A 57,671-nucleotide genomic window follows, 5' to 3' on the forward strand; every position below is an offset into this window, starting at 1 on the left:
AGATATAAAAAAAGGTCGTGAGGGGATGTACGACCTTTTTAAACATCCATTTATTATATGTTTGGATGACAAACACATTCTATCAATTTTATTTCTTAAGTCGGTTTAAATGTTACGAAACCTTGAGTTTATGTCATAAAATATCATTAAATATAATGATCTAAGGGATTCTGAGAAAATGCCATCAGTTCATTATAGACACGCCAGTATAGAAGGTGTTCAGGTTTATTATTAAGATCAAAGGTCGTGACTAATTGCAAGTAGAACCTTGAAACATCATGATCCTTCAATTTAATCCACTTGATATCATTTCGTTTTAGAACATTACTAAATTCGTAAGGGAGTACACTGACAGAATCATAAGCAGCAACATGCTCCACAACTACTTCCCAGTTTTCATTTTGGTAGACAATATTAGGTTCAAATCCCAGCTTGCGACAGCGATTTGGTATTTCATTACCTACGGCATAATCTTTCGTCACCATAGAAAACTCACAATCTTTTAAATCTTCAAGAGTTAGCTCTGTGCGATTAAAAAGCGGATTGCGGTGTGATACCACCACTCCAACATCATAATAGTATCCTTTTAAGTAATTAGCATTAGTCTCAAGTTTTGGAAAATATACAGGTTGGGATATCAGAGCCATATCAATTTCACCTTGGATCAACATACTTTGAATTTCTTTGGAACCTCTTTGGACGAAGATTAGATCATATTGTTTATACTTTTTTCTAAAACTTTCGAAAGCATCCATGTAGTTAATCGAGGAGAGTGTCGTGAGACCAAAGCGAATTTCTCGACGATAAAGTTCTGTTTCAGTTTTAAGCGATCTTTCAAGACGTGCAAAATTTTCAAGAACTTCTTTACTTCCTTCATAGAGAATTTGCCCACTTGGTGTCATTTCAATGCCATGATTATAACGCTCTAGTAATTGTATTCCTAGTTCTTCCTCTAGCTGTTTGATACTCCAACTCAAAGCAGGTTGGGTAACGTGCAAAAGTCGTGAGGCGGAAGAAAAACTTCCGGCCTCAACGACTGTAACATAGTATTTTAAATCCTTTACATCCATAGACGATCCTCGTTATCTTTTGAAAATCTGTACCGGTTCTTCTTTGGAATAGGCACGATATCCTCCGAATGCGAGTGCTTCAAGTTCAAATTCGCGAGGATACACGATGATGGGACCCAAAAACTCAGTCCGTTCTGTGATCCAATCCATAATGCGTTTGGATCGCGCAAATCCGCCACTAATTACAATGCCATCAATCTTTCCATGAAGTACAGGACTGAGACTTGCAATCGATTTTGAGATTTGATAAGCCATTGCTTCTAAGATATAAGCAGCTTCTTCATCACCTTGCTCAATTCGTTGTTCAATAATTCTGACATCATTGGTATCAAGATATGAAACCAATCCACCGACGTGTCTCATTTTCTTGATAACGCTTTCTTTGTCTTCATTATAGCATAGATTCATAAAGAGTCGTAACGGTAATCCGCCACTTCTTTCAGGAGAGAATGCTCCCTCATCATCGGAAACGATATCAACCATTCTTCCCTTCTCATGAGCTGAAACAGTAATACCACTTCCTGCATGAACGACAATTAGATTTAGTTCTTGATATGGACGGCCAATCTCAGAAGCATAATTAATCGCAGCGGCCCTTGAGTTTAACATATGACCAATACTCTTACGATCCATTCCTTTAAGACCAGAAGGTCTTGCGAGAGGACCAAATTGGTCTACTGAAATTGGATCATAAATGTAAGCGACACAATCCTTAGCTTGATCAACAAATTTTTGAGCAATCGAAGCTCCTAGGTTTGCAGGATGAATGACTTCAGAGTCGTTTAACAAGTAATCAATCAACTCTGGTGTTACCGCAATTGCTCCTGCGTCAACGGGTGGTAAAATACCACCACGTCCTACGGCAATATTAATTTCTGTTGGATCATATCCTTTTGCTACCAGTACATCATAGATCGATTGGTAACGATCCTCCAATTGATCTTTCATGGTTGGGTACTGAGCAATTTGTTCTTTTGTGTACTGAACTTCATCTTGAAACAATTCAACATATTTATCAAATAAGGCAAATTTTGTTGATGTTGCTCCAGGATTAATACTTAAAATTAGAGTCATATTTTTTTATTCCTTTCAGCGATAAAACAAGAAAGTAATATTGAATTAATTTTTTCATCTTCCATCGACCCTCGTGATGTCAGGATAATAGGAACTTTAGCACCTTGAATGATGCCTGCCATCTTACCATCAGTGAGTAATGTTCCGGCTTTTCCAAGAATATTACCACTTATAATATCTGGAACAATTAGGATATTCGCGTCCCCTTGAATCTTCCCTTTGTACTGTTTCACATCCACTGCTTCTTTAGAAATAGCAAGATCTAAAGAGATAGGTCCTTCAAGAATGGCATTTTCCCATTCAAGTTGTGCTAATTTTTCGGACTCAAATGATGATGGAATTCTTGGATTGGTATGTTCTGCAGCATCAAGTAGTGCTACTTTTGGAACTTCAATACCGATAGCATGAGCTACAGATATTGTATTTTCAATGATCCCAATTTTTTGTTCATAAGTTGGATAAGGAATCATACCTCCATCACTGACAAAGTACATAGCATTGCGATGGGGAATTTCTGTTAAAGCAACATGGGAGAGAACTTTTTGTTCACGAATCCCTGTTTCTTTGTTGACCACAGCTTTCAATAAGTCACTCGTTTGAATAAAACCTTTCATAATGAGTTCAACCTCACCCTTACGAGCCATCTCAACTGCTATCTGTGCTGCTTTAACGGGATCCTGTTGGTCAATAATTGTATAAGCGGTATGAAGTTCGCTGTCTACCATTAGTGTCTCAATTTCCTTTTTATCTCCAATGAGAATGGGTTCAATATAACCACGCTTTGCGACATTATCAACTGCAAGCAAGGCACTGGCTTCATGAGCACAAACTAATGCAAGTTTCTTTTTTGTTATTTTATTTCTAACGAGTACAGCTTCCAGTTCAACAAAATTCTTCATAGTCACCTCTACTGTACATCAATGAAATAGTCTTCAGATTTAACCATTTTCTTCATATTAACAAAGACATAGCGGAATAAGAATGCGAGCGCTACTGGTACTACCACAAATGTGATTGTTGCACGAAGGATATTAGGGAATGTCCAGCCACCTGCTAAGTTAATAGCATTTACCGGTCCAATAAGTCCACTAATTCCAAATCCAGCTGACATTGGTGTTCCTTGTTGTCCTAAGATAGCACATACAAGTCCACTTACAGCGGCATTAGCAAGGATAGGCATCATAATCTTAGGTTGCTTGATTACATTAGGCATTGCCATTTTTGGTGATCCAAGAATTAAAGCAATGTTTGTACCAACTTCATTTGATTTCCAACCTGTAATAGCTAATCCGAATGCTGCAGCACAGATACCGACGTTTGCAGCACCTGATCCAACACCTGCTAGGTTTACAGCAAGTGCGATACCTACTGTGGATAGTGGTGATACAATCATCATCGCAAAGATAATTGCCATGAGTACTGACATTACAATTGGTTGTAGGTCAAGTAAGTAGCTGATTCCTTGAGCAACGGCTCCGGTAATTTTTTGAACATATGGTAATAAGAATAAACCAAGTCCACCCGCAACAATTAGTATCAGTGTTGGTACAAGCAACATGGTATACGCTTTAAATCGATTACCAAAGTATAGAACCATAATTACAGCTATTGTGGCAGTGAGTGTCATATTAATAATGTCACCACTTCCTTTAAATAAGAAACCGTCAGCTGTAAGTTTCCAAGCACCCGATCCCATTCCAGTCGCCATAGCAACCGAAACTGTTTGAATTGGTGTAAACTTAAACATCATTGAAATTGCTACCCCAACTGCAACTCCCATCATGGTCATCGCAAGTGCCGTTGCATTTAAGACAAACTGACCTTGCGGAAATACAGGTAATAATGCTTTAAACAATTCATTAAGTAATGCACCAGGAATTAACACAACTACGGATCCTACTGCAACACCATTCAGAATTTTCATTCCGAATCCTTTTTCGAATATTTTGTTTTTCATAGTCCCTTCTCCTATATGTGTATTGGTAATCCAAGAGCTAATTCAGATACATCCATTATCATTTCTCCAAGTGTTGGATGGGTATGAATGATTAATGAAATGTCTTCAACTGTAAGGTTGGATTCGATAGCCATCGTTAATTCTCCAATTAACTCACTTGCATGTTCTCCAACAATCTCTGCACCAATTACAGCATTTGATTCTTTTTCTGTAATGATGCGTACAAAACCAAGTGTTTCATTCATTGAAAGTGCACGTCCGTTTGCAGCATAAGGGAATTGGTATGCTTTAGCATCGTATCCAGCTTCCTTCGCTTGTTGTAAGTTATGACCTACAACTGCAATTTCAGGTGATGTGAAGCATACTGCTGGAATAACACTGTAGTCAAATCCTGCAGCATGACCATTGATAACCTCTGCAACCACTTTTGCTTCATAAGATGCTTTATGAGCAAGTGCTGCCCCAGGAACAATATCACCGATTGCGAAAATAGTTTCTACAGATGTACGACCTTGATCATCAATTTCAACTAAACCACGATCGGATACTTTCACATCTGTATATTCAAGACCAATATCATCCGTATTCGGACGACGTCCTACAGTAACGAGTACATAGTCAACATCCATGGATTCAATTTTTCCATCTGATTCATAACTGACAGTTACTGATTTTTCATTGTTTTTAGCTTCTTTAGCTAATACATTTGTTTTGATTGTGACACCTTTTGATTCATAATCTTGCTCAACAAATTTCACTAAATCTTTTGAAAAGTTTGGCAAGATTTGTTTTGAACCTTCAAGAATTGTGACCTTCGTCCCTAAGTTTGCGAACACATTAGCCAATTCACATCCAATGTAGCCTCCCCCAACGATTGCGAGAGATTTTGGAATATGTTCCAAGTTCAAGACTACGGTTGAATCAAGAATTCGACCACCAAATTTAAAACCTTTAATTTGAATTGGATGACTTCCTGTCGCAAGAATACAGGTGTCAAATGTATAAGTTTGTCCTGCATCTTCGGTAACAACACGAATTTTGCTGTTATCAACAAAGTGTGCCTCACCTTTTACAATTTCAACTTTATTTTTTCTTAGTAAAGCCTGTATTCCTTGCGTTAGTTGCTTCACCACTTGGGTATTCTTCCATTCTTGAGTCAATTTCATATCAAGTTCTGGTTTTCCAAGTTTTAGTCCGTATGGGTTGCCTTGAAGGCTACGATGATAGTTTTCACTTACATGAATCATGGCTTTTGAAGGAATACAACCTACATTAAGGCATGTTCCTCCAATCTCATCACGTTCAACAATCGTGACTTTTTGCCCTAATTGGGCAGCGCGGATTGCTGCGACATAGCCACCAGGGCCACTCCCAACAACCACGCACTCAAGATGTTTTGCGAAATCTCCAACTACCATATTTTATCCCTCCAATACAATCTTGTTTGGATCTGATAAGACTTGCTTTAAAGTGTCTAATGCTTGTTGTGCTTCGACACCATCGATAATACGGTGATCAAAGGTAAATGATAATTTCATCATTGGTGCAATTTCAATTGCGAGTTCATCATTCACGAATGTATCCATTTCAATTCGAGCCGTTCCAAGGATACCTACTTCAGGTGCATTGATGATTGGAGTTGAGTAAACACCATCTTTTGATGATCCACCCACATTTGTAATGGTAAATGATCCGTTCATCATGCTATCACGAGGTAATTTACCTGCTTCAGCAAGACGTGCATTTTCTTCAATTTCCTTGGAAATTTCAAAGAGATTCTTACGATCTGCATTCTTAATGTTAGGAACAACAAGTCCTTGAGATGTATTGGTTGCGACACCAATATTAATAGCATCTCGGTATACAATCTCGTCAGTTTTTTCATCAACATAAGCATTAAAGATTGGGTAACGTTTTAACATCGTTACTGCAGCCTTTACAAAGTATGCAGTATAAGTAAGTCGAACATCATGTTCTTTTGCATATTCTTTGTATGCTTCACGATGTGCTACAAGTTCTGTGGCATTAAGTTTTGAAAATACAGTAACACGAGGGATGGTTGACGTAGAATGAACCATTGCTTGCATTGTAGCTTTTCGAATTGGTGTCATCTTTTCACGACGTTCTCCGCCAGTTGTTGTGATAACTGGTGCCTTTGTAGGTGTCGTTTGTTCTACAACAGGTGTTTCAGATACGACTGGATCGCCTCCACTTAGATATCCATCAATATCTTCACGCGTTACAGTGTTGTTTTTACCTGTTGCTGTAACTAAATTAATATCTACATTCTTTCGCGTGCGTATTTACGAACGGATGGAATTGCTTTTGCTTTTTGAGCTGGTTTTTCTTGTTTCGCAACTGGAACTACTGCAGCTGGTGTTTCTGGTTTTGCTTCAGGTTCCGGTGCTTTTTGAGCTTTATCAGCAGGGACTGCTCCCTCAACTTCAATTTCAAGTAATACTTGTCCTACTTTCGCCACTTCATGTTCCTCAACTAAAAGTGCCTTAACCTCTCCTGCAACAGGAGATGGTACTTCAATAGTAGTTTTGTCATTTTGGACTTCGAATAGTGGATCATCAACTTTAACGACATCTCCAACTTTCACGTCCCAAGCGACAATTTCACTTTCGGTAATTCCTTCTCCAAGATCGGGTAGTTTAAATTTATAGATCATACGTCCTCCTAATAATTTTCTGTTAAATTACGTGCTGTTTGAGCAATATCTTCTGCATTTGGTAACCAAATACTTTCTGCTTGTGGTAACGGATATGTTGTATCTGGTGCTGTTACTCGAGTTACTGGTGCTTCAAGTTCTAAGAATAAGCGTTCACTTAGCTCTGACATAACGTGGCTTGCAATTCCAGCTTGACGTTGTGCTTCTTGAATTACGATCACTTTACCTGTTTTCGCAACTGACTCTCTCAGTGTTTCAATATCCAATGGTGCGATGATACGCAAGTCAATAACTTCAGCATCGATACCTTCTGCAGCAAGAGTTTCCGCAGCTTTTTTAGCTTCGTTAACCATTGCTCCATAAGCAATTAATGTAATATCGTTTCCTTCACGAACAACATTTGATTTATCGAGAGGCACTTCATAAACACCTTCAGGAACTTCCATTTTTTCACCACGATACAATTTTAAGTGTTCCAAGAATACGACAGGGTCATTACTCTTGATGGATGAAATTAAAAGTCCTTTTGCGTCATAAGGGTTTGATGGAACAACAACACGAATACCAGGCATTTGTGCAATCATTCCTTCATAACTATCTGAGTGAATTTCAGGTGTTCCAACACCACCACCAAATGGACTTCTTAATGTGATTGGGCAGTGTAGTTGTCCGGCTGTACGATATCTCATACGTGCCATTTGGTTTGTAAGTGAATCAATCGCTTCTGTTACGAATCCAAAGAATTGAATTTCTGGGATGGGTCTGAACCCTTCAACACCTAAACCAATAGCAAGGCCTAAAATACCTGACTCAGCGAGTGGTGTATCAAAAACACGTTGATCGCCATGTTTGGCTTGAAGTCCATCAGTAGCTCTAAAGACACCACCGTTTTTCCCAACATCTTCACCAAATATCAATGTTTTATTATCTTGTTCTAACATTACATCTAACGCATCGGTAATCGCTTCAACCATATTTTTGTTAGCCATTGTTATTGATTCTCCTTTTCTTTATATATTTCATACTGTTCTTCCAGTGCTGGTGGCATGACTTCAAACATATTCTTCAAGTAACCTGATACGGTTTGTTTTGGAACATGACGTGAGTCTTCCATTGCTTGTTTCACTTCTTCTTGTGTTTTTTCAATGATAGCTTCTTCTTTTTCTTCTGACCAAAGACCTTTATCTGTAAGATAATTTCTCATTCGAATAAGTTGATCTTTAGGACGCCATTTCTCAACCATTTCATCATCACGATAACGTTTTGGATCATCACTTAATGTATGCGGTCCATAGCGGAATGTAAGGAATTCAAGAAGAACTGGTCCATTACCTTCGACAGCATATTCACGAGCAGCACGTGTTGCTGCATAGACTGCGAATGGGTCCATTCCATCTACAAACAGATGAGCAATCCCAACACCCACACCTTTTTGCGAAAGTGTTTTTGCACGTGTTTGGAATGAACGTGGCACCGAAATACCAAATCCATTATTTTGAGCGATAAAGATAACTGGTGCATCGTAAGCCCCCGCAAAGTTAATTCCTTCGTAGAAGTCACCTTGTGATGTACCACCATCTCCAATATATGTCATGGCTACATTTTTCTTATTATTTAACTTTAATCCAAGTCCAACCCCTGCTGCTTGGATAATTTGTGCTCCAATAATAACTTGAGGTGGGAATGATTTAATTGATGAATCATAGCTGAATCCATCCGTATGTCCGTTATACCAGTTAATAGCTTTACGTGTTTCTACCCCATGACGAATCATTGGAGGCACATCACGATACGTTGGCAACAGCCAGTCGCCTTGTTCTAAGGCATATTGTGAGATTAATTGACTTGCTTCTTGCCCTTCAGTAGGTGGTAAGTTACCAACAATTCCTTGACGGCTCAAGATACTTACACGTTTATTGTATTCGCGACCCCAAACCATGATTTCCATCATCTCTACTAATTGATCATCAGTAAGTTCAGGCATATAGTCCTTATTAACAATTTTCCCCGTTTCGTCCATTATTTGAAATGGAACTTGCTCTTTATTTGATTCTTTTACAATTTTCTTGTAGTCTATTTTTTTAGTCATACTATGTCCTTTCTCTAATTTTAGGTAAACTAAAAACAGTACAAACAATCAAAACTTTTTCTGTGTACACGGTTTGCATATATATGATGTTAGCGCTTTCATCTTTGCAACTTCATTATAGTATCCTATCGAAGTTCTGTAAAATAGAGATGATTTTTACCTATAAAATATTTTTATAGGTGTCTATGATTGAGGGTCTATTTAAAACTGAATAATAGGATTTGTCACACAAATGTCATATTCAAGTGTTATCATGTATAATGTTAATGATATAAAAAATAGAAAGATTAGGTAGATTATGCGTAAGAATAAAAAGGTTTTATACCCTGTTGTGCTCGTTCTTCTATTCTTATTACCTTTGAGTGGATGTACTAAAAAAACATTCTCACAAAGTGATGGATTGGATGATAACGGATATTGGAAGAAAGTTACTGCCACAGATTATGTTGATGTAGAGCCCTTCAAGAATCTAACGATTCCTTATGAAGTCCATGCTGTATCAGATGAACTCGTTCAACAACAAGTTGAATATGCATTCAGTTCCCTTTCATCAAGTGTCAAAGAAGTAACCGATCGTGCTATCGTTGCTGGTGATAAAGTTAATATTGACTTTGTTGGCTCAGTGGATGGCGTTGAATTCGAAGGTGGTTCAAGTAAAGGTGCTGTAGTTACAGCGGGAAGTCAAGAATTTATTGATGATTTCTTAACACAAATTATAGGGCACACTCCAGGAGAAACAATGGACATTGTTGTTTCATTCCCTGATGAATATCCAAGCAACACAGATCTTCAAGGTAAAGAAGCTCATTTTGAAACTAAATTAAACTTTATAGCGGAAAATGAAAAAATCGAGGTAACCGATGCATTAATTAGTGAAAAATTTGGATCACTTGGTTGGAATACAAAAGAAGAATTAGAAACAGGAATACGTACTGAAATTCAAAAAGAAGCTATCGAAAATTATGTAAAAGAAGTTCTAGCAAACTCTGAAGTTAAAAAAGATATTCCTAAATCTGTAGCGAAATATCAAGAAGAGTCCTTGATCGCAGTATACAGTAACTATGCTAAGAGCTATGAAATGACAACTGAAGAATTCATCAAAGAATATTTACAAGTTGAATCAAGTAAAGAACTGATTGAAAAACATGAAGATGATTTAAAGAAAAACTCAATTTATTCTCTTGCTATTCAAGCAGTTGCGGAGGATGCAGGTATTAAAGTAACTGATGAAGAAATCGAAACATATCTTGGTGCAGGAACTACTGAGAAGTATCAAGAAGAATACGGAAAGCAATTCTTAAAACGAACAGTCCTAACTCAAAAAGTTGTAGAACACATTGTTGAGAACGCAACTTTAGCTGACGCTTAGACAAAAAAAACCAAAGCACGGAAGATTAAATTTCCAATGCTTTGGTTTTTATATGTCATTATTTAATTTCGTTTGGACTTTCGTTTGTTTCTACGAATGATTTTAATGAACGTAATGCAACTTCTACCATGTCAGATACTGCTTGATCTGTATAGAATGCAGTATGTGGTGTTACGATAACATTTTTATGACGTTCAAGGATTGCTAATTGGTGGTTACTGTATGTACGCATACGGTTATCTGTATGAACAATACCAATTTCATTTGGGAATACATCAAGAGCTGCTGCTCCAATGTGACCTGATTCAATACCTTCAATTAATGCATCTGTGTCAACAAGTTCTGCACGTGCACAGTTTACGATAACAACACCTTGTTTTGTTTTCGCAATATTTTCTCTATTAATAATGTGGTGTGTTGAGTCAAGAAGTGGTGCGTGTAATGTAATAACATCTGCTTCTTTTAGAAGTGTATCGAGATCAACATATTCTAGGATATCTTTAAGTGATTCATTTTCATATAAATCAAATCCGATAATACGTCCACCAAAACCACTCAGGTTACGTGCAGTATTTGCACCGATACGTCCTGTACCGATAACACCAAATGTTAAGTTGTGCATTTCTTTACCTTGTAATCCTGGTAATGAGTAATCATGTGCTTCAAGACGTTTCATCATTGTTTTCATGTTACGAATTGACATAAGAATTAACATAACTGTAAAGTCAGCAACACAACTTGGTGAGTATGTAGCGTTTGAGAAACGTAATCCGAGTTCCTTAACAGCTTCCATATCAACATTGTTAAATCCTGCACTACGTGAAGCAAGGTATTTAACACCATGTCCTTGTAGTTTTTCAAGAACTGGACGGCTTGCGTCACAGTTTCCTAAGAATGTTACAGCTTCAAATCCAGCTGCTTCATCAACATTGCTCATTCCTAATTGACCTTGAACAAATGTAATATCTAATCCTAATAATTCTGAATATTTTTCAAATGCCGCCTTTTCATCGGGACGGACTGCATAAGCGATTAATTTCATGTTATTTCCTCCTATTTGAAATCGATTTTGTAATCTTCAGCAGATACAAGTTTTAATTTATTGTCAAATAAATATGATGACACAAATCCCATAACTACAGGGATGCCTACAAAGACGAGAACTGTAATCAATAAGTTTCCAGCAGAATAACCTACAATGTTTAAATGATTAATAGGTCCAATAAGACCACTAATACCGAAACCAGCACTTGCAGGTGTACCAACAATTGTTAGAATTCCAGCGAATGCACCACATACTGCAGCATTTAAAACGATTGGTAACATCATTTTAGGTTTCTTAATCATGTTTGCCATTTGCATCTTAGGTGATCCTAAGAAGTGCGCAATACTTGTTCCAACACCATTAACTTTAAATCCAGCAATTGCAAGACCAAATCCAGCAGCACAAATACCTAGGTTTGCAGCTCCCGAACCAATACCTGCAAGAGAGATAGCCATCGCAACACCCGCTGTAGAAATTGGTGATACAATCATAATTGCGAAAGTAATAGAAATTAAGATTCCAGCGACAACAGGTGTAAAGCTTGTAAATGCATTAACCATTTGACCAATGAATCCGGTAAATGCTGAAACATAAGGTAACATAATTAAACCAAGTTGGCCAACTAAAATAATAACGATAGTTGGTACAAGAAGAATCGTATATGCTTTAAAACGATTCCCAATCATCAACATCACCCAAACAGCAATCGCTGCTGTGATACCAGCATTAATAACATCACCAATACCCGCAAGTACAAGTGTGCCATCCATAAATTTAATACCACCCGAACCAATTGCAGTTGTAATTGCTAATGTTGCAGATTGAATCGGTGTAAGTTTGAATTGCATTGCAATTGTTAGCCCCATAACAACTGCTAATAAGCGTGTTGAGATTGTTGTAAGTTGACTTACAAATTCCCAGTTTAACGCTTTAGCCAATTCTCCAAGAAGTGCACCAGGTATCAATGCAACAACAATACCAATGCTCATTCCTGTTAAGACTTTATTCGTAAAGTCTTTAAATGATAAATCTTTCATATTTCCTCCTAAAGGTCAAAACCCTTACACAACTATGGTAAAGGGTACCCTAAGGGAGTAGGCAATATTCTTTATTCAATTCTTATCTGAATTTCTTGGATCATTGTTTCGTCTGATTTTGAAAATGTGTAGTCAACAATGCAAAAATCGCAGATATTTCCAACAGGTTTATACCCATGTTCTGTACACCAATCAAGGAGTACTTGATAAGATACTGTGTCGTAATAACCGCCTTTTTTGTACATACAAGCGTACTTTCCTGCAGGTAATGTACATTTTTGTGGTGCATCCAAATCGGATGACAACATGATAAACGAACCTACTTTCGATAAATAGTTCTCTGAAGAATCTGTGGGTTCCATACAAATTGTGCCATAAGGCATTTGTGAAAATATGCTCATATCGTTCAAATTACGAAGCATCTTGCGGTATGCTAACATAACTTCAACCACACTATTCTCATTTTCGCACAGTTCATACATTACAACACGATCCTCAAAAAACTTGATACTTGGGTGGTTTAAATCCCTTTCATCGATTAAATCAGCCTCTTTATAGAACTTCAACAGGTACTCTAGGTCATGCTTTTTAGTCATATTTCGAGCTATTTCAACATTAACCTCTGTGAGTTTTTCTTTCAATTTGTCAATTAACGGTTCAAATCGTCGATCACCCAGTAGTTCCTGAATTTCTGTTAATGAAAATCCGAGATCCTTTAAGTAAATAATCTGCTTTAAATACGGAAATTGCTCTCGTACGTAATAGCGATATCCTGTTTCTTCATCGATGTGATCTGGCATAAAGAGTCCGATTCTGTCGTAGTATAATAAAGTCTTCTTGCTCAAGTTATGGAGCTTTGCGACCTCATTGATTAAAAAGTTTGTTTTCATATTCTCACCTATGCCTCTATTATACATTTTTCCGTTACCAAGGCAAAAAAAAAGTCGCATAAGGCGACTACTTCGATATGTTTTCTTATGTTTGCGTCTAAAGAGATAACTATCGTAAGCTGACAATGACATTCTAACGCATTGATGCTTCATGACATCCAATATGTCATGAAAGTCATAAATAATGTTATCAACGACACAAATTATTATGAATGATGAACTCGGTCTCTTTCTTCCGAACGCTTTCCATCATTAAATCGATCTAAAGTTCCAACAAGATACCCAGTAATTCTACGAATTCGGTCAAAGTTCTGTGCAGCAGTAGACCATTTCACATCTACATATTCTCCATCTTCCACTATTTCCAAATGAGTAATATTCTTATCTTCATGTTTCATAATTACTTCTTCACAGTAAATTTCAACATGTTTCATATCCATTCCAATTGGGTAGGATACAATAATATCTTTATATAAAGTTTCCATAAGTTCCACCATCCCTATTTCTTATCATACTGATATAATTCGTAAGTTTCAATCATTTCTATGAGTTTTTCTGCATAGTTTGGGTCAGTAGCATATCCCATCGTTTGAAGAGCAAGGGCAGCTTCTTTATAATCCTTTGCATTCTTCACAGTTCTATAATACTTTGAATTGAGTAATGTTGCATGATCATCAAAGGACTCTTGGAAACTTGGATACTTCCTAAAATCATCCATGATTTCTATCCATTTATCATTTTCATATTCTTTAGTTGGTACACTCACAAACATTCCTTTGTAATCACCTTTAACCCCAAATAAGTTATTGGCGTCAATTGCAAGTTGGCTTTGACCCCAATCTGACTCTAAGATTGCTTGTGCAATCGCGATGCTAGGCAGGATTCCCATTTTCTGATGTGACTTTTCAGCGTATGGGACCATTTCTTTAATAAACTTTTCTTGGTAAACAGGCATTTTAGGTTCCTCAGGTTGTTTACGATTTGCAACCACAACATTTAAGAAGAGTAAAACACTAAACATAAGTAGTAAACTAAGGATTACTTGATGATCTTTTCTTTTTTTAGTTTGTTTCTTTTTTGTCATAACTGAATCCTTTCTCACTCTATTATACATAAATATAAGAATAAGTAATGAAACAATACTGTAAGTTTAAGCAAGGTGTTATAATTAGAGTATAGAAAAGGGGTATAGTAATGAAAGTTATTGTTACAATGATTAGCGGACGAGAATTCAAACTGGATGATGATTGTTTTATTAATGAAGTCAGTGTGGGTCAATCTCATAAGGTATCACGTATTATCTATAACTTTACTACGACTGTTTCAGATAATAGAATGATTCATTTCACAACACCTGACGGTGATTATTTAATCCCAGTTACCAGTATTGAAATGATTTCAATTAAAGAGAATTAGGAGGTCCCTATGCGCACCAAAAACAAATATTTTTTATCAGGTTTTATACTATTGTTGTTGAGCTTTGGATTGGCAATTGTGAGCTATATGTTCTATCGAGAACATGACAAAATGTTTTTAATCATTTGTGCAACATTAACACTTATCAGTCTTATTTGCTCTTTCTTAAATTTCAATTTCTACAGAAATTATGACCTTGATCAACAACTTGGATCTGACGAAATGGTCTCAGATGATGACATTGAAGAAGATATAACAGAAGTCGAACTCGATAATGACACTCTGAACGCAAACAAAATTGATGAAGTACAACCACAGAAAGTAACTTTATCACACACTCAACATAGTGATTCTCAAGAAGAAGGTTGGATTACAATCAATTCATCCGAAAATCAAATTTTAGATTTCATATCCGTAATGAACGATTTTAAAAGTCTTGATATGAATCCTGAGTTTAATTGTAATCTTGAGACACTTTTAAAACTTAACAGAATTGACGAGAAAATATGGAAGTGGAACTTTGAAGCAATTCCGTTTGTCGCTCTATCTCACAATAAGAAAACTGACGTTCTTACAATCCATGGGGGAATGTCTCAGGATGATCTCCATAGATTAGGTACAATTCCTGAAAATATGAATCAAGAAATACTTAAGGTTTATCCAAATATCAAACATATCAAAGCATCAATCCAAGGTGGTGACTATCACTATCTATCAAGTGCCGATTCATCATTTGATACACTATCGACACCTTATGAAGTTCACGTTAAAATCTATTCATAAAATAAGCCGCTATACACTTTAATGTATAACGGCTTTTGTTTTATATTACAAGTTTACCTGGATTTAAACGATTCGTAGGATCAAAGCTTGTCTTAATGCTTGACATTAAGTCAAGATATACAGGATCCATCATTTTACCAAAATATTTCTTTTTAATTATGCCGATACCGTGCTCAGCAGATGGGAGACCACCTAATTCTTGAATCTTATTATAGAGTAGATTAAGAACAGTATCTAAGGTTTCATGCCATTCACTGTCTGATTCGATATCACCACGGAGTACACAAGTGTGTAAGTTTCCATCCCCAGCATGTCCAAAACTCATAAGTTTTAATCCATACTTAGCTTCTAATTCTTTTGTATATTCATAGATCGTTGCGATATGATGAATTGGTACTGTTTCATCCATCGTGACTTGTTCAGTATAATTAACAACTGCCGTCAACAAGGTATCACGCAATTTCCATGCATCTTTTTCAGATTGTCCTTCAAGAATAATATAGTCCTCAGCTTCATGCTTGTCGGCTATTTCTTTTAAAACACCTGCACGTTGATCAATAAATGAAGCATCATCGCCATCAAAAGTTGCAAGTAAGAAGGAATGTCCCTTTTTAGTAGGGAATACCAAACCTGTTTCTTTCTCGCTAAGTTGAATCATGTCACGTTCAAAGAACTCTAGCGCTGTTGGTGCTATTCCTGAATGAAGAATTGTATTCACACAACGGGTTGCTTCTAACAAGTTATCAAATGCAATAATATATGATTTCTTAACTTTTGGTAAAGGAATAACCTTCAATTGAATGAGTGTACTAATTCCTAATGTTCCTTCCGAACCAATGAAGAGATCCTTAATATCATACCCTGAACTTGATTTAACGTTAAGGGTTCCTACCGTCAATTCACGACCATCTGCAAGTACTAAACGGATCGTTCGAACGTAGTCTCTCGTTACACCATACTTCACTGCACGCATCCCACCAGCATTGGTAGCAACGTTTCCGCCAATCGTAGAATTCTTTGACCCTGGATCTGGCGGATAGAAAAATCCACGTGACTCAACATACTCTTGAATCTCATGCAATTGAACACCAGGTTCAACCGTTAGAGTCATTGTATTTAAATCCAAATCAATAATTTTATTCATTTTTGATAAATCTATAATAAGTTCATTTTCAAGCGGTGCGGTAGCTCCTGAGAGACCGGTGCCTGCTCCCCTTGCAATAATCTTTAAATCTTTTTCATTGGCATATTTAACTAAAGCCACGACTTCTTCATGTGTTAAGGGTAATGCTACAGCATGAACACTTTTTGCTTGCCCAACATATTCATCAAAAAGATAGTCTTGTCCAACTTCATCCCCAATAAATAAGCGAGATGAATCTTTAATGATTTCTACTAATTCCATATTTACCTCCATACGGTAATTATAGTTGAAAGGGCTTTACGTTAAAAACGAAGTGCCACAAATTCCCGGCACTTCGTTTGATACAATATTCACAGTGTTTTAGTTACTTGAAATCTTTACCATCAAATATGATTATATCTCCTTTTTCAGGAGTATAAGTTATTGACTCAACAGTCCCATCTGTAGTATTTCTTGTCACTTTTACATCTGCATCAGGTTTACCTGCTTTTGTAGCAGTCTCTGCATCGATACTTTCACCAACTTTTGTTTCAGCAGCTACCACTGATGCGGCAGTAAACAAACTTCTTGCATCTGCTTGATTTTTAGATGTATTTGCACTTCCAATATACCCACTCATTGCTGGGATTAAGATTAGTGCTAAGATTGCTAAGATAGCAATTACAATTACCAGTTCAATTAATGTAAATCCTTTTTTATTGTTTTGTTTTTTGATTAGTTTCATTTTATTTATCCCCTCTCTAATCATCAATTACTACTTCACTTCCGTATAGAATCTTTTGTGCTTCTTCGACTGTTGTATCCCCTCCCTTCACAAGGCGCATGACATCATCCCTTAGAAAAGCTATGTTTCGTGAACGTGCATAGTCAACAAGCTTATGCATCGGTTCCTGCTGGGTAATGAGGTTTTGCATGGTTGCATCAATGGGTACCACTTCAAACACCGCAGTACGGCCTGCGTAGCCTGTGTGGTTACATCGATCACAACCTTCTCCTTTAAATTGATAACTTAAGCTTGGTTCTTTTAAAGCAATCCGATCTGATTCAGACACGGCTACTTTATGTTTACAATGGCGACAATTTTTTCGAACCAATCGTTGTGCAATAACACACTTCACGGATGAGGCAACCAAGAATGGTTCAACACCCATATCGATAAGACGCGTTACGGATGAAAGTGCATCATTGGTATGTAAGGTTGATAATACAAAGTGACCCGTAATCGCAGCCCGAATCGCAATTGAAGCTGTCTCTGCGTCCCGAATTTCACCAACCATGATTACATCAGGATCAAGTCGTAAAATCGATCTTAGTCCCGATGAGAATGTTAACCCTGCTTTATTATTTATTGTAACTTGTGAGATACCTTCAAAGTGTTTCTCAACTGGATCTTCAATTGTGATCACACTTTTTTCTGGAGCATTAATCTCTGAGAGCATTGAATAGAGTGTTGTTGTTTTTCCACTACCTGTTGGCCCCGTAATTAATAAGATTCCGTTAGGCAATTGCATGATATCTCTGAGTTGTCTTTTAATACTGTCAGATAAATCCAGTTTATCAAGATCATAATCAATGTTCTTTTCACTTCCTAATAAACGCATAACGACCTTTTCTCCATATCCTGAAGGAATCGTTGCAACTCGCATATCAAGTTTCATTTTGGGATTATCAATGCGAAAAGCACCATCTTGAGGAATTCGTTTTTCCGCAATGTTCATGCTGGATATGATTTTTATTCTCGTAATCATTGGATCGTGAAGTTCACGTCTAACCTTCATGAAGTCCTTAAGTTGACCGTCAATTCTAAATTTCACATTCGTATACGTTTCTTCAGGATTAATATGAATATCACTGGCATTAACTTCATACGCATGGGTAATGATTGAATTTACTAGTTTTACAACTGGAGCAGATTCAACACGTTCAATAAGTGCTTTATCTTCTGTTGATATTTCGATTTCTCCCAACAAATTATCATCATCAATTTTTCCATATGAATGAAGTTTATTAATGGCAGATTCGATAGCCATCGAACTTGAAACGACAAGGTTGGTGTTCATTCCCGTCATCATAGAAAGATTTTCCATAGCTTCAAAATTGAAAGGATCTGCCGATGCAAAGGTCAATGTGCCTTCTTTAATAAAAAGCGGAACAATTTCATGTCGTTTTAAGAAAGCCTCACTAACAATATTTTGTAATTCTTGATCAACCTTTTGTGAGGGATCATCTATAAACTCTAGTCCCAATTTTCGAGTCGTAAATTTTAAGACATCAGTCTCCGTGATGTATCCATGATCAAGTAAAATATGTTCTAAAGGCTCAAATGTTTTTCTTTGTACCGACAGGACTTCATTCAATTGATCTTTAGTAATCATCTTTTCTTCTACAAGCATTTTTCCAATATTGAAATTGTTCATCGAATCATCCTTTCTTTTGCTATAATAGTGCTGGGTGATAATATGGGGATAACGATTTTCTGCTTTGGCCTAATCATTGGTTCCTTCTTAGGAGTCGTGATTAATCGCCTTCCACGTCATGAATCATTGGTTTATGGACGTTCTCATTGTAATGAATGTAAACATGACCTAGGTCCAAGAGATTTAGTTCCGGTCATAAGTTATTGTTTAAGTAAAGGTACGTGTCGTTATTGTAAAACGAAGTTACCCTTGCGCTATCCGTTATTGGAACTCATCACAGCGTTTGCCTATCTTGGTGTTTCAATTACGAGTTCTACAAACATTGATTTAATCTTAAATTTAATTTTTGTATCACTGCTTATCTGCATTACTTTTATAGATATTGATACGTTTATGATATTTGATCGTTTTCATGTTCTCATTGCAATTCTTGCAATTCTACGAATTATTACATTTAATCTTTCTTGGATAGATCACTTGATTGGCGCATTGGTCATCAGTGTTCCTTACTTAATTCTCGCCATATTGACCCAAGGTATGGGCGGTGGCGATATTAAGCTTGTTGCTGCATTAGGACTTTATCTGGGGGTAAACCCCATGTTGATGAGCTTTATGCTTACCTCCATCATTGGTGGCGTGTACGCCATTGCTCTACTTCTTACTAAGAAGAAATCAATGCAGGCGCAACTTCCATATGGACCGTTTATTTGCATTGGGGCTTACATAGCACTCGTGGCCTATCAAGACATTATTATTTGGTATTTAAGCTTTTTCTAACTGGATGACTTTCATTCAGTTTTTATTTTATCTAATGAATAAACACTAAAATTAAGGATTCCTGAATTTCTTTGTGTATCAAGTGAAACAGATTGGAGATAGATTCGTGGCATGCTTTCTTGAATCTTAGAAATAAAATCTACCATATCATTACTATTTCCGGACACTTCGACAGTCAACGTATAGATCCATAATTCTTGTTTATTATCTGATTCACTCTCTGGTGATTCATTCTCTTTTTTAGTATTGACTGGTTGACCATTAATCCGATCAATATTTTCCTGAAGCTGAGAGGCTTCTTTTTCTTTGATGTTTTTGTTTTTAATATCTGCAAGCAATCCATCTTGAAATCCAAGCTTATTAATCTTTAAGTTAGTTTCTGTAGCATAGTGTCGAATCTGCAAATCGTAGGTTTCAGGTTGGATTGGATCAGAAATTTTATCTAAGGAATCAATCACTTCATTCTTAACATCTTGATGATTTTCTCGTGTTTTTTTAATATTAGGAACTGCAATCTGCATCTCCATTTCCGTGTTACGCAAGTCATCCATTTCGAGTTCAAGTGCTTCAATATCATTTTTTAGAGGATTAATTAAAAACATAACACCTCCTAAAATAATAATAATTAACGCTAATATTAAGAGTAGGATTTCTTCACGTTTTGTAAGTTTCTTCATGATTGTCCTCCCTCAATCTCTACAATAATTTGACCTTCATAACCGCCTTGGTCTGTTTTTTCTTGATATCCAGAGTAATGAACTTTTCGTTCATATTTATCTAATTTGATATTAGAAACAAATCTTGAGAGTGCTGCCGTACTTGAACTTGAGACCCCGATCGTTAATTGATTTTGTTGGATTGTTAGTTTATCTAAAGTCACCCCCGATGGCATCAAACTTAGATATGATTTTAATTCTTCTCCTGAAAAATCTTGGTACGAGTCTAAAGTTTCATTCACAGAATCAATTTGCTTTAAGAAGGCACGATTCATCGTCATATCTTTGGTTAAGTTCTGATGCTCTTGATAGACTTTTTGATACTCAACATTATCTACCATCAAAAGTAACGCTTCTTTTTCAGTCATCAAGGTTCGTTTTTTGTTAAGGTTAAAAGCATACATTACGCAAATCCCAAAGACACAGAGTAGGATAATAAGCGGTTTACTATTGATACCCTTTTTATTCGTTGTTTTCTTAGTCGTTTTGGATGTTTGATATAAATTCATCTTTTTACTCATAACATGACTCCAATCGTACTAAAACAGTTATTAATTTTTAAATCGGTAACACCCAATACTTCATTCAATAATACCGCTTCACATCGTATTTGATATTCAGATTCCAAAATACGTTTCACCACTTCAATTTTTTTAGGACTTCCTACAAGTCGTACTACAGTAACAGGACCAAGTCCCTTTTCTTTTAGGTATTGGTTCATATGTTCTAATGATTTAATAATCATATAAACTTTATCATGCTCACTTTTTCCTCTATATCGTAGTGTGCGTAAAGATTTTAATTCACCTTTTTCAGTTAGGAAGATTCGCGTGTAGTCTTCTTGATAATCCACAAAGAGTTGCGGACTCCCTGACGTTATGAGATCCATTGATTCAATAAAATGTAGGGATGTTGCTAATGCAGTGCTTATTGTCTTAATTTTTAATTTAAGATGATGACAAACTGTAGAAATTTGATCAATTGCTTCTTTTGATATTGCGGAAGCAACAATAAACTCAGTCTTATTGCTTTTATCATGGCTCGTTCTTATGACCTGATAATCGCATATGTAGTCGAGTCCAATATTGAAATATGACATCATTTCGTTTTGTACAATCATTTTTTGTTTCTTTTTATCCACTTTAGGTATTGTCATGGTGTGCGTGAGTACCATGGCATTATCGAGCACAATTGACACTTCTTTTTCTTTAATTTGATAACCTCTGAGTAGAAATTGTAATCGCTCTTCAAATTCATCTAAATCTTTTATGTGCTTCGATTGTGGATCAATAAGGTCAAACGGTTCAGTTACAACACGATGAATTTTTTTAATTTTTGATCCTGATGTTTTCGCATGAACAATCTGAATTGATTGATCACGTAACGTAATCGCCATTGCCATACTATCCCTCCTTATTGAACAGTGTCATACATTTTAAATATTGGTTGAATAATCGAGATAACAATAAATGCGACAATGATTCCCATAACCACAATCATGATTGGCTCTATTAAACCAATCAGCCTCGTTATAGCGGCATCAGCTTCATCATCAAGATACTGAGCTGTTTTTCCGAGGATATCACCCAATGATCCCGTCTCTTCACCAACTTTTAGCATTGAACCAAACATCGATTCAAACTCTTTCACATTCGCAATCGATTCGGAAATACTGGATCCGTTCGTTACGTTTTGTTTAATCTTTAATAACTCTTCAGATAAATACGCATTTCCAACTACTTCTGAAGTAAGTTCAATCATATCCAATGTCGAAACACCATGATTGTATAAAGAAGAAAATGAACGGGCGCAACGCGATGAGTAAATGGTTTGTAACAACGGACCCACCACAGGTAGATGAAGTAATCTCTTGTGAGCTCGAATTTTAATTCGTGGCGTATCATACAATACTTTTCCCACAACAATGAAAATTAATAATATTCCGATTACGAGGTACCATTTTGTAAGAATAAAGTCAGATATTCCCATTAAGAATCGCGTTGACCCTGGCATATCATCCGGTTCAAAGTTCGCAGTAATGGTTGGGAGAACAAAGAGGACGAGAGCTAATACAACTGTAACAGCAACCCCCAATAAAACTGTTGGATACATGCTTGCCGTTTTAATCTTAGCGTTTATCTTTTGGCTCTTATCATAATGTTCTGACATCGTTCTCAATGACGCGTCTAAATCACCACCCATTTCACCAGACTTAACCATACTAATTAGAAAATCGTCAAATACGCCACCTTGTGCACTCATCGCAACTGATAAAGAATTTCCTTTTTGAACTTCCTCATAAAGATTACGATAGATAGCTCGTTCTTTATCATTCTTCGCCTTACTTTGAACAAGATGTAAAGAATCAAGTAAGTTAATTCCTGAAGACAACATGGTGCTTAATTGATAGCAAAAAATATTGGCCGACTTCATTTTAAGTTTCTTGACCTTCTTAGTCGTTTGCTTCCCTTCAAAGACTTCATAGTCTAGAAGATAGCATCCTTGTGCTTTCACAAGATCTACGATTTCATGCTCGTTTTTAACTTGCATCACTGTCTTGGTTTTCTTCCCAGCCTGGTCAATCATTTGTACTCTGTAGGTCATTGTTTCACCTCTTTGATTGGTCCAAGTTTAATTTCATCACTTTGTCCTGGATTGTCCGGACCATTTCCCTCGGAAGAAACAGGCATCAAAATTTCAATAGGAAACTTGGTAAAATCAGGATCTTTATAATATATTTTCGGATTCGACCCCATAAACTCTATTTCTTGCGCTACAATTGCACCCTTAAAGTAGTTACTACCATAACGAATACTTCCATTAGGAATGAAGAAAAGTTCTGAAGTTACCTGGGGTGATGCAGATGTAATCTCAACCGAACTTCCTTGCTCCACTAAAATAATATTAGCGTTTAAATTTTGAGAAATATTTATAGTATGACATTCCCCCATAAAACTCCCAAAGTATCCCGAGCTATCAATATTTGCTGCTCCGCGGTTCAATACAATCTCATCAGGTGTTATTTTTGATCCTGTATGTTTCTTGCTATTCTCTGCAAAGATGACAATTTTATCCTTGTCTCCTTTGGTTTTAGAATCAATATTCATGAACGTTATTGGATTAAAGTTTAGGTTTGGAGTTCCTTGATGTCCATTAACATAAATAGTCAGTCTTCCATTTCCCTTGACATAAATGGTACCCATCGCTTCCAAATAATCCGTTATGATTGCTACATTTCGATTTTCTGTATCAATCGTGAGTGAATTATCCCAACTGGAAACCACTTTTAATTGCGGAATATAAGTCATTCTATTTTTCAATTTCAGGGTAATATGTTGACCGTTTTTGACTTCAAGATTCCCATTATTATTGACAGCGTTCGGATTTGAAACGTCACTTGGTTTTATTTTTTGTTGTGAAGTAGGAAACTTAGGCATCCTTGTTTGAGGTAATGCAGGATACTCTGTACCATTTACAACTTGACCAGAACTAATCAAAGCTTTCGAAGCATTCACATCATAATTAGTATTATTTGGACTGTAATCATTGCCTCTAATTAAAACATCTTCCGGTTTGTGTCCTTTTCCAATAAAAATATTACCGTTAACTTTCGTCTGATTTCGAGTACTAATGAAGAGTCCTTGTTTAACAGGATTAATGATTCCTATATTTCCTTCAATGACACCTTCTCTAAGTATTAATTTCTTGTCTGCAAGGAGTGCATCATTTACTACAAATTCGGTAACAGGAAATACAACACTGCTTCTCAAATTCATAATCGTTTGTGATACGGTTCTAACTTGTGAGTCATAGACACCTGCTGCTCTTATTTCATAGGTATCATCTTCACTTGTTTCTAAAAATTCTATATCTGCAAAGATACCCGGTTCAATTTCATACTTACCATCCTTAAGATGATCATCAATAAGTTGATTGATTGCTCTCATAAAATCTTTATGCGAACTCTCAGTAAGATCTAATCGATCCAAATGCGTAAGATTATTCAAATCTTCCTTAAGTAAAGTTACTGTACGATTAAGTCCTGTTTCCGCAATATAATAAGCTGAATAGTGCTTATTCCGATCTTTGGATTCTTGAAATGTTGCCAATGTTCTTGAACTAATGGAAAAAATAAGTACAACCATTACTAGAAAGAAAACAATCATCGTCATTAAAGCCGATCCTTTTTCTTCTTTAATTTTATTCCACATTTCGTAACGTATACGATTGTTCATAAAACTGGCCCCCAACTTTCTCTGAAGTTTTTAATTTCAGAATGATTTTATTTGTATTCTCTTCAATTTTAAATTCGCTCACATTATTCATAAGTACTTGTTTATTTCGATAAATTGTATTGTCTTCCAAACAATATTGTAGTTTTGAATCTGTTTCCGCAGTATCCTTCAAAAAGAAGCAATTACCATTTTGATTCACATTAAACTGTTGATTTGACTCTCGAATATCTTTTTCAAAATAGTAATTAAGACGATCCGACTCTTCTTGAACTTGTACAGATATTTCTTGGTTTTGATGATGGCTCATAAAATTTAAAAATATATGATGTATTGATCCTATAATAATCGAAAAGACAAACAAGCCTACCATAAGTTCCAACAAGGTCATTCCTTTTTTACTGTGCATATGTTAACCACTCCCATGTTTCAAAGACTATTTTTCCTTTGTCACTTACTTTTAAAGACAATGGATTGTGGTCTTCACTGAAAGAAACGATAACCTCAAAATCATCCACTGATTTTATATATTTATTCTCTTTCTTAATATAGCTTGCAAGCGGTGAAGTCGATTTTTCTAAATCATCTGCGAGATGCGTGTTGGAAAAGTAAATAATTGCTTCAAGTTCATTCTTCCCCAATTGGCTGGCCTCCATCGTTCGATCTGAGGCAACAATAACTTCTTGGTTTTGAACGATTAACGAAAAAAAAGACACTAAAACAATAGCGAGAATTGCCAACGCAATGACATTTTCAACCATAGTAAAAGCATCTTTGTTTTTCATATTTCCCCCCAAAGCAATTAATTGGTCTAGACCAATTAACATATATAATTTAGCACAAACGAACTCCTTTGTCCATAATTGTTGGTACTATTTTTAGTTGTGTGCAATAATATGGTGTTTTACGGTCATTTATAGCGATTTAGCGGTAAAACCATAAAAAAAGAGGACTCATCCTCTTTAACTTGTTTCTTCAATTTCTAAATAAAACTGATCATAGTACTCTTGCATGAGTGCTTGTCGTCTTTTGGCAATTTTGATTCCTTCAGGAGTTGTAACCCAATCAATGATTTTTAGTAACTTTTCGTCAAAATGATCAATAGCATTTCTTTCGACGTTTCGATATTCCTCAAAATTTGAATAAGATTGACCAACGAGATTCGGATCATAAATAGGTGTTCCTTTTGAACCAGCATAGTAGAAAGTGCGAGCAATCCCAATCGCACCCATAGAATCAATTAAATCTGCATCACTAACATATTGAGCTGATTTAATCTTATCTCTAACACCGTATCCTCCGCGATATCCTATTTGTGATACACCAAGGATAATCTCAGTTTCATTGCCTTCCAGATCAAGATTCCACTCGATAAACAATTCTCTTAGAGATTTGTCCAAATTATCAGTTGGTGAAATTTTGTCATCAAATACATCATGGAAGTAAGCAATACATAACGGAACAAATGCATTGTCTTCCTTAGCAATTAAGCGCGAAGTGAGATTCACAACGCGCTTAATGTGTTGATAGTCATGCCCTGTAGATTCACCGTTAAAGTGATTTTCTACAAGGCTATCGATTATCTCTAATGTATTCTTTTGTTTATTTGATAGCATTGTCGAGAAGTGTTAATACTTCTTCTGTTGTTGAACAATTTAATGCTTGTTCCGTTAATGCTTGCATTTCTGCGAAACTTAAATCACGAATAATACGACGTGCTTCAAGAATTGAAGAAGCTGACATTGAGAATTCGTCTAAGCCAAGTCCAAGTAATAATGGAATTGCTCTTTCGTCTCCAGCCATTTCTCCACACATACCACACCATTTGCCTTCTTTATGAGCACCGGCAATTGTCATCTTAACAAGACGTAGAATTGATGGGTTGTATGGTTGGTATAAGTATGAAACTTTTTCGTTCATACGGTCAGCAGCCATTGAGTATTGGATCAAATCATTTGTACCAATACTGAAGAAGTCTGCTTCTTTAGCAAATTGATCAGCAAGAATCGCTGCTGCAGGAATTTCAACCATCATACCAAGTTCGATATCATCGCTGAATGCAACACCTTCTTTTGAAAGGTTTTTCTTTTCTTCTTCTACAACTGCTTTTGCATCACGGAATTCTTGGATAGTAGCAATCATTGGGAACATGATGCTTAATTTTCCGTAAACAGATGCACGTAATAACGCACGAATTTGTACACGGAAGATATCTTTACGATCTAAACATAAACGGATCGCACGGTATCCTAAGAATGGGTTCATTTCATGTGGGAATTTTAAGTATGATAGTTCTTTATCGCCACCGATGTCTAAAGTACGAACAACAACGCGACCTGGAGCCATGTTTTCAAGTACAGACTTGTATGCTTCAAATTGATCTTCTTCATTAGGAAGTTCTGATGCATCCATGTATAAGAATTCTGTACGATATAATCCAACAGCTTCTCCACCATTGTTATTAACACCTTCAACATCTTTAGGTGTACCGATGTTACCTGCTAATTCAACTTTATGACCATCTTTTGTGATTGTCTCAGCATCTTTTAGTTCAAGTAATGAACGGCGGTGTTCTGCAAATGCTTCAGCTTTTGCAGCATATTCAGTTTTTTGTTCTTCTGTAGGTTTGAAGATAATAACACCTTCAAGCGCATCAAGAACAATTTCATCACCGTGTTCGCATTGATCAAGGATTGATCCTGCTCCAACGATTGCTGGAATTTCCAAGCTTCTTGCCATGATAGCGGAATGTGATGTACGTCCACCAATTTCAGTTGCAAATCCTTTAACGAATCGACGGTCTAATTGTGCTGTGTCTGAAGGTGTTAAATCTTCAGCAACGATTACAACTTCTTCGTTGATACGTGTTAAATCAGGAATATTTAAACCTAAGATATGGCATTTTAGACGGTATGCAACGTCTTTAATATCTGCTGCACGTTCACGGAAATATGGATCATCCATACTTTCAAACATACCAATGAACATGTTACCAACTTGATCAGCTGCAAAATCAGCATTAACGTTGTCATTTTTGATCATTTCTTCAATTTGCCCTACGAACTCAGGATCTTGAGTAACCATAAGGTGAGCATCGAAGATTGCAAGATCTTCTTCTGCGAGACGTCCCACTGCTTGTTCCTTAATTGCAGTGATATCATTTTGAGTCTTAACGACTGCATCTTGAAGTTTTTTAACTTCAGTTTCACTATCTGCATCACGTTTTTCAATATTCAATACAGGGTGTTGTAATTTGAATACTTTTGAAACGGAAACACCTGCCGAAGCAGCAATACCTTTAATCATAAACGAATCTCCTTTTTATTTCTACAACACTCATATTCTAACATTTTATGACAGCGTTATCAAAAGTATTTAACGAGAAACCCATGAAATTTAAGGCAATCGCTTTATGACGGAATATTTTAATGCTAACTTAAGAATCTATGTGAAAATTTATATCTTTTACAGATGACAAGTTTCCACATGGTTTTTATTTATTTGTGGATAACTTCTTGATTCACACATACCAAGAGTCTCATCATACATTAAATATATAGATATCACGATTCAATTTCCAAAAAGAAACTCCAGATTAATGACCTAGAGTTTCTTGAGTTAGTTTCGTTTACTTTTTACTTCTTTTACTTTTTTCATTCGTGTGAATTCTTCACGTTCTTTTTCTTCTAAAGCATCTGAAATTGTTTTAATTTGATATTCTAAATCTGGAATAACAATTTGTTCGAGAGCATTTGCACGCTTTCGACTCTTTTCAATCGCTTTCGCAAGACGATACATTCCATTATCAAGCTCCGCAAGCTTGGCAGTATAAATCTTAACCTGGCGCATCTGTACATAGACATCATCAAGCTGAGAATTACTAATTCCGAGTGCGTACGGAATTTCAATTTCAGGATTATCATCAATGCTAACCTTAGGAATTTCAATTCCCATGACCGATCGATAAACAATTTTAATATCTTCTTCTACTGGCATTAATTCCGCAACACGGTTAATAACACCAAAAGAAACGTTAGCACGTTGAAGTGCAAGGTATGCTTTAACATAAGAATCATCAATGACATCACGAAGTTCCTTAACATCGTCCATCATCTTAGAAAGTTCTTGCATCAGAATAATTCGCTTACGATCCATTAAATCATAGCCCAATTTCGCAAGTCGCAAGGATTCCTTACATGCTAGCAAATTTCCCTTTGTAATTAACATACTACTTTATCGTTTCAAACAATGCGGGATCAAGAAGTTCTGGGCTATTTTCTTTAAAGAAAGTAATGGCTTTATCTGGTAAATAGTAGGTGTCTAGTATTTCTCGATCTAATCGGTCGAGATCGTGAGCTGGAAGTAATGATAGTAAGTTCCAGCCAAGTTCTAGCGTTTCAAAAATATTTCGGTTTGAGAGATTTCCTTGACCTACATAAAGACTCTCAAACAGTTTTCCAAATGCTAAATAACGTTGATCATCCTTTGAAAGTTCGTCAAGCCCAATAACCGACGCTAAATTTCTTACATCAATAACACGAGCGTATGATGCAAAGAGCTGTGCGGAAAGTGGTGCATGATCAGCTCGAGTGAGCCCTTCACCAATACCATCTTTCATCAAACGTGAAAGGGATGGTAGAACATTTATCGGTGGATAAATCCCACGTTGTTGAAGTCCACGATCTAACACGATTTGTCCTTCAGTAATATATCCGGTACAGTCAGCGATTGGATGCGAAATATCATCATTAGGCATCGTCAAAATCGGAATCTGTGTGAGTGAACCTTCACTCCCTTCAATACAACCTGCTCGTTCATACATACTTGCGAGATCTGAGTAGAGATATCCTGGATATCCTTTACGACCCGGAACCTCTTCCTTCGAAGAACTGTATTCACGCAATGCTTCACAATACGATGTAATATCTGTCATTACCACAAGAATATGCATATTCTTTTCGAATGCAAGATATTCAGCAGCTGTTAGTGCAAAACGTGGTGTTAAAATTCTCTCAATAATCGGATCATTTGCAAGATTTAAAAACATAGTTACGTGATCCATAACACCATTCTCGATGAATGTTTGTTTGAAGAATGCCGCAACATCATGTTTAACACCCATAGCTGCAAAGACAATCGCAAACGACTCATCATTATCACCATGCAGTTTCGCTTGGCGTACAATTTGTGCTGCCAGTTCGTTATGTGAGAGACCACTACCTGAAAAAATAGGAAGTTTTTGACCACGAATTAATGTATTTAATCCATCAATTGCAGATACTCCTGTATTGATAAAGTTTCTTGGGTAGATACGCGAAACAGGGTTGATAACACGACCATTAATATCCATGAACTTTTCAGTAAATACAGGTCCTAGTCCATCAATCGGTGCACCAGAACCATTAAAGCTTCGCCCTAATATTTCTTCCGACAATCCAATTTCGATGGGTTTCCCAGTAAGTTTTGTCACAACATTATTTTTTGATAGACCATCGGTACTTTCAAAAACTTGAATTAAACAACGATCTCCTTGCATTTCAATAACGCGGCCAAGACGTGTATGACCGGTATCATCAACCAGCTCAACCAGTTCGTCAAATACCGCATTTTCAACACCCTCAATTGCAACAAGAGGACCATTGATACTTGATAAACCTTTAAAATAAATACTCATAGTTCCTCCTACTCAATTGAAGCGAGCGCTTCATCAATTTTTGTATAGTATGCAGCAAATGCTGACAAGTCTTCATCTACTACATATTTCAATCCAATAATATCATCAAAAATATGTGTTTTAATAATTGCACTCATTGTCTTTTTAGTTTCTAATACTTCTAAACATTTTGTATGTGTATAGCGAATAAGTTTCAACATTTCATACTGTTTGTTTAAAGATACTGAACTATCGAATTTATGGAATGCATTTTGTTGGAGATATCCAACTCGAATAACACGCCCCATTTCGAGCGTCAATTTTTGACGATCTGCAAGGACATCTTGTCCAATTAGTTTTACAATTTCCATCAGGCTTGTTTCTTCATTTAAGATTGATAGAATAAATTGGCGACACGCTAAGAACTCATCACCGATATTTTCTTCATACCATAATCCCAATTGAGGTAAATACTCTGAATAACTTTGATTATAGTTAATTGAAGGAAAGTGACGAATATAGGCCAGTGATTTATCAAGTGCCCAAAAACAGCCAATAAATCGTTGGGTATTTTGCGTTACAGGTTCAGAGAAATCTGCACCTTGTGGAGAAATAGCACCCACAATACTAATGGATCCACGATCACCATTTAAAGTATCGACAAAGGAACTTCTTTCATAGAACGCAGCAAGCCTCGATGCAAGATATGCTGGGAATCCTTCTTCCGCAGGCATTTCTTCAAGACGACCTGACAATTCACGAAGTGCTTCTGCCCAACGAGATGTCGAGTCTGCCATAAGCGCAACATGGTATCCCATATCACGATAATATTCTGCAAATGTGATTCCTGTATAAATAGAGGCTTCACGAGCAGCAACAGGCATGTTAGATGTATTCGCAATTAGAATTGTTCTTTCTAAAAGGGTTCTACCTGTTTTAGGGTCAATAAGTTCTGAAAATTCTTCGAGGACTTGAGCCATCTCATTACCACGTTCACCACATCCAATATAAACAATAATATCGGCATCACACCATTTTGCAAGTTGGTGTTGAAGCATGGTCTTTCCTGCTCCAAAACCTCCAGGAATTGCTGCACTACCCCCTTTTACGATCGGGAATAACGTATCAATAACACGTTGTCCTGTAATCAAAGGAACTTTCGCATCAATACGCGCCTTGACAGGACGTTCTTGGCGAATAGGATGATGATGCGACAAGGTTACTGTATGGCCATTATCAAGCGTGTAAAGTACTTCATCTAAACGGTAATTGCCATCTTGAGCACGTTCTTTAATAACACCTGTTTCAGGTGCCATAAGGCGATGTTCAATTGAACCTGTTTCTGAGAATGTAGCAAATATTTGCCCTTTTTTAATCTCAGCTCCTGCTTCCACTATAAAGTGAACTGGCCATTCCTTATCTTCTGGAAGGGTACGCATGGATTGTCCCACATCAAGATATGACCCATATTTTTTGGATATCCCTTGCAGTGGACGACCAATACCATCATAAATATTTCCGAGAAGGCCCGGTCCGAGTTCAATTGTAAGTGGTCTGTGCGTGTGCTCAATAGGTTCACCAATCTTCATGGAAGATGTCGATTCATAAACCTGGATGGTTACAAATGCATCATCAATTGCGATGACTTCTCCCAATAATTTTCGATTTCCTACATACACCATTTCTGACATCATAAAGTTATCAACATCGCGACTTTTAATGATCGGTCCGTTAATCCAATATACTGAACTTGTCATTAAATCCATAATTGACTCTCCTTTACGAATGTTTCCATCGCGTTATTAAAACGCGTTAGTAGTGAGTAATCATATACTTTAGTTTTGGTTTCAAAAATAATGCCACCTAACTCTAAATCTTGCGACACACATGACACTTGTTTATTATTAAGTAACTTAAAATCCTGTTCTCTAAGCTTAAACACACCTTCTTGATCGATGCCTTGCTCTTGAATATTCTTCACAACATCATTAAGGTAAACTTTATAATCGTCACTCTCTAAAAACTTGAGGATATTATTTTTCATATCCGCTTCAAATTTATTAAAGAGTTCGAGACGATGTTGACGTAATTTTTGTGACACACTGAAACGCAACTCAGATTCTTGTGTTGAACGTTTCTTTTCTTCACGTTTACGAATTGTTTCTATTTTTTGATTAATTGAAAGTTCGACTTGTGATCGATAATCATCAATTTCTTTTTGGACTGTGTTTTGGTATTCATTTTCCATTTTTAAAGTGGTAGCTTCCACTTCACTAATAATCGAATCAACAATTGATTCCGACATTTTTTGTTTTTCTCCGGACATTTATACCACCTTCCCAATTATTTTAGCAATCGTTTCATCAATCATCGATTGAACTTCATGAGATTGATGTCGATCTGATACTTCTACAATCAAGGGACTTGTTAGATTCAATTTCATATCTAATAAGTGCTCGCGATCCATATCAAAGACCACACTTGTCAGTAAAAGAATCCCAATATCCTCTTGATTAAGTACATTTTCGAGTGCTTCTTTTAAACTGTTTTGATCATGAACAACAACGCCTTCGATGCCTGCAAGTCGCATACCCATCTGTGTATCAACGTTGTCGCTGATGAGATACATTCTCATAATTTTCCGATAATTTGAATCGCGATAAGAAGTCCGTAAATAGCAACCCCTTCAGCAAGCGCAACGAAAATCATTGCTTTACCAAAGTTTTCACTGTTTTCAGAGATAGCGCCAATCGCTGCTGGTGCAGCTTGACCTACAGCATATCCAGCACCAATAACAGATGCACTAACAGCAATCGCTGCAGCAATAAATCCCATACCTTGAGCTGTACTTCCTTGGAAAGCTGCATTCGCAACTTCATCAGCATGTGTAACACCTGATATTAATACAATTCCTAGTAATGATGCAAAGAATGTTGATACTTGCATCCAAACTCTAAATTTAGCATTCTTTGGATCCACTTTCTTTTGGAAAACGGGAATCAATGGTACTGTAATCAACGCAATTAATGCGATGGGTCCTAAAATTTCAAACATATTTAAATTCATTTTTCTATCCTCCTAGATTGCTGTTTTAAATGGTTTTCCGCCGCCATCATAATAGCGACTGAACATTTCATAATATTCTAAACGCAAGGTTTGAATCCCAACGATTAAACCTTCCAAGCCAATAACAATAATATTACCGACAATCACAACTAGCAATCCGCCAGCTCCAGACATTTCTTTAAGTGTCATAACAACTGACATCATCCCAGCATGACTCAATACGAATCCACCAACACGAAGAAACGACATCGTATTGGTTACAAAACTTAAGGCTACTTCAAAGAGTTCAAAAATACTTTCTGAGAAGTAAGCTCCCCATCCTTCATGAGGTTTCATACTCATATTTTGAATGAGATGGGTCAGAGGTTCTTTAAGTAAGATAACCCCTAACGGTAATACGATACAAAGTACAATTGTAATAGGATTCATGATATCAATACCTGACTTAAACTTAAGCGCCATGTATGTCATGATAAACCCATAGAATATAAAGCCTGCAAGACCGTTTTGACTGAACAATGCGCGATCAAATTGTTTGCGTCTGAGAGAAACAAGAATATTAATAAGTATCGAACAAAGAATTAATATGGTTCCTAACGCGACAGACGCTAATAAAAGATTGGTTGTGAAGTCAGGACTTGCAACATGTATCGGTAATCCAAACGGTTCTAGTAGTGGTTCTAACAGTGTTTCATTTCCAAATACTGAACCATAAAGTGTCCCAAATAGCATTGAGAATGCACCAATACGAATCGCTACTTTACCAAGTTGCATACCCTTTTTATTACCAAAATATAAACCAAGTAGAACGAGCACAAGTCCTTGTCCTAAATCCCCGAACATAATTCCGAATAATAAGGAATAAGTAATTGAGAAGAATAACGTCGGATCAAAGGCACCATATTGTGGTAATCCATACATACTTACCAAACTCTCAAATGGTGCTGAAAACCAACCATTCTTTAAACGAGTAGGCGGTGTTACATTCGTTTGAGCATTCGCCTCAAATTCTTTAACTTCGACAGAGTCATCAAAGATTGACTCAAACTTAGTAATTTTATCTTCGGGCACAAAGCCACTCAGGTAAACGCGATTTTCATAAACTGCAATATATTTGTAAAAGACTTCTTTCTTTGCTTGTGAACGCAAATATCCATAAACATTTTGGAATGTCTTTAGATCATTTTCATCAATTGAAATATCACTTAATTCAGTAGGTATTGCAATGGGTTCAAAATAAAGTGACTCAAACATTTCTTGGAACATCTCTCTATCTTGTTCTAAGCAAACGTATAAAATCCAAGTATATTGTTTTGTTTTATGAAGTGGTGTGAATACAAATCTTTCTTTATTGTAATCACTAATCTTTGAAAGAGATCCGTTTGGAATTCTCCCAAAGTTCATGCCTATAAAACTATCTTCAATAGAATCTAACGGATATTCACGTAATTTTTTAATAGCAGTTTTATCATCTTCAGTTAAGCTTGATAATGATGATTCTTGACTGTGTAACGTCTTGTACCACGACTCCGCATTACGAATACTTGCCTCAATTTCATCAAAGGTAAATCGTTCTTTTTCATTGGAACTTAAATCTAAATTTAAATCTTGCGCAATACGATCACACCGCGAGAGATAGCCATCATAAACACGATCGTTAGGGTAAACATAGCCGCCATCCTCTTCTTGAATCATCGTAGTCGCAAGTTCAGGATGAAAATTTGGGCATGTCATTACACTTTCAATCAACGGCATCACTTGATCCGGAGTGGTTGAAGCTACAACGAGCTTCATCTTTTCTATTGCCATTCTCTCACCTCCTAAATTATGAGTATTTTCTTAATCTCATCTGCATTAATTTGATATCGTACACCTTCAATAATTTGAACGATGTTGTCGATTTCATTCTTTAATATATACATATAAGCATATAAAACCACATTGGTATTCTGCGAAAAACGTAACATATGAACCATGATTTGATGACGAATTACATCCATATAGTATTCAATATGTTGATTCCCTTCAAAATCAGTATATTTACCATAAGGTGACTCTCTTAAAGCATCCAACATCTCGCGCCCATTTTTGTTATCAATCCAATCATTTAAAGTCTTCTCAGATATATAATATGGTTTCGAGTGAACTCTTGCTCTAATTTCTCGAGGTGAAGCATTAAAGAAACGCTTCATTCGATATATTTGAGCGAGTGTTGTCAGTTCATCATGAATCAAGAATATCGCCGATACTTCTTTAGCATTGGGTTCTTGTTTTACCAGATTATGAACACTGTCATTGTAGTGTACCTTAAGTGCTTGTTCGCAAGCAACCAAATCAGCAGGTTCTTCAAGTAATGGAGCCAGCACTTTGTAGTAGTCGGTGTTCTCTAATACAGCCAACAAATCTTCATAGGTTGTAGCCTTTGCTAAATCAACCACATCAAACGCCAAATACTTGTTGAGGTTAATAATGTAGAGATCCACATTATGAACAACATGTGCTTGAATTGAATGGAGACAATACATGATTTGTTCTGTTTCACGAAATCTTGTATAAAATTCATAAAAGTGAACTTTAGAGTCTTTCATATATCGAATCAGTGATAAGAACTCTTGTTGTGATTTATGTCGAATACATTGTTCTAGTAAGTCACGATGAATTGACTTCTCATTAATTCCATCCAATACGACTGAATAACGTGTTTCTTGCTTGAGATATGATGCAAGACTTGGAACATCCGCCATTCCCATCATCGATTCAAATTGTGACATGGTTAAGTGTTGACTATACAAAGAGCGTGCTTTAGCAGACATTGCATAATCATTCGCCATCAAACTTCACAATCCTTTCCATGAGTTCTGGTTCCCACTTGAGGCAAGCTTGAGCAAATCGATTATTTAAATCTTTAACACGCTCATCATATTCACTATTATAAATCGGCAACAAGCGGTCATATTCTTTTTCAGACTCCTCATAAATAGCTGAGGATTCTCTTTCAAATATTTCATTTAATGTTACATCGATTGTCTTTTTTAAAGCCTCAAAGTGTTTTTCATCATTGACACGATTCATATCCTGTTCAACCATTTTTCGCTTCGCATTTTTATTCGCTTCCAATATCTTTAAAATGTGATCATCCATAAACCGTTCCTCCTTGTGAAAAAGACATATTTAATAATACTCCTATATTTTTATGATTTCAATAAAATACATTTCAATTTTTTTTTGAATTTGATATAATGGTTGAGTTATGGAGAAGTACCCAAGAGGCTGAAGGGGTCGGTCTCGAAAACCGATAGGAGTTAACGCTCGCGAGGGTTCAAATCCCTCCTTCTCCGCCATATATAAATTACACCTTCATGGTTATTATACCACGGAGGTTTTTTATTCGTTATTTTATAGATTAGTTGTCAAAGTTTTATTCTTTAACAATGAAGTTAACCTCATATCTTAATCATACAAATAACACTTAAAATTTTCAAATCATATTCATTAAAAATAATGCAGCATCCTATTGACACTGCATTATTAACCTTTCTATTGAGTCCAAGCTTTAACTTCTTCATCCGTTCCTAAAACATAATGACTCCCCTCAATATGATGCGAGGTTCCCGCTTCATAATGAATGCCACTTGTTTCATAATCATAAGAAAATGATTTTCGATTCTTTTCAACACGGGGGTTGGGGGATGGAATAGCACTGAGAAGAGACTTAGTATAAGGATGAATTGGGTTGGTAAATATTTCTTCAGTTGTTCCCGTTTCCACAAGATGCCCAAGATGCAATACACCAATACGATCAGATATATATTTAACCATGCTCAGATCATGAGCAATAAATAAATAAGCCGTATTTGTTTCTTTTTGAATCTTTCGCATCAAGTTTACAACTTGCGCCTGAATGGATACATCCAGTGCTGAGATTGCTTCATCTGCAATAATCAAATCTGGATTCATAATTAATGCGCGTGCAATTCCAATTCTTTGACGCTGTCCACCAGAGAACTGATGTGGAAACCGTGTTGCATGCTCTGCAGATAACCCTACCATTTCAAGAATTTCGTATACCTTCGCATCACGTTCTTCTTTTGTTTGAGTCATTTTATGGATATCCAGTCCTTGAGCGACAATATCAATCACCTTTTTACGAGGATTCAAGCTTGCCATTGGGTCTTGAAATATCATTTGCATTTTCGTATTCAAGAGACGTTGGGTATCTTTGTCTAACTTTTTTGATATTTCCTGACCGTTGAATAGTACCGTACCTGATGTTGGTTCATACAAGCGAATAATACTGCGTCCTGTTGTTGATTTTCCCGATCCTGATTCTCCTACAAGACTGTAGGTTTCTCCAGGATAAATTTCGAAAGAGATACCATCAACAGCTTTAACTGTGAATTTTGATGACACTTTAAAATGTTGTTTTAAATCACGAACTTCCAGTATTGGTGTCTTAGTTGTCATAGTATCCTGCTTCCTTTCTCATTTTCTCAAGTCTTTTTTGCAATGCTACAGGTGGTTGTACCTTAGGGGCATTTTCATGCATCAGCCACGAAGCAACACGATGACTTCCGCCTGCATCAAAGAGTGGTGGTTCTACTCTAAAATCGATATTAAGAGCATACTCATTTCGAGGCGCGAAAGCATCCCCTTGGATTGGTTTCGCAAGATTGGGAGGTGTACCCGGAATGGTGTACAACTCATCATCATTCAGTTCGACATCAGGCATGGCTGAGAGCAATCCCCAAGTATAGGGGTGACGCGGATTGTAGAAAACCTCATCAATACTTCCCTTTTCCACAATTCTTCCAGCGTACATAACAGCCACATAATCCGCAACTTTAGCAACAACACCTAAATCATGGGTGATATAAATGACGGAAAGATTTTTCTCTTTTTGAATATCTTGAATTAACTCAAGAATCTTCGCTTGTATCGTCACATCAAGAGCAGTAGTCGGTTCATCACAGATAAGAATTTCTGGATCACAACTTAATGCAATCGCAATAACTATCCTTTGGCGCATCCCACCAGACAATTGATGCGGATAGTTTTTCAATCTTTTTTCAGCATCTGTAATTCCAACGCGATCCAAGAGTTCAATAGCTCGTTTTCTTGCTTCTTCTTTAGAGTATCCATAGTGATAAATCATAGCTTCCATAACTTGTTTCCCAATCGTCATCGTAGGGTTGAGGGATGTCATAGGATCTTGGAAGACCATCGCAATGCGTTTTCCACGAATTTGATTAGACATTTCTTTATTCGTAAGTTTAAGTAAGTCTGTAGTAACAGCATTTCCAGATTCATCTGTGTACGTGTAATCAATTGACCCACCATTCACATAACCATTACCACTTAGAATCCCCATAATAGCTTTCGTGGTGACCGATTTACCCGATCCTGATTCTCCAACGATAGCAAGTGTTTCACCTCTAAAGAGATCCAAACGAATGCCACGAATTGCATCCACGGCTTCATTGTCAGTTTTAAAAGAAATGGCTAAGTCTCTTATTTTAAGTACATTTTCTTTAGTCATAATTCCACCTACATTTCTTTCATTTTCGGATCAAATGCATCACGTAAGCCATCTGCTAGTATATTGAAACTCAACATCAAGATAGCTAAAATCACAACAGGTATGATTGTCATAAATGGTGTAACAAGGATTGATTTGAATCCTGTATTAATGAGTGTTCCTAAACTCGCCATTGGAACGGGAAGCCCCAATCCAACGAATGCAAGGAACGCTTCATAGAAGATAGCACTTGGTATTGAGAACATTGACATAATAATAATTTGGCTAAAGATATTTGGAAGTATTTCTTTAAATATAATAAAGAAATGCCCAGCTCCTAATGTTTTAGATGCAAGCACAAATTCTTGTTCTTTAACCTTCAATACCTGAGCCCTCGTGACACGACTCATACCAATCCATCCCGTTAACATTAAAGCAATAATAATTGTTGTCAATGAAGGACTCATGACAACCAAAAGTAATACCAAGATTACCAGGTTTGGAATACTACTGATAATTTCCACAATACGCTGCATGACACTATCAACAGCTCCGCCAAAGTATCCTGATATAAGTCCATATATCATACCGAAACAGATATCAATAATTACGGCAATAAATGCAATCGTAAGCGAGATTCTCGTACCTTCCCAAACTCTTACCCATAAATCTCTTCCTAATACATCTGTACCAAAGTAATGGTATTCATGAGTGAGTCCTAATGTTTGATACTTATTGACTCCATTCACACTTCCTGTAAATAATCCCATATTTTCAAGACCCGGAATCCTTGGACCCATACTTTGTTTTTCTGTAAAGACTTGATCGAAGGCATATGGACTCAATAAAGGAGCAACAATAGCAATTACAATAATAATTACAATCAGAGATAAAGCAATAACCGCACTCTTATTTGCAAAGAAGCGTTTCACGGCATCTTTCCAAAATGGTACAGTTTCTATCACTTCATCTTGAGCATGACTGAAATCTTTATTAACAAGCTCGAAGTCATTTTCTAAAAATTCTAATTTATCCATTGTTTTCTCCTTTCGTGAGACGAATTCTAGGATCAATGAGACCATAGGATACGTCAACAATTAACATCATGACAATATAGAGCAAACTGTATAAAAATGCGACAGCCATAATTACGTTGTAGTCATTTACTTCAATTGCCTTAACAAGAATGGTTCCCAGCCCAGGAATTCCGGATATTGTTTCAATAACCATACTTCCTGTAATGAGTCCAATCATGATTGGAGCAAGAACTGTAATAACTGGGATCAGTGTGTTGCGAAGTGCATGATCCATAATAAGTTTTCTACGACTGAGCCCCTTAGCTTCTGCAAGAAGCATGTAATCACTGCCCAATACCTCAATCATTTCACTTCGAGTAAAGCGGGCAACGTTAGCAATAACACTTCCTGACAAAGCAAGCATTGGAATGATGGAAGAAGCAATCGGTCGACTGCTGTTATAAATAATAGGCAGTACAGGAAACTTAACTCCCAGTAACATCAAAAGCAGTAACGCAAATACAAATGATGGAATTGAAACTCCGAGTACGGACAATACCGTTGCGAAAGTATCCCAAAATGTATTACGATGCAATGCTGCGAAGATTCCCAAACCAATCCCAATGATTGTTCCAAATACTACGGCACTAATTCCAATGGTGAATGAAATGGCTGCACGTGGTAATACGAGAGATGCAACATCCGCTCCGCGTGCTAATGAATAAGACTTGCCAAAATCTCCCATCATCATATTTTTAAAGTAGTGCCAAAATTGAACTGGTATGGGTTGATCTAACCCATATTTTGCATAAACTGCTGCCATTTGATCCGGTGTTAATTTTTCACTATTAAACGGTGATCCTGGCATTAACTTGAGCATAAAGAATAATACTGCGGTAATTACAAATAACGTAACCATTGCAATGAGGATTCGTTTAAGTATATATTTCTGTGTTGATTTTGTCATAACTTCTCCTCCCTTATAAAAAATAGCACAAGGTTTTTAAATCTTGTGCTGTTTCTTAGTGAATCATCATTACTCTGCCTTATCGACATTCTTGTATAGATATGGAACGCCAACAGCATGGGTTTCAATACCAGTTACTTTTGAATTGATAAGACTTGCGCCACCTACTTGGAACATTGGAGCTACAGGTAAGTCTTTCATTAAGACACCTTCTGCTTCTTGAAGAAGATTCCAACGTTTCGCAATATCAAAGGTTACTAAAGCTTCTGTTTCTAACTTATCGTATTCAGGGTTGTTGTAGCCACCGAAGTTATACGTGCTATCTTTTAACATTAAGTTCAAGTAAGTTGTTGGGTCAGAATAATCTGGGCCCCAACGTGTTAGCTGGATATCAAAGTTAGCTTCACGTTGCATTTGCAGACGGTTCTCTTTAGGTACTCCAACCATTTCAATTTCGAGTCCTTCAAGGGTACTTGTAAGTTCAGATTGAATAAATTCAGCTGCAGGTTTTGCGGGATCACTGGTTTCGAATAAGAATTTAATCTTAACCTTCTCAACACCTGCTTCTTTTTTACCTTCAGCCCAAAGTTGTTTCGCTTTTTCTTTATCTGACTTGTTGTATACAGGTGCTGATTCACGGTAATCTTTTCCATCAGGGCCTGTAGCCAGTCCAACTGGAACAAATCCATCACCTGGAACTGAACCATCTTTAAGAACATTGTTTACAAGTTGGTCTTTATCAACAGCAATTGCAATCGCTTCACGAATTTTTTGATTTGATAGTGCAGGATGTTCAAAGTTATACATCATGTACCATAGGTAACCTTCAAGTACATTCGTAAATTCTTTCGATTCCTTATACTTATCAACTAAGTCCGAGTTTAATTTTACAAAGTCTGTAGAACCACCTTCAAAGTCAAGAACAGCGGTACTTGCTTCACCAATAATATTGAAAACTAATTGATCCGCTTTAACATTAGCTGCATCCCAGTAAGTTGGATTTTTCTCCAATGTTACTTTTGAACCTTTTTCCCAAGAAACCATTTTGAATGGTCCGTTAGCAACAAGATTTTTCGCATCAAGTGCATAGTTTTCACCTTGTTCTGTTACGAATTTTTCATTGAGAGGAAAGAATACTGGAAATGCCATTAAACTATCAAAGAAGCTAACCGGATTGTCTAATTTAATTTCAAGAGTCTTATCATCAAGTGCTTTAACACCAAGTTCTGATTTATCGACCTCTCCTTTTTGTACTTTCGCAGCATTCACAATGTTAGCTGCATCTCCTGTAAATAAGTAATTGTAGATTGCATCAGGATTTGTGTTTGCATCTTGCCAAGCATATACAAAGTCATGCGCTGTAACAGGATCATCATTTGCCCATTTAGCATCACGAAGTTTAAATGTCCAAGTAAGTTGATCATCACTTACCTCATGAGATTCTGCTAAGGCATGGATTACTTTTCCGTCTTTATCAACACTCATCAACCCTTCTGTAGTTGCTGCAATAATTTCAAAAGACATACCATCTGTTGCATATCGGCTATCCATCGATGCGATATCATTTTCTTTTGCAAAGGTAATTGTTTTCTTACCACCTGCCCCATCAGGTCCCTTTTTAGCCCCACAGGCTACAAGGCTTAAAACTAACAATACCAGTGCGAAACTCTTCACCATTTTCTTCATAGTATTCCCCTTTCTCCTTCTTGAAACCTTTTTCAGAAATATTTCTGTAAGATTTTCATACATTATCCATTTATTTACATTGTATGTCAAGCATAATAAAACTTTTTTATTAAAAAAGAAAAAACAAGCTCATTTATTGAGCTTGTTTCTAAGAGTTAATTATTAAAGAGATGTCACAAATGACATCCCTTTAATAATTAACGCATGTAGTATGGTTTAACTTGTAGTGGTAATCCTTTTTCATCAAATTTGATGTCTGGACGTCCAACTAATAGTGGTGCGAAGTAAGCATGTGCTTCTTCTGTAATACCTGCAAAGTTTGGTAATACCCATTCTTGTGGGAAGTTACGTACGTGGTTTGCAATGTTGCTTGATGCAGTTGCATCAAATTCAACATCGTATGTATCTCCTTCAACACGACGAACATATACTGTTTGTCCTGAGAATTTAGGATCTACTGAACGCATGTGTGCTGACATACCAAGTTTGAATGATTCTTCAACGTCAACTTTTGATTGTTCTGAAGCGTGTGAACGTTGTGCATTACTTAAGTCTTGAACTTTAGCACGTTCTGAGATACCTGAATCAAGAATTAACTCTTTTAATGCATTACCTGCTCCACCAAGAACAGCGTGACCGAATGTATCATTTTTTGATTCACCAGCTGCAAGGTAAGTACCATCAGCGTAACGAACACCTTCACTTACAACAACATAACATTTGTTTTTTGCATCTAATTGTTTCTTAACAGCTGCTAAGAAAGCTTCTTTGTCGAATGGTAGTTCTGGTAATACAAGAACGTCAACGATTCCTGATACACAAGCACTAGCTGCTAACCAACCAGCATCACGTCCCATTGTTTCAAGAATGAATACATCTTGACGTGTATAAACTGTACTATCCATCCATGTTTGATATGCAGTAGTAGCAATAAATTTAGCTGCACTTGCGAATCCTGGAGCATGGTCCATAACCATTAAGTCGTTATCAACAGTTTTAGGACATCCAACAAATTGGAATCCTTCGATGTTGTTTGCTTTTGCATATTCGTCTAAAGCAGCAACTGTATCCATTGAGTCGTTACCACCTGTATAGAATAATGTACGGATGTCATGTTTTTCCATAACTTCAAATAGACGTTTGAAGTCTGCAACATTTTCTCTCTTTAATTTATAACGGCATGATCCAAGAGCACTTGAAGGTGTTTGACGAAGAATTTGATTTTCTTCTTCACTCATGTGAGTTAAATCAACGAATTGTTCGTTAAGAATTCCTTCAATACCATGAATACCACCCAATACTGTATCGTAAATTGGGTTTAATTGATTTGCCTTAACGACACCTGCTACAGTAGCGTTAATAACTGATGTTGGCCCACCTGATTGAGCCACTAAACATTTAGCCATAATCTCTATCTACTCCTTATGTTTTCCGTTACTATTATACACAAGTTTCATCAATAAACCAAATGACTTTCCCTCTTTTAGCACTTTCAATTTAAAAAACAAGCGAAACTTCACCGAATTTGTGAAAGAGCATCCAATTGGATGCTCCTAATTAATTTGAATATCTTGAGCTTCGAAATCTTCTGCCAGCTCTGCCCATTCATTTTCGCGTGTTTTTATCTCATTATGAATTTCATCAATCGTCTCATTGAGCGCATTCATCTTCTCAAAATCATGATAAATCTCTGGGTCAAAGCGATGCTCACGATGCACCTCGAGATCTTCATACAATTCCATAAGTTCTGCTTCCAGTTTCTTATATCTGTTTTTCTTTTTCTTAATCGATTCGTACGACTCTTTTTGAGTAACTTTGGTTTCACTTACTTTTTCTTTTTCAGAACTAATAATTTCACCAATCGTTTTCTCAGTATGCGTAATTTCACCGTCTTTAATGACAAGGATATCGGTAGCAAGCTTCTCAATAAAATAGCGGTCATGTGATACAAAAATCATCGTTCCATCGTATTGTTCGAGTGCCTTCTCGAGTGCTTCTTTACCTTGAATGTCCAAGTGGTTTGTGGGCTCATCGAGGATAAGTAAGTTATCATGACTTAACATCAACTTAACAAGCGACAAGCGAACACGCTCGCCCCCCGATAAGACATTCACATTCTTAAAGACTTCTTCACCTTTGAATAAGAAGCGTCCAAGTGCGGTACGAATTTCAGTGTGATCAAGGGCAGGGAAATCATCCCATACTTCTTCAAGAACAGTTTTATCCATATGAAATTCGAGGAGATTTTGGTCGAAGTAACCAATTTCAATTTGATGACCAAAAAGAAGATCACCAGCTAGCGGATCCATTTTACCAGAAATAGTTTTTAGTAACGTCGACTTACCCGTACCATTGTCTCCAACAATTGCATAGCGATGACCTCTTACAAATGTTCCTGTGTATTCAAAGAGTGGTTTATCATATCCTACTTGGTAATTTGAAAGCTGGAGTACTTCTTTTCCCCCACGTATGTTGGATTTAAATTCTGCTTTGAACTCACGTTTCTTAACATCCTTTTTCTCAAGACGATCCATTCTATCCAGATACTTAATTTTTGACTGCGCGAACGCTGCTTTACTTTTTTTGTATCTAAATTTCTCAATGAGTTTTTCTATACGTTCAATTTCTTTTTGTTGGTTTTGATACTTAATATTGTGTTTTTCTATCTGATCTTCTTTAAGTTTTAGATAGCCAGAGTAGTTGCTTGAATAACGTGTAGCAACACGATCTTCAATCTCAACAACTACATTACAAACACGGTCTAAAAATAACCGGTCGTGGGATACAACGACGACAGCACCATCGTAATTATTAAGATACGACTCAAGCCATTCAATTGTGGAAATATCCAAATGGTTCGTTGGCTCATCCAAAAAGAGAATATCCGGTTTGCTTAGTAAGAGTCTTACAAAGGCAAGACGTGTTACTTGACCTCCCGAGAAGGTATTTAGTGGACGCTTTAAATCTTCAACTGTAAAGTTAAACTTAGTGAGTACGGTGTGAATCTCAGATTCAAACGTATATCCCCCACGTCGCATAAATTCTTGTTGAACACGGTCATAACGAGCGAGCATTTGTTCACTATGGTCCTCGATCATTTGCTGTTCTAAACTTTGTAGTTGATCTTGAAGAGCATAAACATCTTGATATGCTTCATCAAAAAACTCTTGAACTGTCAGAGCATCATTACCAATATTAATTTGATCTAAAAAGCCCTTACGAGTATTTGATTTCCAGAAAACATCTCCACTATCAAGTGTATTTTCTCCGGATAATACTTTAAAAAGTGTTGTTTTACCAACACCATTCGCACCAATGAGTGCTACTTTTTCATTTTCTTTAATTAATAAATTCAAATCTTCAAATAACTCTTGAGAGCCAAATGATTTGTATGCATTTCTAACTTGAACAATCATCATTTCACCTGCTTTATTCTTTAATGCCGACCTCAGCTAAGATTCCTTTGGTGGTTGCTTCGATTATTTTGTCCTTATCCTCACGAATTGTTTTAATATCTTGAGGATCTGATGTATATCCTAATTCGAGTACAAGTGCTTGCATCCCCGTTTTACTGTTAGTAGCAAAAGCATTCTCTTTCGCAAATTCTCCTTTACTACCAGCTCCGGTAAAGATACCGCCTGTCTCTCGTAATATCGCATTCATATCATACTCATCTTTGAAAGACGTTTTAATAACGCCATCCATATTTTGACCTGATACATATCGGGAAGCTCTCAACGGTGATGTTTCCGTCAGATTCTTCATCATAATTGTTGCGAAACGATTGGTTACATAATTAGAATAAATTGCTGTAGATCCATAATCCAAAGGTTGTAGCGAGTGTACCATGGTAAAGGATACAAAATATTTTGCATTGGCATCATACGCATTTTGAATACGATTATTTTTACCATGATAGTTTATTACTTCATCTTTAGTTCGTGTTAGTTTTACTTTAAGACCGCGAGCTTCGAGTTGTTTTTTCACACCATCAGCAATGTCATACATTGCATCAGCCTCAACAAAATCTCCGTTAATAATTCCCTTGGAAATATTACCATTAAACTCTTTAATCATACCACTTGGGTCTAACACAATATCATAGTCTTGATCGTTAGATTCTACCGAATCAACCACCAAGAATGAATAGTTTTCATCCATGCTAAAAGGATGTTCTTTAGAATTAAATAAATCCTTATTAGAGATTAACTTAATATTTTTTCGATAACCATCAATTGAGATAGTTGAGAACGCATCTTCACGAACTTCATTACTTACAAGACGCGCTTTAGTAAGACCATCAAGGACACGGATTTCATAGAAACCCGGTGTCAATCCTTCAACTGGAATCTTCGCATCAAGTTCTGCTCCCATAAGATATGCACGTTCTTCTTCTGTACAAATATTCTTAAGGAATACTGTCTTACTACTAAAAGCATCACGAACTGTACGGTTATAAGGCTCTTTATAAATACCCAATGTTTGACCAAACATACCTACGTCTTGATATCCTATCGTAGCTTCTTTATTTTCTTTATTCGCTTCATCAATCTTTTTTGTAATGATCGCTTGGGTTTCACTAATTGTAGTATTACAGATTGTGAAGGCTGTTTCTGGTTCTTTATACTTTGGCATGAGGGTTGTATACACTAAGATTCCTCCAATCATCACTAAAATGACAAAAGGAACTACAATTTTGTAGTTCACTTTTTTTCTTGATTTAGGAACATATTTCGCTCTAAAATCCATACAAACCCCTTAATAATCTAAGTGTCTTGGAGTTCTTGGGAACGGAATCACATCACGGATGTTTTGCATAGCTGTAATATACATTAAGAATCTTTCAAAGCCAATTCCGAAACCTGCATGTTTAACGCCACCGTATTCACGAAGTTGACGATACCATTCAAGGCTTTCTTTTGGAATGTTCATTTCTTCCATTCTTTGGTCTAATACATCGATACGTTCTTCACGTTGTGATCCTCCAACAAGTTCTCCAACTTGTGGTACCAATAAGTCACATGCAGCAACCGTTTTGTTGTCATCATTTAATCTCATGTAGAATGCTTTAATGTCTTTAGGATAATCTGTAATGAAAACAGGTCCCTTAAAAACTTCTTCACTTAGGTAACGTTCATGTTCTGATTGAAGATCTACTCCCCAATGAACTTTATATTCAAATCGGTCATTTTCTTTTTCTAATATTTCAATCGCATCGGTATAACTGAGACGTTTGAATTCACTGGATAATAAGGAATTTAAACGATCTAATAAGGTGTTATCAATGCGATCATTGAAGAAATTCATTTCTTCAGGTGCATTTTCTAAGACATATTCGATGCAATATTTAACCATATCTTCGATAAGGTTCATGTCATCCTCTAAATCAGCAAATGCAATTTCAGGTTCAACCATCCAAAACTCAGATGCATGACGTGCAGTATTTGAGTTTTCAGCTCTAAAAGTTGGTCCAAATGTATAAACATCTCTAAATGCTAATGCGAATGCTTCAGCATGAAGTTGTCCTGAAACGGTAAGACTTGCTTTTTGTCCAAAGAAATCCTTCTCATAGTCGCCATCAGAACGCGTTGTGACGTTGAAAGACTCCCCTGCACCCTCAGCATCATTACCTGTAATGATTGGCGTGTGGACGTAAACAAAGCCTTGATCTTGGAAGAATTCATGAATTGCCATTGAAAGTACAGAACGTACTCTAAAAACAGCCATAAATGAATTTGTCTTCACACGTAAATGAGCAATGTCTCTTAAATATTCATAACTGTGACGTTTCTTTTGAAGTGGGTAATCTGCACCACATTCACCTTCTAATACAACATCCTTAACATCAATTTCAAAAGGTTGACGTCCATCAGGTGTTGCTTTAAATTTACCACTGATTGTGACAGCAGTACCTGTATTATATTTCGCAATGTCATCAGCATTACTGAGTTCACTTGAATAAACACATTGTGCATTTCTAAAGTAAGTTCCATCATTTAGTTCAATGAACCCTACATTTTTACCTTTACGGTTAGTACGAATCCAACCTTGAATTTGGATATACTCTAAAGAATCTATTTCAATTTCTGATCCGTAAGCTAAAAGATCATAGCACTCACGAATTGTTAAATAAGACATCATATTTTACACCTCAATTATCGTATGTTATTTGTTTGGAATATTAATTCTTGGACAGTTGAAACAACGTCGACAGTCTTAACGACAACGTCTTTAGGAACTTGAATATGCTCACTTGAAAAGTCAACAATTCCAACAATTCCCATATCAACCAGTCTATCGATTGTTTCCTGAACATTTTTAGAAACAGTTACAATCGCAATACGGCACCCTTTAGGTACTCGTTCTTCCAATTCACTCATGTGATAGATTGGAATATCTGATACTTCACCTAATTTATTCGGATCAATGTCAAAGGCACATGCTATTTCACCCACAACATGATTCCATCGATTATAATTTAAAATTGCACGACCTAAATTACCAGCTCCGACAAGAATTAATTCTTCTTCAAAGCTAACTCCTAATAGATCATCAAACGTATCGATGAGTGTTTTCACATCATAACCATATCCTTGTTTCCCTAAGGAACCAATGAAAGAAAAATCTCGACGAATTGTCGTAGATTCGATATCCACGAAGAGTGCAAGCTCTCGTGATAAAATACGTTCTACTCCCATATTATAGAGTTTACGCAACGCCTTAAGATATATAGGGTATCGTTGCATTGTTGCCTTAGGCACATTTGTTATATTGTTTGTACTCATGATATCACCACCGTGTAAATCATATCACAAAGTCTTCGGAAGTTGAATGTGAAACAATTAATAAGTGTGAAGTTGTATGTTAGAATTTGCCGAAATTTCACAATCTCCGCTAATTCCCATACCTTGAGCAATATGTCCTGCAAGTCCAATCATGGCCGCTTGATCCATACATGCCCACAATGGTGGTTGAAGAATGTTCAATTCTGGATAAACTTCTTTGAGATCTTCAACACGTTTTCTAACTTCTGAATTGGCTGCAACACCCCCTGCAAGAACAAATGATTTCACATCTAATGTATCCAATGCACGTTGCACGCGGGACATTAATTCATCGACTGCAGCATGTTGAAATGCATAGGCCACATCTTCCACAATCACCTCACGACCTTCGCGTTCTTCACGAAGTGTCAATTGACGAACTGCAGATTTTAAACCACTAAATGAAAAATCAAGGGGGTTATCTGTTTTAACTTTAGGAAGCTTGTAATTTGCCTTACCAGTTTTTGCTAGTTTATCAATAACGGGACCACCTGGGTAACTCAATCCAAGAAGACGCGCAACTTTATCATAGGCTTCTCCTACAGCATCATCTTGAGTTTTTCCGATAACTTCAAACGAATACTCTTTGTCCATGAATACAAGCTCAGTATGTCCACCAGATACAACAAGTGCAAGAAGTGGAAACTTCAATTCACCAACAAGTTTATTGGCATAGATATGACCAGCGATATGATGTACTGGAATCAAAGGCACATTTAACGACCAAGCTAATGTTTTCGCAGCCATAACACCAACATGAAGTGAACCAATTAATCCAGGTCCTTGAGTTACCGCAATGGCATCAATATCTTTCAATGATACATCAGCTTTCGTTAATGCATCTTTAATGGTTACGTTGATATTTTCAACATGAAGACGCGATGCAACTTCTGGGAAGACACCACCATACTCCTTATGAATATCAATTTGAGATGCAACCGAGTTGCTGAGTACTTCAGTACCATCTTTAATAATCGCACACGATGTTTCATCGCAGCTAGATTCTATTGCTAAAAGTAACATAACTAAATATCCTTTCTCATTACTACAGCATGTTTGTTTGCACCATAATAATGTTTTCTTTGTCCGACTTTCACGAAGCCGTTTCTTTTATAAAAACGTATGGCTTGACGGTTCTCATCATGAACCTCAAGCATCATAGGTTTATTTAAGTTTAATTTTAGAATTGCATCGAAGAGTTTTTGACCATTTCCTTGACCTTGTGCACTCCGATCAACACCAATTTGTAGAAGTTCAAGCAGATCTCCCACTTGACGTACAATCAAAAATCCAATAAGCTCATCCGAATCTTCCATGCATAAACAATAGGAATCATCACGCTCAATCTCATCGCGATAAAACTGGTACGGCCAATGTGCAGTCAGTACCGCTTCATCAATTTTAAGTACCGAACTTAAATCATCTGGATTAATCTTTCGGATCATCATTTCAAGTAGTTTGGAACGAGTAAATCCGGATTCTCGACAATATTCCACATATCACGAACTTCAAGAATCTGACTGCAGATATTTCCATATTCAGTTTCTTTACCTACTAGAGATAAATCACCAAATAGTGGTTGGTTAATTGTCTCAAGTTCATCGAGTGTATAAACACGTTCATCCTTGACGTTACCTTTTTCAATGTACGCACCAAAGACACGCTTAGAACGCGCATCAATAAATGAGAAACCATCTTTCATGCCTGCTAGAGATAACAACGTATCAACTGTATATATCTTCATTTCTGTATTAACAAGAGACCATGTCTTCACAAAAGTTAGTCCAATTCTCATTCCAGTATAACTTCCTGGACCATTGGTCACAACGACTTCATCAATATCACTTGATTGAAGATTCGCCTTTTCCAAAACTTCACTCACGAATGTAATCAAGTATTCTGATTGTCGCTTTCCAACATTTTCCTGTTTGTAAGCAACAAGCTTCGAATCAATCGCAACGCCTGTTACCAAACATGTATGTGATGTATCAATAATTAATGTATTCATGCCTCTACCTCACTCACTGTAATTTCACGTACCGTTTCATCGATGTACTTAATATTAATGTCATAATCAACATTGAAATCCAAATCATCGAGGAAACTTCCCCATTCAATCACGATTACTGTACGATCATCCATCAAATCAAAAAGACCTAAAGAATCTGAATCTACCCCTTCAAGTCGATATGCATCAATATGTTTTAAATCCAAACGCCCTTCATATTCTTTCATGAGCGTAAAGGTTGGACTGCTAATAGTATCCTCAATCCCGAGACCTAATGCCAGTCCCTTTGTGAAAGCAGTTTTACCTACTCCTAAATCCCCTGTTAGAGATACAACGGCACCAGACTTAATCGCTGTTCCGATACGTTCTCCTAAATCTATCGTTTCATTTACTGAATTTGTTGTATATTTTTCATTTTTCATTTTATTCACCATCCGCATCATTATATCACAGTCATAGCGGTTTAAACATAATTTGGCTTAAGGATTCCCAGCTTATTTTTTGATTTATCACTAATCTTTAGTAAGAAAAAAGACATCCAAACAGATGTCTTAATTATGATTCAATTTTAAAATTTACATTTCGAAAAGTGATCGCATTTCAGCTTCACTCAGGCTCGCAATATTTCCACTGGCACCCTCAATGAACGTATCTGACAATACTTTCTTTTCTGCTTGTAACTTTTGAATTTTTTCTTCTACCGTATCTTTCATGATGAGTTGGTAGACACTTACATTTTCGGTTTGTCCAAAACGATGCGCTCGATCTGTCGCTTGATTTTGACTTGAAACATTCCACCATGGATCGAAGTGGATGACCGCTTCCGCTGCCGTAAGATTAATCCCTGTTCCCCCAGCCTTCAGTGATATCAAGAACACATCCGTATCATCGGTTTGAAATTGTTGAATCAACTCTCTACGTTTGGGTTTAGGTGTTTTACCCTCAATCACATAAGAAGAGACGGATTCCTTTGTTAGTTCTTCTCGAATTAAATCCAACATGGAAGTAAACGATGAGAAAACCAAGACTTTCTTTCCTTCTGATTTCAATGTTTTTACGAGCTCCACACACGCAAGAAGTTTTGTCGACGCTTGATCCATATTTTGATACAGAACTCTTGGTTCGCAACAAATTTGACGAAGACGCGTCAACATCGCCAAGACATCTATTTTACTTGCTTGTTCAATTCCGGTTTGTAAGGCAAGCTCTTGATTTATTTGTGCAAGATTTGCATAGTACAACTGTTTTTCCTCTTCATTAAATTCGAGTCTTAAGGTTGTTTCGATTTTATCAGGAAGCTCTGTCAGAACATCTTTCTTTAGACGTCTCAAGATAAACGGTTCAACGAGTTGTCGTAAACGCTTATGTGCTCCTTCATCCTTGTCTTTAATAATGGGTTTTTCAAATGTCTTGACGAAGTAATGATGATTGTAAAGATAACCCGGCATGATGAAATCAAAAATAGACCAAAGTTCAGAAAGTGAATTTTCAATAGGAGTTCCTGTTAAGGCAACACGATGTTGCGCTTTCAATCTTTTCGTTGTACGTGCATTTTTCGTCATATGATTCTTAATGTATTGTGCTTCATCCAGTATAGCATGACTAAATTCAAATTCCTCATATTCATCAATGTCTCTGCGCAAAAAATCATACGATGTAACAACGATTTTATAATCACGGATGTTTTGAATCAGTTTCTTTCTATCTTCTTGCGTTCCCGTAATAGCAAGTGCATTTAGATGGGGGGCAAACTTATGAATTTCATCAATCCAATTCAACATTACGGATGAAGGGCAAACAACAATTGAAGTCTTGTCAGGATTTAATGTGTCTAAATACGATATCACTTGTAGTGTTTTCCCAAGCCCCATATCATCAGCAAGAATGCCACCTAACTGGAGTGATGAAAGGTTATACAACCACTGAATACCGTCCCTTTGATAACCGCGAAGCAGTTCTTGATAACGAGGTTCCAAAGGAATATTTTCTTCTTTAAAATTTTGGAACTTATCGATAAAATTATGCACTGATGGGTCGAATGTAACATCAATTGCATCTTGATCTTCTAATTTACGTGAGACTTCAAAAGCACGAGAATGAACCATTGTTATGGATCCATCATTCAGTTCTGATAGTTGCAGGTTGTTACTCTCAAGTAACCCATTAACATTTTCGATTTCATCAGATTGAAGGTTGATAATATCTCCATTCTTAAGTCGATGGAATTTTTTCTTTTTTCGGTAGGACTTTAGCACATCTGTTAGTTCTTGTTTTGGGATTGCATCGCTATCAATATCGATTTCAAGTAAACCACCATTAATTCTTACTCCAGCACTCATATGATATGAACGAGTGTCCGTAATAGCTTTGATTGCTTCACTGACATATATATCCGCAAATCCTTGGAGATATGGAACGCCTTGATCTAAGAACACATATGTCATGTCATCGGTATCCGAGAAAATTGCAAGCCCCCTACCTTCATCAATTTCATTTGCGTAAGTCTCAATGTATTTTGCTATTTTTTCAACTTCTAAAGGTACGGAAAGCATATTTTGAAAAGCATTATATTCGCCAAAAGATGTTTCATAAGAGAGTTTAATTGCAATATTACCATCTTCATCCACATCAACAAAGACACTGGTGCTCACCAAATCCTTTTCCAATTGGAGATCGAAGGATAAGGTTTCAGAAACATTATCCAAAACATACTTTTGAAAATCATATTTTTGAGCTTCTTCAACGACAAATGAGTCATCTTCGCGAAGCAGTCGTAGGAAGCTACTTGAGTAACTATTTTCATCGAGATACACTCTTTGGATTAAGGGGCTGTTTATATTCGAGTAAATGTACATGTGTTTTTTGCCCAACAATTTACTTCGACCAAAATGATACTCAAACAGCCAATCGCCTTGACTATCCATAACACTAACTTCAATTTCTTGAAACACGGTCTCCATGCCAAAACTATAGTAACTCGGATCAATGTTTTCATAAACATCGAAAAAATCATCGAGAGAATTTTCATCAATAAGTAATCGATTCTTATCTGTGCGCCAAGAGTTATCATCATTACTATTTCTAAATGACATGAGTTTAATAAATTCTAGTTGTCGCAATGAGTCTTCATCTAGATACTTTTCATTATGAATAAAACTAAACTCTTTTCCATATTCATGGTATGCCCCATGACTCATTCTTCCGATAAAAGCCGGAATGTCTTTAATGACATATAGTTTTTGATCACCAATCTTAAATCGTATTTCGATGCCATCGTAGGCTTGTGTCACAATTTCTGTTTTCAAACGAACATTTTGCGATAGGGGTACATTTTTAATTTCATTGATACTCTTATCTTTAAACAGATCAATAACACTATCAGTCTGATTTAATTTAAATTTTCGTTTTCTTTCTTCGCGTTCAATTTCTAATTTACGCTTCAATTCAGATTCTCTTTCATCTCTATTTACATCTTTAAAATAGAATGGAAAAGATATAGGATTGCATTCATTAATTTTAAGAATCATGGCTCCAATGTGTCCACAAGCAGATTTGTTCGTAGCGTAGTCACATTTACAATGATATTGAATGATATTATTATTAGCATCTGCTTCTATCATGACAGGAAAATCCTTATCATAGACTTTTACATTTCCATCCGCACGGAAACCACCATTGAAGTTTTTATGTATGGTTATTTCTGAAACTGCATCATGAGAGTAATATGATTTTCCCATCTGAAAATTCCTATTTTCTGAGAAAATCTTTTGTATTTGTTCTGTATTAAATTTCATTTAGTCACCTTTTTCAATATCAAATTATAACACACAATATCTTTATTTATTATTAAGTGCATATCTTTTTATATTAATGAAGTCTCTTTCTGTTTTGCATAAAAAAAGACATCCATAAGGATGTCTAATTACCTGGCAATGAGCTATCTTCACTAGCGCTTGGCTAGATATTGTCGCCGCTAAAGTGCTTAACTTCTGTGTTCGAGATGGGAACAGGTGTGACCACTTCGCTAGAATCACCAGATCCTGGCATTGCTGAGAGATAATCTCTCAAAACTGAATAACAGAAATTTCGATATCTTTTCGAATGTTGTCTTTGTGTGATTAAAACCTCGACCTATTAGTATCAGTCAGCTACACATATCACTATGCTTCCACCTCTGACCTATCAACCTGATCGTCTCTCAGGGGTCTTACTACTTACGTATGGGAAATCTCATCTTGGAGTTGGCTTCGTGCTTAGATGCTTTCAGCGCTTATCCAGTCCATACTTAGCTACCCAGCGGTGCTCTTGGCAGAACAACTGGTACACCAGCGGTATGTCCATCCCGGTCCTCTCGTACTAGGGACAGCGCTCCTCAAATTTCCTACGCCCACAACAGATAGGGACCGAACTGTCTCACGACGTTCTGAACCCAGCTCGCGTACCGCTTTAATGGGCGGACAGCCCAACCCTTGGAACCTAATTCAGCTCCAGGATGCGATGAGCCGACATCGAGGTGCCAAACCTCGCCGTCGATGTGAACTCTTGGGCGAGATCAGCCTGTTATCCCCAGGGTAGCTTTTATCCGTTAAGCGACGGCCCTTCCACGCGGAACCGCCGGATCACTAAGCCCGACTTTCGTCCCTGCTCGACTTGTAGGTCTCGCAGTCAAGCACCCTTCTGCCTTTACGCTCGTCGATTGATTTCCAACCAATCTGAGGGTACCTTTGGGCGCCTCCGTTACTCTTTAGGAGGCGACCGCCCCAGTCAAACTGCCCACCTGACACTCTCCCGGATCCGGATCACGGACCGCGGTTAGAATTTCAATCATACAAGAGTGGTATCCCAATGGCGACTCCACATACACTAGCGTGCATGCTTCATTGTCTCCCACCTATCCTGTACATGTAGGATCAAAATTCAATATCAAGCTACAGTAAAGCTCCATGGGGTCTTTCCGTCTAGTTGCGGGTAACCGGCATCTTTACCGGTACTAAGATTTCACCGAGTCTGCTGCCGAGACAGCGCCCAAATCGTTACGCCTTTCGTGCGGGTCGGAACTTACCCGACAAGGAATTTCGCTACCTTAGGACCGTTATAGTTACGGCCGCCGTTCACTGGGGCTTCAGTTCAATGCTTCGATCGAAATCTAACACATCCCCTTAACCTTCCAGCACCGGGCAGGCGTCACCCCCTATACTTCGTCTTGCGACTTCGCAGAGAGCTATGTTTTAGTTAAACAGTCGCTTGGGCCTCTTCACTGCGGCTCCCTTTTACAAGAGCACCCCTTCTCCCGAAGTTACGGGGTCATTTTGCCGAGTTCCTTGGCAACAGTTCTCTCGCTCACCTCAGGATTCTCTCCTTGCCTACCTGTGTCGGTTTTGGTACGGGCCAATATATGATTAACGCTAGAAACTTTTCTTGAGAGCTGGCATCGGTTCCTTCGCTACTTCCTCACGGGTTCGCTCCTCATTACGCCTTTGCATTGTAAGACGGATTTGCCTATCTTACTGCTCCTTCGCTTAAACCAGCACTTCCAGTCGCTGGCAAAACTTAGCCTTCTCTGTCATTCCTTCACTCATATATCGGGTACAGGAATATCAACCTGTTGTCCATCGACTACGCTTTTCAGCCTCATCTTAGGTCCCGACTTACCCAGGGAGGACGAGCCTTCCCCTGGAACCCTTAGGCAATCGGTGTGTCAGATTCTCACTGACATTTCGCTACTCACACCGGCATTCTCACTTCTATACGCTCCAACGCTCCTTACGGTACATCTTCAACGCTGTATAGAACGCTCCCCTACCACTTGCATTTAATGCAAATCCGCAGTTTCGGTATCATACTTAGCCCCGGTAAATTTTCGGCGCAGGGTCACTCGACTAGTGAGCTGTTACGCACTCTTTAAAGGATGGCTGCTTCTGAGCCAACCTCCTAGTTGTCTGTGCATCCCCACATCCTTTTCCACTTAGTATGAATTTTGGGACCTTAACTGGCGATCTGGGCTGTTTCCCTTTCGACTATGGACCTTATCACCCACAGTCTGACTGCCAACTACCATCCACTGGCATTCGGAGTTTGATTATATTCAGTACCCCGAGATGGGGCCATCATACATTCAGTGCTCTACCTCCAGTGGCCTTCCATTGACGCTAGCCCTAAAGCTATTTCGGGGAGAACCAGCTATATCAAAGTTCGATTGGAATTTCTCCGCTAGCCACAACTCATCCGCTGGCTTTTCAACGACAG

Annotated in this window: 53 protein-coding genes, 1 tRNA gene, 2 rRNA genes and 1 pseudogene (1 of these 57 running past the window's edge); 5 read left to right on the top strand and 52 right to left on the bottom strand. The window is 37.0% G+C overall.

Annotation, left to right across the window (positions count from 1 at the left end; all coding sequences use genetic code 11):
- Positions 1–146 precede the first annotated feature (146 nt).
- The 9 genes from H9L01_RS00005 to pdhA form a co-directional block, all read right to left on the bottom strand.
- Positions 147–1,070, bottom strand: coding sequence for a LysR family transcriptional regulator (locus H9L01_RS00005; protein ID WP_187533925.1), 924 nt, complete (start codon positions 1,068–1,070; stop codon positions 147–149).
- A 12-nt stretch (positions 1,071–1,082) separates the two neighbouring features.
- A complete protein-coding gene (gene buk / locus H9L01_RS00010; protein ID WP_187533926.1) occupies positions 1,083–2,144 on the bottom strand; it encodes a butyrate kinase in 1,062 nt (353 codons plus the stop codon).
- Positions 2,141–3,043 carry a phosphate acyltransferase gene (locus H9L01_RS00015; RefSeq protein WP_187533927.1) on the bottom strand — a complete coding sequence of 301 codons (903 nt, stop codon included), beginning with the start codon at positions 3,041–3,043 and terminating at the stop codon, positions 2,141–2,143. The genes buk and H9L01_RS00015 overlap by 4 nt, the downstream gene beginning before the upstream one ends.
- An 8-nt stretch (positions 3,044–3,051) precedes the next feature.
- Complete coding sequence (locus H9L01_RS00020; protein ID WP_187533928.1) at positions 3,052–4,101, bottom strand: PTS sugar transporter subunit IIC; 1,050 nt, start codon at positions 4,099–4,101, stop codon at positions 3,052–3,054.
- An 11-nt stretch (positions 4,102–4,112) separates the two neighbouring features.
- Positions 4,113–5,519, bottom strand: a complete 1,407-nt coding sequence (lpdA, locus tag H9L01_RS00025) for a dihydrolipoyl dehydrogenase (RefSeq protein ID WP_187533929.1) — start codon at positions 5,517–5,519, stop codon at positions 4,113–4,115.
- Positions 5,520–5,522: 3 nt separating this feature from the next.
- A complete protein-coding gene (locus H9L01_RS10720; RefSeq protein WP_246449067.1) occupies positions 5,523–6,212 on the bottom strand; it encodes a 2-oxo acid dehydrogenase subunit E2 in 690 nt (229 codons plus the stop codon).
- Positions 6,213–6,382: 170 nt separating this feature from the next.
- Complete coding sequence (locus H9L01_RS10725) at positions 6,383–6,775, bottom strand: biotin/lipoyl-containing protein (RefSeq protein WP_246449069.1); 393 nt, start codon at positions 6,773–6,775, stop codon at positions 6,383–6,385.
- 8 nt (positions 6,776–6,783) lie between these two features.
- A complete protein-coding gene (locus H9L01_RS00035; protein WP_187533930.1) occupies positions 6,784–7,764 on the bottom strand; it encodes an alpha-ketoacid dehydrogenase subunit beta in 981 nt (326 codons plus the stop codon).
- Positions 7,765–7,766: 2 nt separating this feature from the next.
- On the bottom strand, positions 7,767–8,864 hold the full coding sequence (gene pdhA / locus H9L01_RS00040; RefSeq protein WP_187533931.1) for a pyruvate dehydrogenase (acetyl-transferring) E1 component subunit alpha: 1,098 nt from the start codon (positions 8,862–8,864) through the stop codon (positions 7,767–7,769).
- A gap of 298 nt (positions 8,865–9,162) precedes the next feature.
- Here pdhA and H9L01_RS00045 point away from each other — a divergent pair, with 298 nt between their 5' ends.
- The gene (locus H9L01_RS00045; protein ID WP_187533932.1) at positions 9,163–10,233 is read left to right on the top strand and encodes an FKBP-type peptidyl-prolyl cis-trans isomerase; all 1,071 of its coding nucleotides are present in this window, start codon (positions 9,163–9,165) and stop codon (positions 10,231–10,233) included.
- 58 nt (positions 10,234–10,291) lie between these two features.
- On the opposite strand, the gene H9L01_RS00050 is transcribed toward H9L01_RS00045, so the two are convergent.
- The 5 genes and pseudogenes from H9L01_RS00050 to H9L01_RS00070 all read right to left on the bottom strand — a co-directional run bounded on the left by H9L01_RS00050 (position 10,292) and on the right by H9L01_RS00070 (position 14,289).
- Positions 10,292–11,275, bottom strand: a complete 984-nt coding sequence (locus tag H9L01_RS00050; RefSeq protein ID WP_187533933.1) for a D-isomer specific 2-hydroxyacid dehydrogenase family protein — start codon at positions 11,273–11,275, stop codon at positions 10,292–10,294.
- Between the two features lie 11 nt (positions 11,276–11,286).
- Positions 11,287–12,315, bottom strand: coding sequence for a PTS sugar transporter subunit IIC (locus tag H9L01_RS00055; RefSeq protein WP_187533934.1), 1,029 nt, complete (start codon positions 12,313–12,315; stop codon positions 11,287–11,289).
- Between the two features lie 71 nt (positions 12,316–12,386).
- Positions 12,387–13,205, bottom strand: a complete 819-nt coding sequence (locus tag H9L01_RS00060) for a MerR family transcriptional regulator (protein WP_187533935.1) — start codon at positions 13,203–13,205, stop codon at positions 12,387–12,389.
- A gap of 206 nt (positions 13,206–13,411) precedes the next feature.
- Positions 13,412–13,513, bottom strand: a pseudogene (gene nrdD, locus H9L01_RS10950) (anaerobic ribonucleoside-triphosphate reductase); the annotation flags it as partial.
- 191 nt (positions 13,514–13,704) lie between these two features.
- Positions 13,705–14,289 carry a glycoside hydrolase family 73 protein gene (locus H9L01_RS00070; protein ID WP_187533937.1) on the bottom strand — a complete coding sequence of 195 codons (585 nt, stop codon included), beginning with the start codon at positions 14,287–14,289 and terminating at the stop codon, positions 13,705–13,707.
- Positions 14,290–14,399: 110 nt separating this feature from the next.
- On the opposite strand from H9L01_RS00070, the gene H9L01_RS00075 reads away from it, so the two are divergent.
- Entirely contained in the window at positions 14,400–14,621 is a 222-nt protein-coding gene (locus H9L01_RS00075; protein WP_187533938.1) for a hypothetical protein, read from the top strand.
- A gap of 9 nt (positions 14,622–14,630) precedes the next feature.
- Positions 14,631–15,404: a hypothetical protein gene (locus tag H9L01_RS00080; protein ID WP_187533939.1), complete on the top strand. Its 774-nt coding sequence runs from the start codon at positions 14,631–14,633 to the stop codon at positions 15,402–15,404.
- A gap of 40 nt (positions 15,405–15,444) precedes the next feature.
- On the opposite strand, the gene H9L01_RS00085 is transcribed toward H9L01_RS00080, so the two are convergent.
- From H9L01_RS00085 to H9L01_RS00095, 3 genes are all read right to left on the bottom strand, one after another.
- Positions 15,445–16,809 (bottom strand): FAD-binding oxidoreductase, encoded by a 1,365-nt coding sequence (locus tag H9L01_RS00085; protein ID WP_187533940.1) that lies wholly within the window; start codon positions 16,807–16,809, stop codon positions 15,445–15,447.
- A 103-nt stretch (positions 16,810–16,912) separates the two neighbouring features.
- Positions 16,913–17,272: a prepilin-type N-terminal cleavage/methylation domain-containing protein gene (locus H9L01_RS00090; RefSeq protein WP_223151031.1), complete on the bottom strand. Its 360-nt coding sequence runs from the start codon at positions 17,270–17,272 to the stop codon at positions 16,913–16,915.
- Between the two features lie 16 nt (positions 17,273–17,288).
- Positions 17,289–18,965 (bottom strand): GspE/PulE family protein, encoded by a 1,677-nt coding sequence (locus tag H9L01_RS00095; RefSeq protein WP_187533941.1) that lies wholly within the window; start codon positions 18,963–18,965, stop codon positions 17,289–17,291.
- Positions 18,966–19,007: 42 nt separating this feature from the next.
- On the opposite strand from H9L01_RS00095, the gene H9L01_RS00100 reads away from it, so the two are divergent.
- Positions 19,008–19,742, top strand: a complete 735-nt coding sequence (locus tag H9L01_RS00100) for a prepilin peptidase (RefSeq protein WP_187533942.1) — start codon at positions 19,008–19,010, stop codon at positions 19,740–19,742.
- 11 nt (positions 19,743–19,753) lie between these two features.
- On the opposite strand, the gene H9L01_RS00105 is transcribed toward H9L01_RS00100, so the two are convergent.
- From H9L01_RS00105 to H9L01_RS00190, 18 genes are all read right to left on the bottom strand, one after another.
- Entirely contained in the window at positions 19,754–20,419 is a 666-nt protein-coding gene (locus H9L01_RS00105) for a hypothetical protein (RefSeq protein WP_187533943.1), read from the bottom strand.
- Positions 20,416–20,979, bottom strand: a complete 564-nt coding sequence (locus H9L01_RS00110; protein WP_187533944.1) for a hypothetical protein — start codon at positions 20,977–20,979, stop codon at positions 20,416–20,418. Before H9L01_RS00110 ends, H9L01_RS00105 begins: the two co-directional genes overlap by 4 nt.
- A complete protein-coding gene (pilM, locus tag H9L01_RS00115) occupies positions 20,976–21,860 on the bottom strand; it encodes a pilus assembly protein PilM (protein ID WP_187533945.1) in 885 nt (294 codons plus the stop codon). Before pilM ends, H9L01_RS00110 begins: the two co-directional genes overlap by 4 nt.
- Before the next feature lie 11 nt (positions 21,861–21,871).
- The gene (locus H9L01_RS00120) at positions 21,872–23,062 is read right to left on the bottom strand and encodes a type II secretion system F family protein (RefSeq protein ID WP_187533946.1); all 1,191 of its coding nucleotides are present in this window, start codon (positions 23,060–23,062) and stop codon (positions 21,872–21,874) included.
- Positions 23,059–24,693 (bottom strand): hypothetical protein, encoded by a 1,635-nt coding sequence (locus H9L01_RS00125; protein ID WP_187533947.1) that lies wholly within the window; start codon positions 24,691–24,693, stop codon positions 23,059–23,061. The genes H9L01_RS00120 and H9L01_RS00125 overlap by 4 nt, the downstream gene beginning before the upstream one ends.
- Complete coding sequence (locus tag H9L01_RS00130; RefSeq protein ID WP_187533948.1) at positions 24,659–25,099, bottom strand: prepilin-type N-terminal cleavage/methylation domain-containing protein; 441 nt, start codon at positions 25,097–25,099, stop codon at positions 24,659–24,661. Before H9L01_RS00130 ends, H9L01_RS00125 begins: the two co-directional genes overlap by 35 nt.
- Positions 25,089–25,475, bottom strand: coding sequence for a type II secretion system protein (locus H9L01_RS00135; RefSeq protein ID WP_187533949.1), 387 nt, complete (start codon positions 25,473–25,475; stop codon positions 25,089–25,091). Before H9L01_RS00135 ends, H9L01_RS00130 begins: the two co-directional genes overlap by 11 nt.
- Before the next feature lie 177 nt (positions 25,476–25,652).
- On the bottom strand, positions 25,653–26,306 hold the full coding sequence (locus tag H9L01_RS00140; protein WP_187533950.1) for an HD domain-containing protein: 654 nt from the start codon (positions 26,304–26,306) through the stop codon (positions 25,653–25,655).
- On the bottom strand, positions 26,293–27,996 hold the full coding sequence (gene ptsP / locus H9L01_RS00145; RefSeq protein ID WP_187533951.1) for a phosphoenolpyruvate--protein phosphotransferase: 1,704 nt from the start codon (positions 27,994–27,996) through the stop codon (positions 26,293–26,295). Before ptsP ends, H9L01_RS00140 begins: the two co-directional genes overlap by 14 nt.
- Positions 27,997–28,308: 312 nt before the next feature.
- The gene (locus H9L01_RS00150; RefSeq protein WP_187533952.1) at positions 28,309–28,917 is read right to left on the bottom strand and encodes a V-type ATP synthase subunit D; all 609 of its coding nucleotides are present in this window, start codon (positions 28,915–28,917) and stop codon (positions 28,309–28,311) included.
- A 1-nt stretch (position 28,918) separates the two neighbouring features.
- Positions 28,919–30,364: a V-type ATP synthase subunit B gene (locus H9L01_RS00155; protein ID WP_187533953.1), complete on the bottom strand. Its 1,446-nt coding sequence runs from the start codon at positions 30,362–30,364 to the stop codon at positions 28,919–28,921.
- 8 nt (positions 30,365–30,372) lie between these two features.
- Complete coding sequence (locus H9L01_RS00160) at positions 30,373–32,100, bottom strand: V-type ATP synthase subunit A (protein WP_187534976.1); 1,728 nt, start codon at positions 32,098–32,100, stop codon at positions 30,373–30,375.
- Positions 32,100–32,669, bottom strand: a complete 570-nt coding sequence (locus H9L01_RS00165) for an ATPase (protein WP_187533954.1) — start codon at positions 32,667–32,669, stop codon at positions 32,100–32,102. Before H9L01_RS00165 ends, H9L01_RS00160 begins: the two co-directional genes overlap by 1 nt.
- The gene (locus tag H9L01_RS00170) at positions 32,670–32,978 is read right to left on the bottom strand and encodes a V-type ATP synthase subunit F (RefSeq protein ID WP_187533955.1); all 309 of its coding nucleotides are present in this window, start codon (positions 32,976–32,978) and stop codon (positions 32,670–32,672) included.
- Positions 32,975–33,409, bottom strand: coding sequence for an ATPase V (locus H9L01_RS00175; RefSeq protein WP_187533956.1), 435 nt, complete (start codon positions 33,407–33,409; stop codon positions 32,975–32,977). Before H9L01_RS00175 ends, H9L01_RS00170 begins: the two co-directional genes overlap by 4 nt.
- 12 nt (positions 33,410–33,421) lie before the next feature.
- On the bottom strand, positions 33,422–35,218 hold the full coding sequence (locus tag H9L01_RS00180) for a V-type ATP synthase subunit I (RefSeq protein WP_187533957.1): 1,797 nt from the start codon (positions 35,216–35,218) through the stop codon (positions 33,422–33,424).
- Between the two features lie 11 nt (positions 35,219–35,229).
- Positions 35,230–36,240, bottom strand: coding sequence for a V-type ATPase subunit (locus H9L01_RS00185; RefSeq protein ID WP_187533958.1), 1,011 nt, complete (start codon positions 36,238–36,240; stop codon positions 35,230–35,232).
- A complete protein-coding gene (locus H9L01_RS00190) occupies positions 36,230–36,550 on the bottom strand; it encodes a hypothetical protein (protein WP_187533959.1) in 321 nt (106 codons plus the stop codon). The genes H9L01_RS00185 and H9L01_RS00190 overlap by 11 nt, the downstream gene beginning before the upstream one ends.
- A gap of 111 nt (positions 36,551–36,661) precedes the next feature.
- On the opposite strand from H9L01_RS00190, the gene H9L01_RS00195 reads away from it, so the two are divergent.
- A tRNA-Ser gene (locus H9L01_RS00195) sits at positions 36,662–36,750 on the top strand.
- A gap of 196 nt (positions 36,751–36,946) precedes the next feature.
- Here H9L01_RS00195 and H9L01_RS00200 read toward each other — a convergent pair.
- The 17 genes from H9L01_RS00200 to H9L01_RS00280 all read right to left on the bottom strand — a co-directional run.
- The gene (locus H9L01_RS00200; RefSeq protein WP_187533960.1) at positions 36,947–37,873 is read right to left on the bottom strand and encodes an ABC transporter ATP-binding protein; all 927 of its coding nucleotides are present in this window, start codon (positions 37,871–37,873) and stop codon (positions 36,947–36,949) included.
- Positions 37,863–38,945: an ABC transporter ATP-binding protein gene (locus H9L01_RS00205; RefSeq protein ID WP_187533961.1), complete on the bottom strand. Its 1,083-nt coding sequence runs from the start codon at positions 38,943–38,945 to the stop codon at positions 37,863–37,865. Before H9L01_RS00205 ends, H9L01_RS00200 begins: the two co-directional genes overlap by 11 nt.
- A gap of 8 nt (positions 38,946–38,953) precedes the next feature.
- Complete coding sequence (locus tag H9L01_RS00210) at positions 38,954–39,961, bottom strand: ABC transporter permease (RefSeq protein ID WP_187533962.1); 1,008 nt, start codon at positions 39,959–39,961, stop codon at positions 38,954–38,956.
- Positions 39,954–40,907 carry an ABC transporter permease gene (locus H9L01_RS00215; RefSeq protein WP_187533963.1) on the bottom strand — a complete coding sequence of 318 codons (954 nt, stop codon included), beginning with the start codon at positions 40,905–40,907 and terminating at the stop codon, positions 39,954–39,956. Before H9L01_RS00215 ends, H9L01_RS00210 begins: the two co-directional genes overlap by 8 nt.
- A 69-nt stretch (positions 40,908–40,976) precedes the next feature.
- Entirely contained in the window at positions 40,977–42,593 is a 1,617-nt protein-coding gene (locus tag H9L01_RS00220) for a peptide ABC transporter substrate-binding protein (protein ID WP_187533964.1), read from the bottom strand.
- 197 nt (positions 42,594–42,790) lie between these two features.
- A complete protein-coding gene (locus H9L01_RS00225) occupies positions 42,791–43,999 on the bottom strand; it encodes a diphosphate--fructose-6-phosphate 1-phosphotransferase (RefSeq protein ID WP_187533965.1) in 1,209 nt (402 codons plus the stop codon).
- A 147-nt stretch (positions 44,000–44,146) separates the two neighbouring features.
- Complete coding sequence (gene abc-f, locus H9L01_RS00230) at positions 44,147–46,012, bottom strand: ribosomal protection-like ABC-F family protein (RefSeq protein WP_425486352.1); 1,866 nt, start codon at positions 46,010–46,012, stop codon at positions 44,147–44,149.
- 10 nt (positions 46,013–46,022) lie between these two features.
- A complete protein-coding gene (locus H9L01_RS00235) occupies positions 46,023–47,342 on the bottom strand; it encodes an N-acetylmuramoyl-L-alanine amidase (RefSeq protein ID WP_187533966.1) in 1,320 nt (439 codons plus the stop codon).
- Positions 47,343–47,351: 9 nt separating this feature from the next.
- Positions 47,352–48,734 carry an asparagine--tRNA ligase gene (asnS, locus tag H9L01_RS00240; protein ID WP_187533967.1) on the bottom strand — a complete coding sequence of 461 codons (1,383 nt, stop codon included), beginning with the start codon at positions 48,732–48,734 and terminating at the stop codon, positions 47,352–47,354.
- A 14-nt stretch (positions 48,735–48,748) separates the two neighbouring features.
- Positions 48,749–49,378, bottom strand: a complete 630-nt coding sequence (locus H9L01_RS00245) for a redox-sensing transcriptional repressor Rex (RefSeq protein WP_187533968.1) — start codon at positions 49,376–49,378, stop codon at positions 48,749–48,751.
- Positions 49,379–49,435: 57 nt separating this feature from the next.
- A complete protein-coding gene (gene tsaD, locus H9L01_RS00250; RefSeq protein ID WP_187533969.1) occupies positions 49,436–50,440 on the bottom strand; it encodes a tRNA (adenosine(37)-N6)-threonylcarbamoyltransferase complex transferase subunit TsaD in 1,005 nt (334 codons plus the stop codon).
- Between the two features lie 2 nt (positions 50,441–50,442).
- Positions 50,443–50,865, bottom strand: coding sequence for a GNAT family N-acetyltransferase (locus H9L01_RS00255; RefSeq protein WP_187533970.1), 423 nt, complete (start codon positions 50,863–50,865; stop codon positions 50,443–50,445).
- A complete protein-coding gene (gene tsaB / locus H9L01_RS00260; RefSeq protein WP_187533971.1) occupies positions 50,862–51,425 on the bottom strand; it encodes a tRNA (adenosine(37)-N6)-threonylcarbamoyltransferase complex dimerization subunit type 1 TsaB in 564 nt (187 codons plus the stop codon). The genes H9L01_RS00255 and tsaB overlap by 4 nt, the downstream gene beginning before the upstream one ends.
- On the bottom strand, positions 51,422–51,847 hold the full coding sequence (gene tsaE / locus H9L01_RS00265; RefSeq protein WP_246449075.1) for a tRNA (adenosine(37)-N6)-threonylcarbamoyltransferase complex ATPase subunit type 1 TsaE: 426 nt from the start codon (positions 51,845–51,847) through the stop codon (positions 51,422–51,424). Before tsaE ends, tsaB begins: the two co-directional genes overlap by 4 nt.
- Positions 51,848–52,000: 153 nt before the next feature.
- On the bottom strand, positions 52,001–55,162 hold the full coding sequence (locus H9L01_RS00270) for a DEAD/DEAH box helicase (RefSeq protein WP_187533973.1): 3,162 nt from the start codon (positions 55,160–55,162) through the stop codon (positions 52,001–52,003).
- A gap of 187 nt (positions 55,163–55,349) precedes the next feature.
- Positions 55,350–55,463, bottom strand: a 5S ribosomal RNA gene (gene rrf / locus H9L01_RS00275).
- Between the two features lie 76 nt (positions 55,464–55,539).
- Positions 55,540–57,671 (bottom strand): 23S ribosomal RNA (locus H9L01_RS00280); it runs 776 nt beyond the window's last position.

It is taken from the genome of Erysipelothrix inopinata (genome assembly GCF_014396165.1).
Classification (GTDB): Bacteria; Bacillota_I; Bacilli_A; order Erysipelotrichales; family Erysipelotrichaceae; genus Erysipelothrix; species Erysipelothrix inopinata.

Coding starts and splice junctions, on each gene's coding strand:
- H9L01_RS00215 (WP_187533963.1), bottom strand. CDS start 40,907: ATGACAAAATCAACACAGAAATATATACTTAAACGAATCCTCATTGCA.
- H9L01_RS00205 (WP_187533961.1), bottom strand. CDS start 38,945: ATGACTAAAGAAAATGTACTTAAAATAAGAGACTTAGCCATTTCTTTT.
- H9L01_RS00210 (WP_187533962.1), bottom strand. CDS start 39,961: ATGGATAAATTAGAATTTTTAGAAAATGACTTCGAGCTTGTTAATAAA.
- H9L01_RS00235 (WP_187533966.1), bottom strand. CDS start 47,342: ATGGATTTTAGAGCGAAATATGTTCCTAAATCAAGAAAAAAAGTGAAC.
- H9L01_RS00075 (WP_187533938.1), top strand. CDS start 14,400: ATGAAAGTTATTGTTACAATGATTAGCGGACGAGAATTCAAACTGGAT.
- H9L01_RS00005 (WP_187533925.1), bottom strand. CDS start 1,070: ATGGATGTAAAGGATTTAAAATACTATGTTACAGTCGTTGAGGCCGGA.
- pdhA (WP_187533931.1), bottom strand. CDS start 8,864: ATGACTAAAAAAATAGACTACAAGAAAATTGTAAAAGAATCAAATAAA.
- H9L01_RS00055 (WP_187533934.1), bottom strand. CDS start 12,315: ATGAAAGATTTATCATTTAAAGACTTTACGAATAAAGTCTTAACAGGA.
- H9L01_RS00225 (WP_187533965.1), bottom strand. CDS start 43,999: ATGGCTAAATGTTTAGTGGCTCAATCAGGTGGGCCAACATCAGTTATT.
- H9L01_RS00085 (WP_187533940.1), bottom strand. CDS start 16,809: ATGGAATTAGTAGAAATCATTAAAGATTCATCTCGCTTATTTATTGGG.
- H9L01_RS00180 (WP_187533957.1), bottom strand. CDS start 35,218: ATGGCAATAGAAAAGATGAAGCTCGTTGTAGCTTCAACCACTCCGGAT.
- H9L01_RS00020 (WP_187533928.1), bottom strand. CDS start 4,101: ATGAAAAACAAAATATTCGAAAAAGGATTCGGAATGAAAATTCTGAAT.
- ptsP (WP_187533951.1), bottom strand. CDS start 27,996: ATGATTAAAGGTATTGCTGCTTCGGCAGGTGTTTCCGTTTCAAAAGTA.
- H9L01_RS00080 (WP_187533939.1), top strand. CDS start 14,631: ATGCGCACCAAAAACAAATATTTTTTATCAGGTTTTATACTATTGTTG.
- H9L01_RS00190 (WP_187533959.1), bottom strand. CDS start 36,550: ATGGATGATCACATTTTAAAGATATTGGAAGCGAATAAAAATGCGAAG.
- tsaD (WP_187533969.1), bottom strand. CDS start 50,440: ATGTTACTTTTAGCAATAGAATCTAGCTGCGATGAAACATCGTGTGCG.
- H9L01_RS00105 (WP_187533943.1), bottom strand. CDS start 20,419: ATGAAGAAACTTACAAAACGTGAAGAAATCCTACTCTTAATATTAGCG.
- H9L01_RS00170 (WP_187533955.1), bottom strand. CDS start 32,978: ATGAGAATGTATCTCATCAGCGACAACGTTGATACACAGATGGGTATG.
- H9L01_RS00070 (WP_187533937.1), bottom strand. CDS start 14,289: ATGACAAAAAAGAAACAAACTAAAAAAAGAAAAGATCATCAAGTAATC.
- asnS (WP_187533967.1), bottom strand. CDS start 48,734: ATGATGTCTTATTTAACAATTCGTGAGTGCTATGATCTTTTAGCTTAC.
- H9L01_RS00135 (WP_187533949.1), bottom strand. CDS start 25,475: ATGAAAAACAAAGATGCTTTTACTATGGTTGAAAATGTCATTGCGTTG.
- H9L01_RS10725 (WP_246449069.1), bottom strand. CDS start 6,775: ATGATCTATAAATTTAAACTACCCGATCTTGGAGAAGGAATTACCGAA.
- tsaE (WP_246449075.1), bottom strand. CDS start 51,847: ATGAAAAATGAAAAATATACAACAAATTCAGTAAATGAAACGATAGAT.
- H9L01_RS00120 (WP_187533946.1), bottom strand. CDS start 23,062: ATGACCTACAGAGTACAAATGATTGACCAGGCTGGGAAGAAAACCAAG.
- H9L01_RS00150 (WP_187533952.1), bottom strand. CDS start 28,917: ATGTTAATTACAAAGGGAAATTTGCTAGCATGTAAGGAATCCTTGCGA.
- lpdA (WP_187533929.1), bottom strand. CDS start 5,519: ATGGTAGTTGGAGATTTCGCAAAACATCTTGAGTGCGTGGTTGTTGGG.
- H9L01_RS00165 (WP_187533954.1), bottom strand. CDS start 32,669: ATGTCCGGAGAAAAACAAAAAATGTCGGAATCAATTGTTGATTCGATT.
- H9L01_RS00245 (WP_187533968.1), bottom strand. CDS start 49,378: ATGAGTACAAACAATATAACAAATGTGCCTAAGGCAACAATGCAACGA.
- H9L01_RS00035 (WP_187533930.1), bottom strand. CDS start 7,764: ATGGCTAACAAAAATATGGTTGAAGCGATTACCGATGCGTTAGATGTA.
- H9L01_RS00155 (WP_187533953.1), bottom strand. CDS start 30,364: ATGAGTATTTATTTTAAAGGTTTATCAAGTATCAATGGTCCTCTTGTT.
- H9L01_RS00095 (WP_187533941.1), bottom strand. CDS start 18,965: ATGAACAATTTCAATATTGGAAAAATGCTTGTAGAAGAAAAGATGATT.
- H9L01_RS00130 (WP_187533948.1), bottom strand. CDS start 25,099: ATGCACAGTAAAAAAGGAATGACCTTGTTGGAACTTATGGTAGGCTTG.
- H9L01_RS00110 (WP_187533944.1), bottom strand. CDS start 20,979: ATGAGTAAAAAGATGAATTTATATCAAACATCCAAAACGACTAAGAAA.
- H9L01_RS00270 (WP_187533973.1), bottom strand. CDS start 55,162: ATGGGAAAATCATATTACTCTCATGATGCAGTTTCAGAAATAACCATA.
- pilM (WP_187533945.1), bottom strand. CDS start 21,860: ATGGCAATGGCGATTACGTTACGTGATCAATCAATTCAGATTGTTCAT.
- H9L01_RS00160 (WP_187534976.1), bottom strand. CDS start 32,100: ATGACAAGTTCAGTATATTGGATTAACGGACCGATCATTAAAAGTCGC.
- tsaB (WP_187533971.1), bottom strand. CDS start 51,425: ATGAATACATTAATTATTGATACATCACATACATGTTTGGTAACAGGC.
- H9L01_RS00175 (WP_187533956.1), bottom strand. CDS start 33,409: ATGAATTTAAATATGTTTGAAATTTTAGGACCCATCGCATTAATTGCG.
- H9L01_RS00125 (WP_187533947.1), bottom strand. CDS start 24,693: ATGAACAATCGTATACGTTACGAAATGTGGAATAAAATTAAAGAAGAA.
- H9L01_RS00090 (WP_223151031.1), bottom strand. CDS start 17,272: ATGAAACTAATCAAAAAACAAAACAATAAAAAAGGATTTACATTAATT.
- H9L01_RS00185 (WP_187533958.1), bottom strand. CDS start 36,240: ATGGCGAATGATTATGCAATGTCTGCTAAAGCACGCTCTTTGTATAGT.
- H9L01_RS00045 (WP_187533932.1), top strand. CDS start 9,163: ATGCGTAAGAATAAAAAGGTTTTATACCCTGTTGTGCTCGTTCTTCTA.
- H9L01_RS00255 (WP_187533970.1), bottom strand. CDS start 50,865: ATGATGATCCGAAAGATTAATCCAGATGATTTAAGTTCGGTACTTAAA.
- H9L01_RS00015 (WP_187533927.1), bottom strand. CDS start 3,043: ATGAAGAATTTTGTTGAACTGGAAGCTGTACTCGTTAGAAATAAAATA.
- H9L01_RS00060 (WP_187533935.1), bottom strand. CDS start 13,205: ATGAAAACAAACTTTTTAATCAATGAGGTCGCAAAGCTCCATAACTTG.
- H9L01_RS00140 (WP_187533950.1), bottom strand. CDS start 26,306: ATGCTATCAAATAAACAAAAGAATACATTAGAGATAATCGATAGCCTT.
- H9L01_RS00200 (WP_187533960.1), bottom strand. CDS start 37,873: ATGACAACTAAGACACCAATACTGGAAGTTCGTGATTTAAAACAACAT.
- H9L01_RS10720 (WP_246449067.1), bottom strand. CDS start 6,212: ATGACACCAATTCGAAAAGCTACAATGCAAGCAATGGTTCATTCTACG.
- abc-f (WP_425486352.1), bottom strand. CDS start 46,012: ATGATGATTGTTCAAGTTAGAAATGCATACAAATCATTTGGCTCTCAA.
- H9L01_RS00100 (WP_187533942.1), top strand. CDS start 19,008: ATGGGGATAACGATTTTCTGCTTTGGCCTAATCATTGGTTCCTTCTTA.
- H9L01_RS00220 (WP_187533964.1), bottom strand. CDS start 42,593: ATGAAGAAAATGGTGAAGAGTTTCGCACTGGTATTGTTAGTTTTAAGC.
- buk (WP_187533926.1), bottom strand. CDS start 2,144: ATGACTCTAATTTTAAGTATTAATCCTGGAGCAACATCAACAAAATTT.
- H9L01_RS00050 (WP_187533933.1), bottom strand. CDS start 11,275: ATGAAATTAATCGCTTATGCAGTCCGTCCCGATGAAAAGGCGGCATTT.